Raw genomic sequence first — 57671 nt, forward strand, 5'->3', positions numbered from 1 at the left:
AAAAATCAATGCCTTAGGATGGAAAGCAAAAACGCCTTTGGAAGAAGGACTGCAAAAAGCATACGATTGGTTTCTACATAATAAATTGACAAAAATAAACTAAATTACGAGGAGGAATAAAATGAAAAGAGCATTAATAACTGGGGTAACAGGTCAAGATGGATCTTATTTAGCGGAGTTTCTTTTAGAAAAAGGGTATAAAGTTTTTGCACTGCGAAGAAGAACAAGTACACAAAATTATGAGAATGCAGAGAATATTAAAGATCAATTAGAATGGATCGACGGAGATCTAAATGATATTGTTTCTTTAATAGGAGCAGTACAAATTGCACAACCAGATGAAGTATATAATTTAGCAGCGCAGTCTTTTGTTGCTACTTCATGGGCACAGCCAGTTGCAACTGGCAATATGACGGCAATTGGCGTAACAAATATGTTGGAAGCAGTTCGAATTGTGAAGCCAGATGCCCGTTTTTACCAAGCATCCAGTTCTGAAATGTTTGGTAAAGTGCAAGAAACTCCGCAGAAAGAAACAACTCCATTCTATCCAAGAAGTCCTTATGGTGTAGCAAAAGTATATGGACATTGGATTACGGTAAATTACCGTGAAAGTTTTAATATGTTTGCATGTTCTGGAATTTTATTTAACCATGAGTCACCTCGCCGTGGCATTGAGTTTGTTACACGTAAAGTGACAGATGCAGTTGCCAAAATTAAGTTAGGGTTAGCAACAGAATTGCGGATGGGCAATCTAGATGCAAAACGGGATTGGGGATTTGCAGGGGATTATATTAAAGCGATGTGGCTAATGCTTCAGCAAGATCAGCCCGATGATTATGTTATCTCTACTGGAGAAATGCATACTGTCGAAGAACTAGTTGAAACAGCATTTTTATATGTTGGTCTAAATTGGAAGGACTATGTGGTGATTGATGAAAGGTTCGTGCGACCAGCAGAAGTAGATTTACTCTTAGGAGATTGCTCTAAAGCGAAGAAAAAGCTGGGCTGGGAATTAGAAGTAAGCTTTACCGACTTGGTTCATATGATGGTAGACGCAGACTTAGAGAAGCATGCTAAAAATAAATTAGTAGAAATTTAAATAAAGAGGGGCTTGGTTTAGAAGATTTGGATAAACCAAGCCTTTTTATATGCAAAACCAGATCAATCCAGTACTAAATACTATTTAGGAGAGATTAATAGATAAATGCGAAAAATATTAGTCAATGCCACAGCAAATGATGCAAGAGGTGCATTGTCACTGACAAAATGCTTCCTGAAGGATCTAAATGAAAATGAGGATCAATTATTAAGGGAGGATATTTTTATCACGGTTTTAGTATCAAATAAGGAGTTATTATCGTATGCCACTAAACAAATAGAAGTAATCTACGATACGAAGCCGAAGAGAAATTTTTATGCTAAATTTGCATATGAATATCAAGTTCTTCCAGCATTAATGAAAGAAAAGAATTACCACGCCTATCTTTCCCTGCAAAATACGGGAATAAAGAAAGGGGAATGGAAACAATTTGTCCTAATTCATACACCGCTTCCATTTATTCAAATTAGCATGAAAGACATCGAAAAAAAGAATTTCCTGAAATATAAAATATTACTAAGAAGTATTTTAGCAAGACAATTAAATAATATGAATGAAATTATTGTGCAAACTGAATGGATGCAAGAAGCGATTAGAAAAATGGGCTACCAGAAGACCATAACCATACATAGACCATCTAGCAGCAATTTCAGCGATTTTTCCAATCCGCTTCCGCAATCCATTGAAGCAAAAATAGGAGAGAATAAGCAGCAAGTTAAGCTATTCTACCCAACAAATAAGGAGAAATACAAAAATAATGAGCGCTTGCTTGCTGCGGTGAAACGATACAACCAGAGAAATAAGCAGCATCAAGTGAAGCTGTATTTAACGATACAAGGGAATGATTGCAAGGATATTACCTATTTAGACAAGGTTCCTTTTGAGTCTATGTATACGTTATATAAGAAAATGGACGCACTTATTTTTCCATCATTTGCTGAAACATTGGGACTGCCCCTTTTGGAAGCAGAGCAGTGTGGGATTGATCGCATCGTTGCAGATAGAGAGTATGCAAAAGAAATTTGTAAAGAGGACGCCTATTATTTTAATCCATTTAGCATTGAATCAATTGTTCAAAGTTTGGAACACTTTGTTTTGGAGCAAAAAGCAGAAAAAGAAGAGAATACAGCTCCCGTTTATTCCTTTGCTAAAAAAGAAGCAAGCTATTTCGACTATATTAAAATAATTCAAAAATCATGGTGATAATATGAAGAAAATAACGTTTGTCATTAACTATTTTTATCCTGATTTTGACTCAACGGCACAACTGATGACGGAGCTCTGCAAAGAACTTCAAAATGACTTTCAAGTTTCTGTCATCGCAGCACAACCAAAAAAGGCTAGCGATATAAATAAAAAGAAACGTTTGGAAAAATCACAATTCGAAAATATGGAAATAACGAGAATTCTTTTACCCGAAGTAAATAAAACATCCAAAGTGAGTAGGATAAAATATATTTTTACCTACTTTTTTTATGCAAACCTCGCACTCCTGAAGGAAAAAAAGGTGGATATTATTTATACCATTTCTACACCTCCTGTTTTAGGCGGACTAATTGGTACAATTGGGAAGTTTTTAAAACGTACAAAGCATGTTTATAATATTCAAGATTTTAACCCAGAGCAGGCAGAAGCTGTAAGCTACACAAATAAAAAATGGGTATTTCAAGCAGCAAAAGCCATTGATAAATTAAATTGCCGCTATTCCGACCATATCGTTTTAGTAGGAAATGATATGGGAGAGACATTAAAAACGAGATTCAAAAACAAAAGAGTACCAGAGCATACAGTTATTAATAACTGGACAGATGAAAAGGACATCATTCCATTAGAAAAGAGCAATGAACAAGTAGCAAATTTTCTAAAACAATACAATATAGACAATAAATTTATTGTGATGTATTCAGGCAATCTTGGACTTTATTATGATTTAGAAAACATTATTAAAATAACAAAAGAATTTCAAGCATATAAAGACCTTGTGTTTGTTTTTATTGGTGAAGGTGCCATGAAAAAGCAAATGCAGGAGTTTATTACAGATAATCACATAGAAAATACAATGTTTTTGCCTTTTCAGCATAAAGATTATATCAAATACTCTTTAAACGCTGCAGATGTTCATCTAGTAGTGAACCAAAAAGGAATAAAAGGAGTATCAGTTCCCAGCAAGATATATGGAGTATTAGCAGCAGGAAAACCAATTATTGGCGTGTTGGAGAAAGGCAGTGAAGCTCAGCGGATTATTACCGAAAGCACATCAGGTATTGTAGTAGAGCCGCAAGACTATAAGATGCTAATACGAACAATTAAAGAAGTATACGATTTACATGTAGATAAAAGAAAGCAACTTGGATTAAATGGTCGCAGCTATTTGGATCAATATTTAAAAAGAGAAATATCAATAGAAAAGTATCAACGTCTCTTACAGCATATTTCTACTGAAACATCCGTTTATGTGGAGGAGACTTCAGTCAAAATACCAGTAGAACATAAAAATTAGAAACAGGTCTTCTGCAGAAGGTCTGTTTTTTTGGGGAGGTATATATTATATGAAGCTAGTTCTCTTGTCAGGAGGGTCAGGGAAAAGACTTTGGCCTCTATCAAATGATACACGCTCGAAACAATTTCTGAAGGTACTGGAAAGTGAAAATGGAGAAAAAACATCGATGGTTCAACGTGTATGGGGGCAGCTGGAAGCATCTGGCCTAGCCGAATCTTCTGTTATCGCAACATCGAAAATGCAGAGCGATATGATTTATAGCCAGCTCGGGCAAGAGATTCCGTTAATTATCGAACCAGAAAGAAGAGATACCTTTCCTGCCATCGCATTAGCCGCTGCTTATTTAGTGTCTGAGGCAAATGTATCGAAGGATGAAGTAATAGTTATCCTGCCTGTCGATCCATATGTAGATGCGCTCTTTTTCGAAAAGATAAAAGAATTAGAACAAGTTTTACGAAGTTCCGATGCAGAATTAGCTTTAATTGGCGTGAATCCGACTTATCCTTCTTCTAAGTATGGCTATATAGTGCCTGGCAAGATTATTTCTAGTGATTATTATGAGGTAAATCATTTTACCGAAAAGCCAAGCGAAGAAAAAGCAGAACTCCTAATCGAACAGAATGCTCTTTGGAACTGTGGGGTTTTTGCTTTTAAATTAAGCTATTTGACGGATATTTTAGTTTCAAAAGGATGGCCGTTGAAATTTGAAAAACTATCACAACAATACTCGCTTCTTCCAAAAATTAGCTTTGATTACGAAATAGTCGAAAAGGCGGAAAGAATCGTCGCCCTTCCTTATAATGGATATTGGAAGGATCTCGGAACATGGAATACGCTAACAGAAGAAATGGCAACGACTCAAATGGGAAAAGGAATCTTAACGAAGGACTCAATTAACACACATCTTGTCAATGAATTGGATATCCCAGTAACAGTGCTTGGGGTAAAAGATATTATCGTTGCTGCCAGTCCGGATGGAATTTTAGTGGCAGACAAAGAATCCAGTCCGAAAATAAAAGAATTAATCAGTAGTTTTGAAGGACCTCCTATGTATGAAGAACGGTTATGGGGATGGTCAAGAGTGCTTGATTATGCAAAATATGATGACGGCCAAGAAATGGTGGCGAAACGTATTTGCATTCACGCAGGCAAAAATTCTTCCTACCACTTTCATCTATTAAGAGATGAAGTTTGGACAATTGTTCGTGGGGAAGGAGAATTAGCATTGGATGATCACATTACGAGAGTAAAAACAGGGGATATTATTCATCTGCCTGCAGAGAAGAAGCATGGAATAAGGGCATTATCAGAATTGGAGTTTGTAGAAGTTCAGACAGGAATTGGAATAAGTGAGATGGACTTTAATCGTCTTTATTTTGAATGGGAAGAAGTAATAGATCATTTTCAGCGATCAAAAGCAAAAGTCATTATATAAAAGTGTAGAGGGAGGAGAGTTTCCTGCTTTTCTATAAGAGGTTGTTCAAAATGTACGGTAAAAAGGGACACGTCGAATCGTTGGCTTATCTTTCACTTCTCACGTCTTGTAAGCAACGTTGAAGTCACCACATTCTGTGGAAGGATGATGCCAGAAGCGAGGCCGCCTTGATCTTCTTGGTCCTTTTTATCCTCGTTGTTGAACATACACTATAAAAATAAATAAACAGCAAAAGGACAATGAAAAATGATGAAACCTCATTACTTAATGTATCTTGCCTTCTTTTTTTTATCATTGGATAATTTTCCATTTATGTTTGGAACAGCATATAAACCAGTCAGCCTCCTTTTTTTAGTGATGTATTTTACCATAAAGATACCAGAAATTATTCGTTTAGAATGGAAAAGAATGGAGTTATTTATTTTCTTTACTATTATGCTAAGCTTTGTGATTAGCGCCGTGATGATAGGATTTAACAACTATAGCTTAGACGGTTTATTCGACAGTGTAACTTCTTTTCTAGCTGGAGTAATCATATACCTGGCGATTAAACATTTTATAATGAAAACGCAACTGGAAGTACGGCTAAAGTCTCTTGAAATGCTGTTATATGGCTATACTATTCCAGTATTTATCGGCCTGCTGCAAGTCATCTATATTTATGTTGCTCCATTGGGTTTTATTGAACATATAACTTCACTTTTTGTAGCAAGAACGGATTATATTAATACAGGGAGGGTTCATTTTACATTTTCTGAACCATCCTTTACATCCATTCATACTAATTTAATTATGATTCCTTCCTTATTTATCCTAAATAAGTTTAAACCTATCAATAGATGTATTAAAGGTATTGTTATCCTATTCTTTATCCTGTCTTTATTAACATTGTCTGTTCGATACTACATGGATATAACATTCGCGCTGATTGTCTACTTTATTCTCTATCTTCGTGTGAAAAATATTTTTAAGCTATTCTTTCTTGTTCCTGCATTAGTAGGAATTTTAGTTGTTGTAATAAATTTCACGGGAAGTTCAAAGGATAGCTATCATGTTCAAAGATTTATGAAAGTAATGGAGAATCCAGAAGAAATAGTCTCTGATCCGTCTTTTCAAATTAGAAATACGTATTCTTCTATAGGATACAATGCTTTTCTTGATAATAAGTTAGTTGGGGTTGGGATTGGAAATTATGTAGACTACTATAAAAAAAATCTGCCAACGGTCAACCATGATTACAAAAAATTCCCAGAACTAATTAATGCGCGTGAACACAGCAATGTCATCGCACAATATAATATGTATACGAGATTGTTATCGGAAATGGGAATAATGGGTTTAATAATTATCTTATTAATGACAGGTATTTTAATTACCTTGCGAAATGATCGTTATAAACTATTTATTTCTATCCTGTTAATATGGACACTAATCCAATTTGACTCTTTTGCTTTTATCCCTATGTATTTAATACTATGTCTAAATAGCAAGAATTGGAATGAGGAGGGTAGCATGAAAAAGTTCGAAAATAAAAATAATTATCTAAATATTAGAAATAAACATTTTTCATCTGCCTTATAAGCTCCGTTTATTTTATCCATCTATTTGAACACTTGTTATCGGAAAACCAAAAGAAGGTTGGAATTGTAAGGAGCTGCTTGACAGTGATAGGAGAAAGCATTGGTTATAAAAGAAGAATAAAGGAGTTAAATATGAAAATCAGTGTGATTATTCCAGTATACAATAGTCAAAATACCATTATGGATGCAATCGAAAGTGTTGTCTCACAAAAAAGAGAGCAAATACGTTTAGAAATCATTATCATTAATGATGGTTCTGTTGATTCCTCACAAGAAGTGATTGTTCCATATATTGAAAAATATTCGGATAAAGAAATCCATATTATCTACCAATATCAAGAAAATAAAGGAGTATCAGCAGCAAGGAATGCCGGCCTCCGATTAGCTACAGGAGATTATATTGCTTTTTTAGATTCAGACGATATATGGATAGAAGGCAAGTTGAAGAAACAGTTAGAACTGTTTCAGGAGGACAAATCACTAGGAATAGTATATGGCCAGTATATTAATAGAGTCATATATACTGATAAAAAAGTAGAACGATTTGTATTAAAACACTTCTATGAAGGAGATATTTATATTCCTTTGTTAAAAGGCAACTTTATAGCAACGTCATCCATGATCATGACAAGAGAGGTTTTTCATTCTGTTGGTTTTTTTGATGAGGAGTTGACCTTGGCAGAGGATTATGATTATTGGCTTCGAATTGCTAAAAAGTTTAAAGGGAAATATAGTAAAGAACCTTTATTAATAAAGACATTTACGGGAGAAAATAATTTAAGTGGTGGAAGAAGCTTGAAGATGCATCGTTTTGCTAGGAAAGTAGTAAATAAAAATCTGGAAGAGTCAACTATTTCCATAGAAAAGAAAAAAGAAATTATTGATTTATTAGATACTAGCTTAGTATATGACTTTATATATGAAGGCCAAAGAAAAAACGCTTGGAACTTAATAGGAAGAAAACTACTGAAAGATAAACTCATCAATAAACAAATGGTTATCTTTTTTTTTCTGGCTTTTTTACCAAGAAATACACTTGATCATCTGCAAGTGGTTAATTCTAAGCTTAAAATATTTTAGTCATATCTTAGAGGTGGAATATTCAGAGATTAATAGGCTTGCGTGAATTTTATTAAAAGGGGATATCTAGATGAAAAAAATTACAGTAATTGGACCGCTTCCACCACCGATACATGGGGAAAGCCTTGCTATACAGTCTATAACAGAATCGAAGAAATTAAATCAGGAATTTATTATTCAATCCATTAATACAAATCGCAAAATTATAAAAAAACCTGGTGGCTTTTCATTAGGAAAAGTGATGCAGGACATAAAAATTATACTGCGAGTCTTTATTTTAAAAACCGATATTGGCTATATCTCCATTTCGCAAACAAAATTAGGCTTATTAAGGGATCTAGTAATCATCCATTTATTGAACTATAAAAAGGTCAAGGTAATCACGCATTTGCATGGAAACAGCTTAGGTTTGACCATTGATAACCTGTCTTCTTTTTGGAAGAAAATAGTGAGGAGTGTATTTAAAAGAGTTAACATCGGCATTGTTTTAGGACAAAGCTTGTCTCATAATTATCAAGGCTTTGTAAAAGATATTAGAGTTGTGCAAAATGGAGTATCGGAAGAATTTCTGTTAAATGAACAAATAGAAAAGGCGATAGAAATAAAGAGTAAAAAAGATTTTGTGCAAATTGTCTACTTGAGTAATTTAATAGAAAGTAAAGGGTTTCTTATATTGGCTAAATGCTGCGCGGAATTGATTCAGGAAGGTCTGTCCATACGTTTAGTTTTAGCTGGTGCTATTCATGAAAAGAAGAGTTATGAGCAATTAATAAAATTGGTAAATAAAGAGAATTGTAAAGATAAAATTATCTATGTAGGGACAGTCTTTGGAACGGAGAAGAAGCAGCTCCTCTTAGATTCAGATGTCATGGTGCTTCCAACGCAATACAAGACAGAAGGGCAGCCTCTATCTATTATTGAAGGAATGGCTGCTGCCTTGCCGATTATCTCCACAAAAGTGGGTTGTATAGAGGATATGATCAACGAAAATGGAATACTCATGGAAGAACCAACGGTAGAAACACTGAAGAAAGCAATAAGAAAATTAGTGAAAGACCCTGAAGCAAGGAAAGGCTATTCCATTAAAAGCAGAAAAATATACAAAGATGAATATACGTTAGACAGCCATCTTCATAAAATGGAGATAATATTTAACGACCTCTAATTTTGTTGTTTTTCATTTCTGGGAAAAAAGAAAAGGAGTGATCAAGATGTCTATCGATGTAAGTGTGATTGTCCCAGTTTATAATGTTGAGCAATATCTTCCAAGATGCTTAGACAGCATTAGAAATCAAACACTACAGAACATAGAAATTATCATAGTTGATGATGGGTCTACTGACTATTCAGGAAGAATCTGTGATGAACATGCAAATCTTGATCCAAGAATTAGGGTTATTCATAAAAAAAATGGTGGATTGTCAGACGCAAGAAATGTTGGATTGGATGTGGCAAAAGGTAAATATATATCTTTTGTGGATAGTGATGATTGGATTTCTCAAACTATGTATGAAAAGCTAGTAAACTTAGCAGAAGAAAATAGAGCAGATATTTCAGAGGGTAAGTACTTAAGAACATCATCGAGCAAGGAAAAACAAAAAGAAAACAGTACATTTGAGATTACTGTTAAAAATAATGTAGATGCATTATTATCGCACTTTAAGAATGAAATGTTTCAGCAAGTAGTGTGGAATAAAATCTATAAAAGGGCATTATATGAAGATGTTAGATTTCCGATAGGGAAAATCCATGAAGATGAGTTTATTACATATAAAATTTTACATCGGGCAAAAAGGCTAGTCGCCACAAATGAAGTCGTATACTACTATTTTCAACGATCAACCAGCATCATAGGCAACGGATTTTCACTCAAAAGTTTGGATCATTTAGAAGCATTAGATACGATGATGACTTATCTAGAAAGAGAATGTCCTGAGCTATGTTCCATTGCCTGTACTAAATATTATTTTGATCATTTTACGAAAATACAAGAATTGATTAGAAATAGAAAGGAAATCGATAACTATCCATCTATTCTTTATAAACAAACGAAAAAATTAATAAAAGGAAGATTTAAAAAATATTTAAAAATAAATATTAAAAATCAGGTTAATCAGTTGACAAAAGATGATGTTCAATTTTTTATCAAACGGCAAAAAAATATTTTATTAAAATATAATTTACTAAAAAGATCTATTACCTTATTTTATTTTGTAAATTTATTTGTTCAAGTAACAAAAAGAAGTATATCAAAACTTGGTATAAATTAAATCGATTTTTTGAATAGAAATCACTTGTTTTCTTTCTGGGGCATTCTTTGATAAAAGCGGAAAGAGGGATTGGTAGTGGTTACATTTCAGGGATAAATAAATCCAATAAATAGGGGGAACATGATTGAAAATATTAATAGATGCCTATGTAGAAAAAAATTTGGGTGATGATCTATTTTTAGAAATACTATTTGACAGATATTCCTCAAATGTTGAATGGTTCATTATTTGTAATTCACAAGAAAAATTAAAAGCATTTGAAAAATATAATGTGAAAATATTCAATAAAAAAATTCATAAATATAAAGACTTTGATGCTGTTATTAATATAGGTGGTTCTATCTTTATGCAGAATGGGAAATGGTGGATGAAGCAGCTGTTGATTCGATGTGTATATGCTATACCAATGAAGCTAAGAAAAAAACCATTATTTATTGTCGGCTGCAATTATGGACCATCAAAAAGTAAATTCATGTATTTCTTTAATCATCTTTTTATTAATCATTTTGTTACAGATATTTGCTTTAGGGATCAAGAGAGCTACCAGTTATTTAAAAAAATTAAACAGGCAAGATATGGTGCAGATATTGTTTATGGTTTAGACACAAGCAATATAAAGCGTCGCCTAAAACAGAAAAATAGAATAGGCATTTGCATAATGAATTTTTCTGATAAAGTTATCAATGATCACTTCACGAAGAAAACAGTTGAATTAACAAAAGTATTAATAGAAAGAAATTACGAAGTAGAATATTTATCATTTTGTGAAGAACAGAATGATAAAGAGACTTTTATTCAAATAACTGAACAGCTAGGGGAGCCCTTCAATCATAAAATTAGGCATGCTATCTATACTGGCAATATCAAAGGATATCTGGAGAAATTAAACAGTTTGAATTTTATTATTACTTTACGATTTCACTCACTCATATTAGCTCAAATTCTAGGAATAAACTATTATCCGATTATTTATAGCAACAAAACTGCCAATGTGCTGAAGGATCAAAACTTTAGTGGAGAGTATACCCACGTTAATCATATAGAACAACTAGACATCACAAATATAATGAAGCGGATAGAAGGGGACAATCAAGTAATGAACCCGAATAGGAAAGAAGAGGCAGCAAATCACTTTGCCAAGATAGATCAATATATGCAAAACACCAATGTGAATTTGAAAAGTGAATACAAAGAATTAAGCTTGTGAATGTATGGGAGATTCTCTCTATTATAGGTAGATAAAATCATAATAAAGAAGGAGATAGTATGAGTAGAGAAGCAACACTTGTAAAGAATACAATAATATTTGCAATTGGCAATTTTTCTTCTAAATTTTTAGGGATTTTAATTCTGCCATTATATACAGCATATCTTAATGCAAGTGAGTATGGATATTATGACCTTGTTATTACTACAGCAAGTTTAATATTGCCATTAGTAAGTTTTCAAATATACGATGGATTATATAGAAATTTATTAGAAGAAGATAAATTAGAAGAACGTAAAAAGAATATCAGCTCCACCTTTCTTATTACGGTTAGAAACTTAGTTGTGTTTGATGTATTCTATATTATTGCTAATACATTTTACTTAAACATACAGAGCGGGAATTTAATAATAGCGTATATAAATGTTTTTATTCTTTTTACTGTGTATATACAAATAGCACGTGGATTAAGAGAAAATATGGTCTTTTCAATAGCTGGAATATTAAACACCTTTTTAATTGTTTTATTTACCGTATTTTTTATTACAAAGCTCGATTTAAAGGTATCTGGGTTATTGATTGCTATGATTCTTTCATATGGTCTATGTATTGTGTATCTTGAGGTAAAACTAAAGGTTTTTCGCTATATTGATTTTTCCATGCTGGATAAAAATGTTTCTAAGAGTTTAATCATGTACTCTCTACCTCTTATCCCCAATACGATTAGCTGGTGGATAATGAATGTATCGGATCGATTTTTGTTAACTCATTTTGTTGGTCTAGATGCAAATGGTTTATATGCAATTGCAAATAAATTTCCTTCCATACTATTAGCTATTAATAGTGTTTTCTACCTTTCCTGGCAGGAAACATCAATAACGGAGTATAATTCGAAAGATCGCAATGAGTTTTATTCCAAGATGTTTAATAACCTGTTAGTATTCCAATTTTCACTACTCCTTGTGCTTATTGCATTTACAAAGCCAATGATGACTCTTTTAGTAGACAGAGAATTTTTCAATGCGTGGAAATATGTTCCCTTCCTTTATATTGGAGCAATATTCTATGCATTTTCGTCTTTTTACGGTACTGGTTTTTTAAGTGCAAAGAAAACAAAAGGAGCATTTTATAGTTCTATTTTTGGTTCATTAGCTAATATTGTAATGAATATTATGCTTATTCCTTTTATTGGCATTCAGGGAGCATCTATTTCTACTATGCTATCTTTTATAATTATGTGGATTATTAGGATTAAGCAAACGAAAAGCTTCTTTCATATTAAAATAAAAAAAGCACAGTTTCTTCTCTTAGCTACTCTATCTATATTATCAATCGTCCTTTATTATTTGGATAATGTATACCTTAATTATTCATTAATGATAATATCCTTGGTATCTTTCTTGAAGTTTAATCAGAAGTTGATAGCTCCAATAATAGGGAAAATGTCAATACAATGGAAAAAGAGACAAAAGGCTTCGTAATGAATACAGCTGTTGAATTTCTATTAATTGAAGAAAGTGAGTTGTTTTGACAATGGAGAATAAACAATCATTATCATCTTATTTATTATTTGACATACAATTTAATTTCGTAAGAAGGTACAAACAACTAATACTTAATTCCAATGAATTTGTTATCAATAAGGATTTAAAAAATAAAAAGAAGATGATCGTCATGCAAACTCCTAATCACGGAAATTTAGGCGATCAAGCAATAGCATATGCTCAAAAGAAATTTATAAAAGATCACTTTAAGGATTATACCTATTTAGAGGTATCTTTTAACGATGTAGTTAAAGGAACGAAAAATATTCAGAAAGTTCTAAATGATGAGGACATAATTTTTATCCACGGTGGTGGAAATATGGGAGATATGTATTTAAACGAAGAGTATATTAGAAGATATATAATAAAAAAATATAAGAACAATAAAATTGTCTCATTTCCTCAAACGATTAGTTTTAGTTCCAATTATATCGGAAAAAAAGAACTGAAAAAAACACAAAAAATATATAAAAACTGTCAGAACCTTGTTTTAATAGCTCGAGAAATGAAATCATATCTATTAATGAAAAAATATTTTGATTCAAACCAAATTATTTTAACACCTGATATAGTTCTTTCATTAGATAAGCGGACTAACAGTAAAAGGAAGGGTGTCTTAACTTGTTTTAGAAGTGACCAAGAAAAGGTGATGAATACTGATTTTAAGTCAGCACTGTTAAAAAAATTAAAAGATGAATACCAACAAGTAACGGTAAGTGATACCGTAGTTAATAATATGATCTTTAGTGATACTCGAGATATTGAATTAAATAAAATATGGAGTAAGTTTAAACAAGCCGATGTAGTACTTACTGATAGGCTGCACGGCATGATATTTTGTGTTATAACAGGGACTCCTTGTATTGTTTTTAAAAATGCTAACCATAAAATCGAAGCAAGTTATAATGATTGGTTACAAAGTATTCATTATATAAAATTCATAGATACGAATGACGTAAAAATTGTGAACGAAGTAATGGAAGTAATTGAAAAAGTAAAAAAAGCAAGTAAAGAAAATGTTAAATATATGGGCTTAAAAGAATCCTTTCTGCCACTAATCAATGATTTAAATAAATATAAGGAAAACGATCAATTAAATTTAGAAGCGAAATAAATATTGTTAATTTATCCCCTTCTTAATGGGCAGTAAAGCTCCTCCTTAAGATTTTAAGAAATCTAGGTGGGGGATGGAAGTTTTACTTTATAGAAAAGGAGAACCAATGAAAACAATTGCCTATTATATTTCAGATTATGGCTATGGGCATGCTGCAAGGAGCATTGCTATTATTCGGAAACTATTGGCTGCAGATAGGAACCTGATAATCATTATTTGTCATTCATTTGCATTACCATTTATAAAAAAATCCCTTTCATCTAAGAGAGTTTCTTATCGAGAAATTCAAACAGATATTGGCTATATTCTAAAAAGAGATTCCATTTTCCCTGATAAAGATAAATTGTTGGCAGTATATAATCTTTTTGTAGAAAATTGGGGTGATAAAATACAAATCGAGAATAAATTTCTCTCAACTAAAAACGTTAATCTAGTTATTTCCGATATTTCTCCATTGCCTTTTGAAGCTGCAGCAAACTTGAATATTCCCTCTGTCGGATTATCTAATTTTACCTGGTATACAGCATATGAGAATTTAATAGAAGAAACTTTATTATCTCCATTAAAACGTGCTTATGAACATATGACCTACTTTTTTTCTCTAAGTGGAAACGCTGAAAGGAATTGGGGAAAACAAAGTGTCTATGAATTTTTTGCAAGAGAGATAAATAGCAAGGAAATAGAAAACTTGAAGAGAAATGCTTACATAAATGGTAAGAGGAAGCATATTGTTTTTTTAGGAATAGGCATGAAAATGGAACAAGGATTATTAGAAAATCTCCCTATTTGGGACAGCCCTGATTGTGTTTTCCTTGTATCGTCAAATATCCAAGTGGCGAAGCAAAATGTTATCTCTATCCCCTCTGATTATACAGAATCGCAGAACTATATTGCGGCATCAGACTTAGTCATTACAAAAGCGGGGTGGGGGACAGTTAGTGAAGCAGTTGTGAAGCAAGTTCCGCTATTGCTTATAAACCGAGAATCAATGAAAGAAGACAGGAATACGATTGAAGCGCTTCAAAATAAACATTTATGTGAAACGATTCAATGGGAGGACTTCCAGACACTTCAATTAGATAGAGGAAAAATCTCTGCTTATCGTAAGAGGACGAAAGAAAAAGGGGGAGCGCAACAAAATCAAGCAGTACGTATAGCGAACGATTTACTAGCGATAATAAATAAAAAATGAATAGCTCAGAGAATTCTTTTTCATCAATAAAGTTCTAAAAAAGACCGCTGGCAATGCTTGATAAGCATTGCCAGCGGTCTTTTTGTGTTTGTCAGCTATTAATATTAATTAATCAACCATCATTAATTCAGACACTTCCTCGTGCGAATCCTGTTGTTGTCTAAAATATAACTGTCGGTAAACTCCATCTTGTGCGATTAATTCCTCGTGATTTCCTTCTTGAACAATTTTTCCGTTATTCATAACGACAATTTTATCCGCTTGTTTAATGGTAGATAATCGATGGGCGATAATAATGGTTGTTCGGTCGCCTTTCAAATTTTCTAAAGCATTCTTTATTCTGTACTCCGTTTCACTGTCCAGGGAAGCGGTGGATTCGTCCATTAAGATAATAGGTGCATCTTTCAGTATTCCTCTTGCAATGGCTAATCGTTGCTTTTGCCCGCCTGATAATTTGGCACCTCTTTCTCCAATTTCGGTATCATACCCATTTGGCAATGATTCAATAAAGGAATGAATATCTGCTAATTTGGCAGCATGTAATAAGGTTTTCTCTGATATAGATGGATTAGCATACGTAAGGTTTTCTCGAATGGTGCCATTAAAAAGATAGCTTTCCTGTGGTATATAGGCAAGCTTACTTCTTAATTCAGAAGGAGATAAATCCTCAATGGAAATATCATCAAAGAATATAGAGCCTTTATTTACTTTATAAAATCCTAGCAGCAATTGAAGCAAAGTGGTTTTTCCTGCACCGCTTATTCCTACAATACCGACTGTTTTCCCAGCGGGTATGACTAGATTAAAGTCTTGAAAAATTGGCTGATTGGATTCATAGCCAAATGCAACATTTCGAAAGGCGATATTCTTTTTTAACGGTTTCGAGGGAATAAAAGCTGGGAATTCATTCGTTTCAGTCTTCTGATTAAAGACAGCGGAAATTCTTTCAACTGCTGCTAGAGAACGTTGAAAAGAAGCCCATTGTGAAGCGAGCCCATTTAAAGGATAAACAAGGTGGTTGATAAGATTGACAAATGCTAATACAGCTCCCACGGTTAGCGATCCTTTTGAAATTAATACAGCTCCTAAACCTAGGCTGGTTATATAGGCAATTAATCCAATTCCGTTTCCTCCTGCATTATACAAACCACGCAATTTTGCGTTGGAAAGCTCAATAGAATAAAGTTTTCTAGTTTGAGCATTGTACTTGTTAGATAAGGTCTTTTCTAATAAAAAAGACCGAACAACAAAAGTACCATGAAAAATATCACTCAGATGATTATTCATACTACCAATTAATTGATGGATCTGTCTGCTGCTGTTTCGTAAAAGTACACCAAACACTAATCCACTGCATAATGCGATCGGAGCTATGCAGAGGGGGATAATAGAAAGTTGCCAGCTTACATGAACTAAATAGATAAAAACAGCAATAGACATGAAAGGAAGCTTTAAAAAGTTAAGTAAATTTTTTCCGATCATCGCATCAATACTATTAATATCGTTAGTAAAGTGAGCTAATAATTCACCAGTTCGAAAGGCTGCTAGTTTGTTTACCGGAAGAAATAACAGATGATTTAAAAGGTTTTCTCTTACATCCTGTTTTATTGCATTAGCTGCCCGGGAATCCAGATACGTAATTAAATACGTATTCGAGAGATTGATGAAAACAATAAGCGTACCCAGTGGAATTAATTGCTTTACCTGTTGTAAGTTGCTATCAATGGCTGCGTTTGTAATTTTACCTAAGAACCAAGCAAAAGCAATGGTAATGAATATATCAAGTAAAATAGAAAGAAATAAAAGGGTATATATTTTCCAATGTTTTGAAATATACCCTTTAAGAAAGGAAGAATATACTTTTTTATTGGAAGTAGACAAGATAGATTTTAGATGTACTAATTTCTGAACTAGAATAGGATGTTCCATTCCATAACTCCCTTCATTAAATAGTTGAAAATTGGATATAGGCAAAGGTTTGACGGTAAGTTCATTATAAAGAACGTTCGTTATAAAGTAAATATAAGGAGTGCAATATTGTTTTTTAATTTCAAAGAATAAACTGATAGTTATAAGTTAAATGATGATATATCAATGAAAATCGTAGAATTATATAGTTGACAGAATATTATTTGAGTTGTAACATTATTCTTAATAAAGAACGAATGATATAAAAAATATTAAAAAAGAAAGGAGGATAAGATGAGTGCGATTATAGGAATTCTTCATCATAATCAGGAGCCGATATCGGAAGAACAAGGAATAAATATGATGGAGAAATTACAAAAATATCCTGCAGATGCCGTTCGGATTTGGAGTGATGAGAAGGTTTTTCTTGGCTGTCATTCACAATGGATTACACCTGAATCAATTAGTGAACAGTTGCCTTATTATGATGATCATTCTGAAATGGTTATAAATGCAGATGCTATTATCGATAATCGTAAGGAACTATTTGAAATGCTGCAAATAGGAAAAGGTCAGAGAGAAAGTATCTCGGATAGTACACTAATTTTGCTGGCATACAAAAAATGGGGAAAAGAAGCACCTAAATTTCTAATTGGAGATTTCGTTTTTATCATATGGGATAAAAAAAAGCAGCTCCTTTTTGGGGCAAGAGACTTTTCAGGGAATCGAACACTTTATTATTATCGAAATATTCATAGATTTGCATGTAGTACCGTTATGGAGCCGCTATTTTCCTTGCCTTATATTGAAAAGGAACTGAATGAAGATTGGCTTGCTGAATTTTTAGTTCTACCAGATAGAGTAGAAACGATAAATCCCATTTCTACTGTTTTTAAAAATATTGAACAAATTCCACCAGCTCATACTATGTCCGTTGAAAATGGAAGCTTAACCTTTTCCAAATACTGCATGCTGCCAGAAGGGAACTTGTTAAAGCTTAATTCTAATGAGGAATATGAAGAAGCATTTAGAGATGTATATGAAAAGGCAGTAACAGCGAGACTTAGAACATATGGCGAAGTGGGAGCACATTTAAGTGGAGGATTGGATTCAGGTTCCGTAGTGAGCTTTGCTGCTAAAGCGTTAAAAAAAGAAAAGAGAATTCTCCATACATATAGCAGCATTCCAGAAGAAAACTTCAAAGATTGGACACCGAAGAATAGGGTAGCCGATGAACGGCCATTTATCCATTCAACTGTTAAATATGTAGGAAATATTCAGGATAACTACCTGGATTTTAAAGGGAAAAGTCCACTAACTGAAATAGATGAATGGCTAGAAATTTTGGAGATGCCATATAAATTCTTCGAGAATTCATTTTGGATGAATGGAATTTATGAACAAGCAAAACAACAGGGAATAAGAGTTCTGCTTAATGGAGCTAGAGGAAACTGGACTGTTTCCTGGGGACCAGTACTAGATTATCAAGCAATGCTAATGAAAAAGTTGAAATGGATCCATCTCTATAAGGAAATATATCGTTGTAGCCATGAAATAGGAATAAAAAGATGGAGGCTTTTATCGATAGCGGGGAAAAAAGCGTACCCTTTGTTAACGAAAATACAACAAGTTTATGCAGAACCACCATCACCATTATTAATTAATGCGGCTTTTGCCAAAAGAACAGATATTTTAAATAGATTAGAAGAACAGGGGATTAGCAGAGAGTATGCAAGTGTTCGAGATGCCTATCAAGAAAGAAAAAATCATTTTGAACAATCCTATTCTTGGAATATTAATGGAGTTGTAGGAACAAAAATGTCACTCTACCACTCCATTTGGGAACGCGACCCTACTAATGATTTGCGAGTTGTTCGCTTTTGTTTATCGCTTCCAGCAGAACAAGGAGTTCAAAATGGAGTGGGAAGATCGCTTATAAGAAGGTCTACTGAAGGGTTTCTACCAGATAATATTAGGTTGAATCAGCGGATACGTGGAATTCAAGGTGCTGATGGAATACACAGGATGATGCCAAACTGGAGTGCATTTATAAAAGAATTGCAGCAGCTATGTGAAGATCAGGAATTTGCCGAATATTTCAATACATCGATGGTGAAAGAAGCTATTTCAAAGATTAAGGTAAATCCTTCAGTAGATATAATCTATTCGAAAGAATTAAAAACAGTAATGAGAAGTTTAATTGTGTATCGATTTTTAAAACAAAATTTTTGAAAGGAGGTGAAATAGCTTGAAACAAGAATGGAAAACACCAGTATTAGAAGTATTAGATATTAAAATGACGATGGCAGGTCCTGGGAAATCTATACCTGATTTAATTCAGGGAGATCCTGATGAAACGATGCATTACAGTTAACCATTAAAAAAAGGATTATTCTTGTTGCAAATTTTACGTTTAAGACGAGAAGAATATTATAATGATGGTTGTTTATACATTTACAGAATGAAATTCTTCTGGAGTGCCTATTAAAGCAACTCCAGAAGGTATTTTTTCGATACATGCATGTTTACTATACCATTTGGGGTGAGAAAAGATGATTGCAACAGCAAAAAAAGGTCTTTATAAAGCATTTGGTCTAGTAATAGCCAGCGATATGATTCTGCCTGAGTTAATTCAATGGAAGGAAGAGGAAAAACAAGTAGAAGTTATCATTTCTCGAAAAGATTTATCAGACTTATGGGCAACCTTATTAAGGGAGGAAGGTAGCAGTGTAATCGTAAGGGAAAAGGAAGTATGGTTTCAAGTTCCTGATACGGCTATTTTTTGTATTCGAGATGGAATAGAAATCATTGTTTCTCCATTCAAGGCTGTAGCGGAAGATAAAGTCCGGCTTTATATACTCGGTACCTGCATGGGGGTTGTATTGCTTCAAAGAAAAATTATTTCTTTACACGGAAGCTGTATAGCAATAGATGGAAAAGCATATGCCTTTGTTGGCGAATCTGGAGCAGGGAAATCAACCTTGGCTTCTGCTTTTCTAAAAAACAATTACACCCTTCTCAGTGATGATGTAATTGCTGTTTCCTTCCCTGAGAGTCATCAACCATTTGTCTTTCCTTCTTATCCTCAACAAAAGCTATGGGAAGAGAGCTTAAATCAATTTGGCATGTTTAGCAAACAGTATCAGCCTTTATTTGAAAGAGAAACGAAATATGCTGTTCCAGTAGGATCCTCCTTTGATTTAAAGCCAGTACCTCTAGCTGGCATCTTTGAAATTGCCAAAACGGATCATGATGATATTATGATACACCAAATAAATAATTTAGAGCGTTTTCCTATTCTTTACCGCCATACCTATCGAAGCTTTTTGATTCAAAGGTTAAATCTAATAGATTGGCATTTTAATAGCACAGCAAAAATGCTAAGTCATATAAAGGTATGGCGAATAGAACGTCCCAGTTCTAGATTTACGGCTAATGAGCTAGTGCCCCTCATATTGAATCATTTAAACAAGGAGTTGTGAACATGCTAAAAAAGCACGCTATCTCAGTAGAAAGTCTTGTTACACAAAAACAGGGGAATATCATCAGCAATATGGATGGAGAAATAGTCATGATGAGTGTAAATAATGGAAAGTATTATAATTTAGGAAATATAGGCGGAATGATATGGAGCTTAATGAACAATCCAACTAAAGTCTTGCAAATTGTTCGAAGCCTGCAAGAACAATTTACTATTGAACAGGAAGAGTGTGAAAAACAAGTATTAGCTTTCTTAAATCAAATGCTGCAGGAAGGCTTACTACAAGTGGATGATCATTAATAGCCTGCTGTCATCAGAAAGGAATGTGAAAATGGGTAGAAAGATAAGAAAATTTCTGGCGTTAAATACTAAAATGAAAATGCTGTATTTAGAAGCAATCCTCTATTTAGGGTATGCACGTATTCTTGTTTTTCTACCATTTTCAAAGGTAGCTCCATCACTAGGAGCGGAAATGACGGAATCTTCTTATTTTCTCGAAAATACAGATACAGTGGAAGTAACAGAAATCTCCAAAGCAGTAAATAATGTAAGCCATCATACCTTTTGGGAGAGTAAGTGTCTTGTAAGAGCAATTGCAGGTATGAAAATGTTAGAAAGAAGAAAGATAGATTCGACTTTATATTTAGGTACAGGGAAAGACAGCAGCGGAAAAATGATTGCCCATGCATGGCTTCGCACAGGTGAATTATATATAACGGGTGCAGACGTGATGAATCGATTCACAGTAGTGGGTAAATTCGCCAAAATCAATGAAGTGTAATGGAAAGGGGAAATTCTGTGGGAGTAGAAGCGGGTCTAGATATGTCAGGTTTTTCAACTGAATTAAAGCTATTGTTATCGTTGTTACAATTTAATTCTACGGATAATGATATTCGACAGATAGAGAAACAATATGCAGGAAGTGATTGGGATAAGTTTCTTCAATTAGCCATCCATCACCGTGTCTATCCTTTCGTTTATAGAAAACTAAGCAAAATAGAAAACGATTGGATCCCCTCCCATATTTTACAGACCTTACGAGTTAACTATCAACAAAATACGTTTCAAATGCTGCAATTAAGCGCAGAAATGGAATATGTCATGAAACAATTTTCGGAAAGTAACATTCGCTCCCTTGTCTTAAAAGGTCCTATTTTAGCGGCAGATTTGTATGGAGATATTTCGTTAAGAACTTCAAAGGATCTAGATATCCTGATTCCTTATGACAAGATAGAGGAAGCGGATGAGATTCTTAGTAGAGAAGGATATATGAAAGAAGAGTATCCTATTATATTAAAAGAATGGAAATGGAAAACACATCACTTTTCCTATTTGCATTCAACCAAAAAAATAAATATAGAACTACATTGGAGATTGCATAATCCACCAGATAAGGAACCAAGCTTTCAATCTTTATGGGAAAGAAAAAGGGTAAGCAAACTATCTAATTATCCAATCAACCATTTAGGGAATGAAGATTTGTACTTATACCTTATGGCCCATGGAGCTCGACATGGATGGTTTCGTCTTCGCTGGCTGTTGGACATTGATCAGCTTTCTAGAAAAGAGTTCAATCGTAGTTTACTTAAGCAGCTAATAAAAAGGAGTAATAATCATTATCTGATTGGTCAAGGAATGATGTTATCTTCGCAGCTATTACATACTTCCATTCCAAAAAATAAAAATTTTGTTTCATCTAACAAGAAAATAAAGGATTTGGCTCAATATTCTATACTATTTATTAGAAATAGTGAAAAATATCATGCATCTCCAGAAGCGATAGAGAAAGATTTAAAACGATATTCCTTTTCTCTGCAAACTAGTTTTATTAAAAAAATAAAATATGTATTAGTTAGATTATACCCTACCCACGAAGATGCCGAAATGGTACCACTTCCAAAGAGGTTGCATTTTTTGTATTTTCCTCTTCGACCATTTTTATGGGCCTGGAGAGAAAAAACAGGAGAGGAATAAAGTCTATTATAACGGAGAGCGTCGCTATATTTTTCATTAATTAAGATTTAAAAGGCAGCCATTTAAACCAATTTGCACAGATACCCATACCTTTTCGTTCATAACATCATATAGTAAGAAGTAATATATATGTTAGTTAAGGTGGTGGCTTTATAATGGCAGATACTAATTCGGACAATCGTATCAATGATTTATCCAACTCATTGTCCCAAAGGGAAATTAATGTTAAAGATTTTGGTGCTGTTGGTGATGGAACAACGGACGATAGGCAGGCGATTACAAAAGCAATAACTACATCCAATACACTTGGAGTAAGAAAAATTATTTTTCCAAAAGGAACGTATTATTACAGCGGTACATTGAATATGCCTACACCAGTTAAGCTGAAAGGTGAAGGAGATGCAGTGCTTCTATCTAAAAATCCAACTAGTTCACAAGATATTCCGATTTCAAGTGATGATATTACTTTAGAGGGCCTCCATATTTCTTCCGCCTCGAATGTGCAGGCAGTAGCAACTGTTGCAAATGGTGTAAATCATTTATCCATCATAGATAGCAGCATTGAAAGTGTTGGACATGGAGTCCATTTAAATCATGCAGAGACAACAGACGTTCATATTCGTAATAGCGAAATACATGCACAAAATGGATACGGATATTTATTAAACTATAACTCTACACAAAGCAGAAATTTCTCACTAATTAATAATAAAATTAGTTCAGATCAAACAGATGCTATTGAAATTAATACACCAAATAATAGTGATATTGTAGCAAGTGGAATACGGATTATTGGAAATGAGATTATAGCAGGAAATGCTTCAACCGCAACAACTGGTGGGTTTGCAATTGGAATAGCACAAGGAAAAGATATTTCTATAATCGGGAATACGATAAAGGAAAGCAGAAGAGACGCACTGCATATCGAGGATGCAAGTGAAAATGTTACCGTTGTTGGAAACGTATTTGCCGGGTGTAGAGGAGACGGCTGTGTTGTATTCAATAGAAGTAAGTCAGCTACCCTTTATGCCAAAACTCCGATTATAACTGGAAATCATTTTAAAAAATTGGATAATACCAAAAAAGGATATGGACTTTGGCGTGTATATGATGGAAATGGCGTGTTGAATTTTAATTTTGGCAACAATAGGATAGAAGGCTTTGATAAAGGAATGTTTGTTGATGGCAGAGGCTGCATCCACGCAGATGGTACATTTATTGAAAACTGTAATATAGGAATTATAGCGTCTGCTTCTCATGTATTTGGAACCGTTTATCTTAGCAAGACACCAACCCTTATTCATTTCCAAAAAGATACTTTTATTGACAGGGTGGTCAGCTATACGAAGGTAGACCCCGCTACTATGTTTACACATAGCTTGGCAAAAACACAATTAGCAACATTAAAGTCCGCCTATTATCTTTTAAATGATTATAAGACAATAGTTGGAGTAAATAAAATTCCAATCATAAAAGCGCCTGCATATGGAGAGGGATCGATAAAAATATCCATGTTAAAATATGGCGGGGCGGAAAAAATCGATTTATATTTCCGATATGAGGTTTCCTCGGGATCTATTCAATCCAATCTAAAGTTAGTGAACCAGGCTGGAGCTATTTTCTCTAATTATTCGCTGATTTTAGAAGATGGATTTATTAAGCTATCCATGAAGTCTAGTTCAACGGTTACTTTAAATCCTATTACCATCGATTTAGATGGAACGTATATGTTAAATGAAACGGTATTAAAATAAGTGTATATACAAGCAATAGCCCTTATTATGCTTGTTTTTAAGGGCTGTTTAAGAAAAAAATCTTATTAAAGGGAAAAGAGAGTAGTAGGAGGGGGCAACTAACATGATTGGAGAGCGTATTCGCTATTTAAGAAAGGAGAAAGGATATTCCATGTCTAGATTAGCAAAGGAGGCAGGGGTATCCAAAACGTATTTAAGTAATTTGGAAAATGGTTTTCAAAATAATCCATCCATTGACTTTCTTAAGCGAGTTGGAAACATTTTGGGCACAAGTATTAATGAGTTAATAAGTGAGGATCTTCCACAAGAAAATGAATGAAAAAATACAAAAAAGCAATAGGAACAAATAATATCTATCTAAATACATAATGTTTCCTTTTATGGACAAAATATGTTCCATTCATTTTATTAGGAAAATATAATAAGGTCATACATAAGGTGTAAAGAAACTAATATTCTGTTTGAAGAACGCGAATTCCTCTTTCTATAATAAATAAATTGAATGAGCTTGCCGGATAAGTTCCACCCTCTATCTATCCTTCGTGAGTAAATTATCACTCGTTCTGCGTACTTTCTGCTTAGCAGCTTCGTTAGTACAATCCTGCTTTCTGCTAGCTTATTTTGCTAATATCAGCAGTGTTTTTCGTCATTTTTTCTAGTATTTTATTCTAATACAAATCAATACTAAAATATAACATAGTCTTTACTTATTCTTCTTTACATTGGTAATGGTAGGTGATAAAATCAGTTTAATAATTCTTAATAAAGAACAGATGGTTATCAATAAAACAATAATTCCTCCATATTATTTTCATGAATTTAAGGAAATAGATACATCCATTTTTTTAGATTTTTTGTTCTATATAACGAATGAACAGTGGAGAGAAAGCAAATAAAAAGGTTACTACTAATTCTGATAATTGGAAAAGAGAGATACATACAAAATTATCGGAAAAATACTAATTAGGTAGGGTCGATATGAAAAAACATATTTTTGGTGTCTTAGAGCAAGGTATGATATCGTTTTTTAATTTCTTAATTATTGTTATTTATAGCAGACAGCTAAGCAGTAGTGACTTTGCTTTATTTGTTATCCTTTTTTCTACGGTAACTTTAGCATTTTTGATTACAACTAATTTTTGTGCCATGCCGATTCAATTATATTTAGAAAACAAATATAAAACGCAAGCTCGCCGTTATATTAGATTAATAATGAAATATTATCTGCTTTTATCTTTTGTTACAAGTAGTGTTTTTTTAGGAATATTAGATCTTTTCGTAAGAGACATAAGCTGGCAAACATATTTGTATAGCGTATTATTCTCTATCGTTTGGGGCTGTTATGAAATCATCCGGAAAATCGGATATACACAGCAGAATCTAAAAAATCTATTTGTGGGAAGCGTTATTCTTGTATTGATTTTTAGTGTAAATAGCTACTTTATCTTTCAAGGTATAACCATTAGTAATAGTTTTATGATTCTTTGCATCGCGTATTCTTTTGCAATCCTAGCGAATATCTTATTAAATGGAATGCGCAAAAATAGAAAACGATATAATCAAACTTCAAACGCATTAAGTCGGCAGCTATTCCAAAAAAATGTTTTGTATACACATTGGAAGATTTCCAAGTGGCCAATTATTGGGACAGTATTTTATTGGATATCCACTCAGGGATATATGATTTTTTTATCCTACTTTATTTCAGATATCCAATTAGGTGCATTTCGAACTGCGATGAATCTCCTTGGTTTAATTACCATTCTCCTTGTATTTTTTGAAAATATGTATACACCGATTGCTTCGAAAGAATATTTTAACAATGGTGTAAAGGGGATAGATTCACTTGTAAAAAGCATTTATACAAAAGCAGGCTTGCCGCTAGTAGGAATTACTTTTTTGGCAACTGTTGTTAGTTATTTTATGTATAGTATTCTGTTTGGCAAACAGTTTGCTAGTTTTTCGTATCTAACCATCTATTTCGGAATGTACCAGCTGTTGCTAGGCTTAAACAAGCCTGCATTAGTAGCTTTACTGGGCATGGAGAATACCCGTCCAGTTTTTATCGGGAATTTATTGAACGCGGTCATTACTGTATTTTTTGGATTAATGATGTCTAAATATTTTCATGTTATTGGGGCAGTTTTTGGAGTGATAGCAGCAGCAACTGTATTATCTGTCTATTTAATTGCTTCTTTTTGGAAAACAAAAAGAGGAAAGGAATTATCAGAAGCTGTTTAACGTTTAAAAGGAGTAGAAATTGGAGTACATGCGAAAAGTTAGCCTTCCTGATTTTAAAAGGTGAGAAAGTATAAATTTCTTGAAGTCTGATAAGTGTCTAGCTTCGCCGTACAGGATGTACAAGTGCCGGCGAAGACATAAGGACGTGGCGTATTTAGCCGGTCAGCACCTAGCTCTAGTGAGTATTGCCACATGCCTCTAAAAGTAAAAAACATTTTTTAAGTCATGTGAACATTGTTCTTTAGAGCTGTTCAAGGCACTTGCGCCTTTTTTTGTTTGATCATTTTCTAGAATAAAAAGTACTGGTCTTAGCATTTGATTAGAGGATAGGTGAGTACACAATGAAAAAAACATTTCATTTAAAAAACATTTCAAGAAAATTTACAAAAGTGGCGTAAAAGATTTAATATTCAGATTATTAAGTGGTTATATTTGTTGGAGATAAGAATATTTATGTTGTGCTCCTTGGTTCGTTTAGAAACGCTCTTATTTCTTCTAATGATAGTCCCATTGTAAGAGCTATTTCGATAAGCTCCATCCACTCCTTGTCCAATTCTACAGTTTTAATCGTGTTAACCATAAATCCCCCTTAAAATAGTTATAATGATATTGTATAATATTTTGTTCAATGATACACAAAAAACTTATAGACAAATTTCTACAAAAACATGCATTCTAGAGCTTTTATAATCTATGAAGAAAGTTAATTAAACTCTTCTCTAACTTAAGAAAGTTGATTATTTAAATCTGAATTCCCTGTCGGTAATTGTCATAAAAAAGAAATGTTTGTTGGTTATTTAATATTATCTTAAGATAATATTTTTTGGAAGGAAGTGAAAATTTGAAGGAGATATAAATAAACGAATATTCTTCCAAGAAAAACCTCCTTACTGTTTAAACAATAAAGATATCTTACAACAAAAATTTTGATGAATAACAGACTAATAATCAATTATAAAATCACCCGAAAAAAATAGATATTAATGATTTATTGAGAATTTTCATTCGTAGTTGTAATATTTAATGTTTCAACTTTCAATGCTTTGTAAACGTTTTCTAGTTTCTTCTATTATATATAGATTTTTTCAGTTGATTATTTTAGTTTTTTTCCTGACATGAATATTATGCGAAAAGTTTCTATCCCGTGTGCTGACAGTGTTTTTAAGGATTTTTATTAGGCTATTGTTAAAGAATATTTCTACAGTTTTAGAGAGAAAACAAAGGAACCGGTTCCGATTTTCTTCCATTATATATGTCTCCTAACTCAGCAGCATAATTTATCAAATGAAAATAAAAGTCAGCCTGGAAAAAACAGGCTGACTAAAAAGGTTGTTCATGGTAATGAGCACCACAAAAAAAGGAGTGTGACGAAGAGAGCGAACGTTTTTCAACAGCATGACGAGTAGTTCTGCTCGTGTTATTCCTTCACCAAAAATTGATTAATATAATCTCCCCAAACTTCATACCCTTTTTCATTAGGAGTATCATCTTTATTGATATAATCCTCAATTTTTGAACTGTCGCCTGCCGGCCAGTTTTCCCAATGATTTAAATAAGAAATTTGGTTCTCTTCTGCATATGTTTTTAATGCACGTACTTGTAATGGATAAATAGTGGCATGTTCAATTTGGTTCGGTGGCTGCAGTATAAATGTGACATCAGGAAGTTCTTGTTTGGTTGCATCCATAATGGTTTTGACATTTATAACTGATTGATTCATATCAATAATATTATTGTCATTTAATGTGAATGGTTCAAATAGAATCATATCTGGTTTTTTGTTGACTAAGTTTGTCACCTCGCCATTTTCGATGAAATTTGCAGAAGTGTCATCATATACGATGCTTTCAATCGTCACATATTTATCATAGGTATCAGCCAGTTTTTCTTTGATGATTGGCAATAGCCCAGTTTTCTCATCACCGATCGATTGAGAACCTAATAATACAATGTGAAAACTTTTTTTATCTTGAAGCTTTATTTCAAACTGTTTTTTTGCACTCTTCGGCCAAGCATCAGCATGAGCTATGTAATTTTCAACAGGAATAGAGTTTGAACTAGCAGTCTTTGAGTTATTGGAGTTCTTGTTAGTATTAGTTGTCTCTGTTTCACTATTTGTTTTTTGATGTGAAGACAAACTAGAATGATTTTTCCTCCATTCTATATTTCCAATAATTAATACAGCAGCTAAAAGAATAGCAAGTAAAGAAATAATAATCGCTTTCATTACAACCTCCAGAAAATAAATTTTAAAAAATAAATCTAGTAAAACTAGCTTTAAATCAACTTATCTAGGTAGAAAATAATAACTTTCCTAAAAAAATAGCTGTTAAATCTGTAAAAAACTTGATAAAGTAGATTTTGTAAGAAAACTTTTCTACTAAAATTATGACAAGAAAAGCCAAATTTAGCAATATATTATGTTATAATATGTTTGTTTTTATCATTTTCTAGGAGGAAATCATGGAAGAAACGATTAGCTTAAAGGAATTATTTCAAACGTTAAAAAAGCGTCTAGCGATGATCATTTCCATTACATTAGTAGCAATGATTGTAAGTGGAGTAATTAGTTATTTTGTCTTAACCCCGGAATATAAATCTTCAACTCAAATTCTTGTAAATCAAACGAAAAAGGATCAAAACCTTTATAACACAAATGAAGTACAAACGAATATTCAATTAATCAGTACATATAGCATTATTATAAAAAGTGCTGCCATTTTAAACGATGTAAAAAGTGATTTAAATTTAGATATGAGTGTAGCAGAATTAAATGATAAAATCGTAGTGGAAAGTGCGCAAAATTCTCAAATTATGACAGTATCTGTTACAGATTCAGATCCTGCAATGGCATTAGATATTGCCAATAAAACAGCAGAAGTATTTGAAAAACAAATCAAAACTATTATGAGTGTCGATAATGTGAAGATTTTGCCATTGGCAGATGACCAGGAAAATCAATCTCCAGTTAGTCCTAATCCCCCACTTAATATTGCAATTGCTGCAGTTGTTGGATTAATGATTGGTGTCGGTCTTGCGTTTTTATTAGAATATTTGGATAACACGGTAAAAACAGAACAAGATATTGAAAAATTATTAGAATTGCCAGTATTAGGTGCAATAACAACAATAGATGACAGCAAAGAGATTAAAGTAAGAGGCAATGGTGGCAGAAGCAGAGGTGATTTAGTTGGCAGCAAATAAGAAGACGAATAAAAAGAGACTGCTAGATAGTAAAAGAAAGTTAGTAACAAAAATGGATCCTAAATCTCCGATATCGGAACAGTATCGTACGATTCGTACGAATATTTTGTTTTCAAGTGTGGATGAAGAGATTCGCACCATCATGGTTACTTCTGCTAGTCCAGGTGAAGGAAAATCAACTACTGCAGCAAACTTGGCAGTTGTATTTGCACAGCAGGGCAAGACGGTATTATTAGTAGATGCAGATTTACGTAAGCCAACTGTTCATTATACGTTTAATATGTTAAATACAACTGGGCTAACTTCTGTCTTAACGAATCAAGTTCCACTAATGGAAGCAGTTCATACGAATGAGGAGAAGAATTTATACATTCTTCCGAGTGGGCCAGTTCCACCAAACCCATCTGAATTATTAGGATCACGAGCGATGCAGCATTTTATGGAGAAGGCATTGGAAGAATACGATATTGTATTGTTTGATACTCCGCCGGTTCTTGCGGTGACAGATGCGCAGATTTTGGCGAATGTTTGTGATGGTAGTGTGTTGGTAGTGAGTAGTGGTCATACGGAAAAAGATGCTTTGGTGAAGACGAAAGAGTTGTTGGCGGGATCGAATGGGAAGATCTTGGGGGTTGTGTTGAATAATAAAAAAGCAGATAAAAAAGGTCAATATTATTATTATGGAACAAATTAATAACAAAACAATTATCAATTAGACATTTTTCGACAATGTTTGCTATTTACGGAAAAATAGTATAATGATACCATTTTTATATTGTTATAGATAAATAGTATCGAGTTATGTAGGAGTGGTGGCAATGATGGATGATACTCACTGTTATATATTATTGCAGGGGGTAGAAGATGGACCTTTCTACCATTGAAGAAAGTTTAGAGATGGCTAGAGAAGCAGTTCGGGAGGTATATAAACGATTATTGCCACACCACATCATAATAATAAATATGAAATAATAAAGTAGCTATTATCGAAAATGTAGATGCACTAATAATGCCTATAAAGGAAAACCTACCGTTAGATACTCTTTCTGGTCAAGAAGTAAGTATTTATGAAGAGCTTTTGGAAGATTATCGAAAAGGGGAAATCTTAACACTTTCTCATACGAAGTATTTTTTTGTTGAATTTGCTTCTTCTTTAGTGCCGAGATAAGCAAAGCGGTTGCGGTATGATATTCAGATGGATGGGATTATTCTAGTTATTGTTCATCCGAAGAGGAATAAAGAGTTGTAAGAGAATCCTGATCTGCTTTACCAATTAGTAAAGAATGGTGTGCTTACTCAAGTTACTGCAGCGAGTGTTGTTGGTTATTTTGGGAAGAATGTTAAAAAGTTTTCTGAGCAGTTGATAGAAGATAATTCAACTCATTTTGTTGCTTCGGAAGCTCTCATAATACGCATAATCGGGCTTTTAAGTTGAATGAATCATATGACTTAATTGAAGAGCCACTTGGAGTAGATTATGTCTATTTATTTACGGAAAATTCGGGAATTTTATTGCAAAATAGGAACATCATAAAAGAAATACCAGAACAGATGAAGAGGAAGAAGTTTTTAGGGATATTTTAATATATTTTTCGTAAAAGGAATAACATTTGGGATGTCTCTTAGTCAGTTTTCATTAGAGCACTCGGTCTTGCTATAGGAATATTTTTAACTTCTTATTCTTCTAGTAGATCTAGGATTTTAATTTTCGTCCCATAATTGCTAGTTAGATTGCATTGTTTCTGTGGTTGTTTTTTACTCACCAATAATGAATATGATTAAAAGGAAAGTTAAGAGGTCTATGCTTTTAACTTTGAAAGTAAAAATTATAATGCGAGAGAGAAATTAGGATTTATAGAGACAACGATTCGGTATGCTTTACAAAATGAGGCTTAAAAAAATCAAGAAGTATTAGAAATTGAGAAGTGTAGAGGTGGAATAATTTGAGTGATTCATCATCAAAAAGAAAAGAGTCTTCTTACTTAGATATAAATAAACCCAGTTTAAGTAATAATTTGTTACAGAGTGAAAGAGGAGGTTCGCTATATCTTGTTTCAAAGAGGATAATTGATATTATTGGTGCTTTTATCGGATTAGTAATTACATTACCTTTATTTTTAGTTATTAGTATTCTGTATTTATTTGGAACGAATAAGGGCCCTGTATTTTTTTCGCAAGAACGGATAGGAAAAGGTGGAGTGATATTTAAAATATATAAGTTTCGTTCTATGATTGTAAAAGCGGAACAAGTATTACAAAATGATAAAATCTTATTTGAAAAATATGTACAAAATAATTATAAATTAAATCCCGAAGAAGATCCACGTATTACAAGGGTGGGGAGATTTTTAAGACAGACTAGTCTTGATGAACTTCCCCAATTAATTAATGTCCTAAAAGGTGATATGAGTTTGGTTGGACCAAGGCCTGTTATTCAAGATGAACTTAAAGAATATGAATATCGAATAAAAGATTTCTTCACTGTTAAGCCCGGAGTTACTGGATATTGGCAAATATGTGGTCGAAGTGATGTCAGTTATCCAGAACGTGCTGATTTAGAGTTTTATTATATTGATAATCGTGGATTTAATCTAGATGCTGAAATTTTATTAAAAACATTTTTTTTGGTTTTAGTTAGAAAAGGTGCATACTAACTTTAAATTTTAAAATCCTATTTCAGACATCGGTAAAAGTAGTAATGCGTAAGTGTACATACTAAAAAGGAGTAGGTGTGATTTTGTCTGCAAAAAAAAGACTTATTGAGAATTTTATATCTCTGGCAACACTACAAGGAGTTAATTATTTATTACCACTAATCACACTTCCATATTTAGTGAGGGTATTAGGTGCTGAAGGATATGGTCAAATAATATTTGCACAATCACTTAATCAGATATTCATTTATATTACTGATTATGGGTTTAATTTATCTGCGACTAAGCAGATTTCTGTCAATAGAGAGAGCTTAGGAAAAATTAATAAAATAGTTAGCAGAGTGTTTAGTGTGAAATTGTTTCTTTTTATTATTATATCCATAATTTTAATTTTATTAGTGTTATTTGTTCCTAAATTTAATAATAACGCTTTATTATATATTTTATTTTTAGGAGTAACACTTGGAAATTTACTCTTTCCGATTTGGTTGTTCCAGGGGCTAGAAAAAATGAAATATATTACTCTCTTAAATATTTTATCCAAATTAATTTTCACCATTTGTATATTTCTATTTGTAAAAAGCGACCAAGATCTATTACTAGTACCAATTTTTTATTCTCTTGGGTACTTAATTATAGGAATTATTGCAGTAACAGTAATAATAAGGGTTCTTAAAATATCAATTTATATAGTTACCTTTAAAGACGTACTAGATGAATTAAAAGATGGATGGGATGTTTTTGTTTCAACCTTATCTTTCAGTTTTTATACTGTCGTTAATCCGTTACTGTTAGGATTATTAACGAATAACACAGTGGTTGGTTATTATGCTAGTGCAGAAAAAATAATTAATGCAGCAATTGGGTTAATAATTCCAATATCAGATACCATATTTCCTTATATTAACAATATTGCTAAACAATCAAAAGAAAAAGCAATTCAATTTATTAACAACATACATAAATATTTAACAATATTCACATTTTTTATAGGAATAGTACTATTTTCGGGTGCGAATTTTATTATAGAATCCTTATATGGAGAAAGTATGAAAGAGTCAGCTATTGTACTAAGAATTATGTCTTTTATTCCGATGCTAACAGCTTTTATGAATATATATGGAGTACAAGTTTTAATAACGTTTGGTAAAAGTAAGCAGTTTTCAAAAGTAATGCTTACTTATGGTGTTCTGAATATAGTAATTTCTGCTATTCTAATATCTTTTTTTGAGTATAAAGGTACAGCTTATGGCGTACTAATTACAAATATTTTAATAGCGGTTAACTTGTATTTTATTGCTCGAAATAAAGTATTTAAGGTTCAAAATTAGTTGTTATATGGAGTGTGGAAAGTGAAACAAATAAAAAGATTCTTGAAAAAACCGCTGTTAGAAAAATTTCAAAGTATATCTTTTTGTTATTGGAAGATAAAAACAAAGATGTGGTATAAACTCTATTTTAATGAAATAGGAAGAAATAGCATAATAATAAAGCCATTAAAATTAACGAATGTAAAAAATATTAAGATTAAAGAAAATGTAAGAATAGATGATTATACTTGGCTTCTTACATTACAAGTTAAAGAGAATGCTCCAGAATTAATTATTGAAAATAATACAAATATAGGACATTTTAATCATATTACATGTGTAGATAAGGTTCATATAGGTCAAAATGTTTTGACTGCTGATAAAGTATATATATCTGATAATTATCATGACTATGAAAATATTAATATCCCAATAAATGATCAAGAAGTAAAATCAAAAAAAAGAGTGTACATAGGCGATAATACTTGGATTGGCGAGAATGTCAGTATTATAAGCTGTAGTATAGGAAGAAATTGTGTGATAGGTGCAAACTCTGTTGTAACTAAAGATATCCCAGATTATTGTATAGCAGTGGGATCTCCAGCTAGAGTAATAAAAAAATACAACTTTGAAACTAAAAAATGGGAGATAACAAAGGAGAGAAAACAATGAAAAATATTTTAATTACTGGTGGTGCAGGATTTATTGGTAGTAGAGTGGCTTTAAAGCTAATTAGTAAAGGGTATAAAGTTACAGTTCTAGACAACCTTTCAAAGCAAATACATGGTGAAAATGCATCAATTCCTAAAACGTTGAAAGGTAAAGTGAATTTTATATTCGGTGATGTAAGAAATAAATCAGACTGGAAGGTTGCACTAGATAAACAAGATGCAGTAATCCATTTGGCTGCTGAGACAGGAACAGGTCAGTCTATGTACGAGATTCATAAGTATACAGATGTCAATATTAGTGGAACTTCTCACTTGTTAGAGATATTAACAAATGAAAGCCACACGATTAAAAAAATGGTAGTAGCTTCTTCAAGAGCTATCTATGGAGAAGGAAAATATATTTGTAACAAACATGGGGATGTTTATCCTGTTACTCGTGTAGACGAAGATATGGCAAATCAAGAATTTAATCCGAAGTGTCCAAAATGTGGTCAAGAACTGCACTTAATAGGTACTGACGAAAAATCAGCGATTCATCCAAATTCTGTTTATGGGATAACCAAGCAAGTTCAAGAACAAATGGTGTTATCAGTTGGTAAGGCCTTGGCTATTCCTGCAGTAGCATTGAGATATCAGAATGTATATGGTCCTGGTCAATCTCTATCTAATCCTTATACAGGTATATTATCTATCTTTTCAACAAGAATAAAAAATGGTAATGACATTAACATCTTTGAAGATGGTAAAGAGTCAAGAGATTTTGTATATATAGATGATATTGTTGAGGGCACTATACTAGCATTGGAAAATGAACGAGCAAATTTTGAAGTGTATAATATTGGTAGTGGGGTTCCAACGGATGTTCTAAAAGTATCAAAAACGTTGATAGAAGCATATAATTCTGACTCTCAAATCACAATAACAGGTAATTATAGAATAGGGGATATCAGACATAACTACGCAGATTTAGAAAAAATTAAAGTTGAATTAGGATTTGAACCGAAGTTCTCTTTTGAAGAAGGAATATCATTATTTGTCGATTGGGTAAATGAGCAAGAAATAAAAGAAGATTTGTATGATAAAAGTATTGCAGAAATGAAATTGAAAGGTTTATATAAATAATGATGTGTCAAGTACAAAAAGAAAAAATAGGGATTGTGTTAGTGAATTATAATGGTGAAAAATTTCAAAATGATTGTGTAAGGTCTTTAATGTTGCAGACGTATAAAAACTTTGAAGTAATAGTAGTTGATAATGCTTCTATGGATAATTCTGTGCAGATGTTAAAAGATGAATTTCCCAAAGTTACTGTTATTGAAACAGGTGAGAATTGTGGAGTTGCTAAAGGTAACAACATTGGAATTAACTATGCACTTGAAAATAATTGTGATTATGTATTGTTACTAAATAATGATACTGAGGTAGATAAATTTCTAATTGAAAATATGATGCATGCTACTCCAGAAAATAAATTAATTACATGTAAAATGTATTATTTTGAACCAAATAATATGATTTGGTGTGCTGGTGGTATTATCAATTGGAATAAAGCAACAACTTCACATTTTGGTGAAGGAGATATTGATATAGAGAGGTTTACTGAAAGTATGTATGTCCCATACACACCGACATGTGCATTGTTAATTCATAAATCAGTTTTTCATGATGTTGGCCTTATGGATGAAAGTTACTTTATGTATTATGATGACACAGATTTTTGTGCTAGAGCAACTAAATTAGGTTACAAAATTTGGTATGAATCAACTGCACAGCTTTGGCATAAAGTGAGTAGTTCATCAGGTGGTGCTGAATCACCAACGTTAGTATATTACTCTAATAGAAATAGATTGTATTTTATAAAAAAATTTTATAATAGCAGAAAAAAATTAAGTGTGTTAGTTTTTTTCTACTCTACAAGAATATTAAAATGGTTAGTTTATTTAATCAAAAATAAACAATCTTTAAGAAAAGCTCTGGAAAAAGCCATTTTTGACTACCGCAATGGAAAAATGTTTGCTCAAAAAGTTAAAAATTAATATTATTAGTCTTTGATATCAATTTTAAAGAATCTATAACTTGATTATTTTTATCTTAAGTGACTGCAAAGAAACAAATGTATAGCAGCGATCTACAGTTAATGAATTTCATATGAATAAACAGTATACAGAAAGTTTGGTCACTTTTATAATAATTTAATCAGAGAAAAAATTTAAGGCCGATTATCAACATGACGATATTAATTCAAGTGTTGTAGAAAGAAAGTGTATGCGTATGAACATAATAAATATAAAAAAGCTCCTGATAATTATTACATTTATTGCTTTGCCATTCAATAGTCTTCCATTTGAAAATCAAGTCATCGGGGAATTTGGATTTGAAGGAGCTTTTTACTCTATCCTTGTATGTATATTAGTATGTTTAATTTTTATGCGTGGAAAATATGAAATACCTAAAAATACAAGTTTTTATATTATTTCAATGTTCTTAATCTGGATAATAATTATAAGTATATTTAATTTTAGCGATATAAGTACAAATTATTTTAAAGGTAGATCAGGATATTCAAAATTAGTATCACAACTGGTTGTTCTTACATTTTGTTACGCTTCAATTATTTTTTATTATAATTTATTTAAAGGGATTAATTTTGAATTTGTTTGTAGGGCGGTACTTATTTCTACAATAATTCCATTTTTGTATTCTTTTCTCGAAATTTTAAATATTTTAAATGTTGAATTTATAACTTCCTTTTTGATTAATATAGATAAGTATATCCATGTATATGGTTATTATAACTATATTGTCGGATCTGAGGTAAAAATTCGATCCGTTTCGGGGGAAGCTTCTTGGTTTGGAACTTATTTAGCATTTATATATCCTTGGATTTTACAAAAATTATTCAAGAGAGATATTGAATATAAGAATTCTATGAGTAATGTAAAAAATTATATGTTTTTAATATATTTTTATTTATTAACATTATTAACTTTCTCTAGAACAGTTTATATAATTATTCTATTTCAAACTGTTGTGTTTTTGGGAATTAGATTATTAAGATATAGAACCAACAAGAGTATATTTATTCTAGTCACTACTACTTTTATTATATTTATTTATTCTGAGAACACTTTTACAAATATAATTGTAGATGTTATAGGGTCACTAGCAAATAATGAAAATCTTTCAAATATTGGGAGATTCTCAATGCAAGAAGCAGCAATAAAGATGTGGAAGGAAAATCCTTTTATTGGAGTTGGGATTGGGCAATTTGGTTTTCACGTCCCATTTTATATAACTCCGGAGGCACACTTATTAAGTTATGAAGTAAGAGAATGGTTGTTAAATTCAAACGATTCACCATGGCCTCCGGTACATTCATTGTATCCAAGACTTTTGGCGGAGACTGGAATTTTTGGTTTGTTTTTTTGGGTATTTCCTTGGATACTATTGATCTTAAAATTTTTAAAAAACCTAATGAAAAGTAAATATAATAGTTCTGATTATAAAATATACACATTTATTACTTTAATTATAGGTATTCTATTAGTAGGGTTTAATATCGATTCATTTAGATTACCAATTTATTATATTTCATTGGGATTATGCTATAACTTCATCCGTGTAAATAAAGAGAGGAGTATCAATGAAAAACGTTCTAATAATTTCATTAAAGAATCCAGTTAGGAAAAATAAAGTTGGTGGTCAACAAGATATTTTAGGAAGAATATTAGCTTTAAATAAATTGGGTTATCAAGTGGACATTATTGCAATAGATAATAATGATCAGTTACAGAATGATACGCAACTACCAAATGGAGTGAACTTATTCCTTTTTAAAAAGAAGTTCGCTATGAACAAACTTATTAAATATCCAATAGCAACTGCTACAAGATTCCAAGAGGAGATAGTTGAATTCTTGAGTAATAAAGAGTACGACATTTCAATTTGTGAATCTGAGTTTCTATATGTTTATTGGCAACATGGATTTGTAAAATCAAAAAGAAGTTTTTTACGAATGCATAATATTGAAAGTGAATATTACAAAGGGCTTGGAAATTCCGAGAAGAATTTGGTTAAAAGGATCTTATATAAATTTGATGCATATAGATTGCTAAAAATGGAAAAAAAGGGTTTTGTTGAGTTTGAGAAATTAATGTTTATTTCAAGTAATGAGTACAATCAAATGAATATAAGTACTGAAAGAAAATGTATTTTACCAGCCATTTTTCCAATTTATGATAAAGATATTCAAAATAAGGAAATAAACAGAAATAAGAATGGGATGTTAATATTTGGTGATTTTACGCTTGATATTAATAAGAGTGGTCTAAATTGGTTCATAAAGTATGTTTGGCCAATAATAATAAGTAGAAAGGAGGATGTAAAACTTACTGTAGTGGGTAAAGGATCAAATAGCTTTGATAGTACACTAAATATTAATACATTGGGCTATGTAGATGACTTAAAGGGTTTATTTAATTCTTTTCAAATAGTCGTTATCCCGTTACTTGAAGGTGCAGGAGTAAAAATAAAGTTAGTGGAATCACTTTTAATGAGAAAAACAATAATTACAACACAAAAAGGTATTGAAGGAACTGAATTGATTAACGGTCAACATCTTTATGTTTCTGAAGATTATACGACATTTGCCGAGAATTGTATATTGGCATTGGAGCAAATCGATGAATCAATTAATATTGCAGAAAATGGATTTAATTATGCGAGGGGAATTTTTACAGTTGATGGCCATGCTAAATATTTAGAGGAAATATTTAATTAATAATAAGTTTAACGAGTAGGAATTATTATTAGGATTTCAGGCTATTTTCAGACTAGGTACTGTCAATATTTTTGTGTAAATGACTTTTCAACTTCTCAAGGTAGATGATCACCTTCGTATTCAAATAGATTTGTTCGAAGTGTTGATTTGGGTGTCTAGGAAAGGGCTAGCCCTTTCCTAGACACCCAAATTTCGCGCTGGCACGTCCCGGTTAGTTTGTCGGTTCATGTAGCTGCTCAAACATCTCTTCCAACTCTGCACGTGCCTGATTGAAGCCGATGTGACAGCGTGAGGCGAAACGTTGATTGTAGTCCTCGAACTGCGTCACTAAAAAACGTTCCAGTGATTCTTCGTTCGGAAACTGTTCCTTGCGCTTTGTATATTTTTTGATTTGCTTATTGAACGACTCAATTAAATTGGTCGAGTAGATGCTTCGCCAAATTGCTTTTGGAAACTGATAAAACGTCAGTAAATACGGGTTATTTAGTAAGCCTTGTGTAACTTTTTTGTACGATTTGCTCCATTTCTCGCAGAACTGCCCAAGTGCTAGCTCAGCTGCTTCGGCGTCCTTTGCCTGGTGAATCATTTTAAAATCTTCGCAGACTTCCTTGCGATCCTCTACGCGTACTTTATGCATAATATTGCGACCGACATGAACTAAACAGACTTGATATTTTGCTTTTGGAAACACAGTGAAAACAGCGTCTGCCATGCCTTTTAAGCCGTCTGATACGAATAATAAGACGTCTTCTACACCACGGTCTTTCAGCTCTTCTAGTAGCTCTTGCCAGTTGTAAGCAGACTCTGTTGGGGCAATCGTATAAGCGAGTACCTCTTTAGAGCCGTCTTCGCGAATACCAACAGCGATATAGACAGCTTCTTTGGACACCGTATCACGACGCACGGCAATATACGTCGCATCTAAATACACGCATACGTAACGATTATGCAACGAACGGTTGTTAAATGCATCGACTGTTTCTGAAACCGCTTTTGTCATATTCGAAATCGTTTGAGGCGTATAGTGATGGCCGTACATTTTTTCGATTAACTGGGCAATTTCAGCCATCGTAATGCCTTTTTTAAACAGGTGAATCACCGTATCTTCAAGCGTATCATTCGAACGCTTATACGGAGCCACGGTCTGTTGTTTGAACTCACCATTGCGATCACGTGGAATTTGAATGGCTAAATCGCCGTACTCTGTGTGAAGCGTACGCGAATAAGACCCATTGCGTGAGTTGCCTGAATTAAAGCCAATACGGTCATATTTTTCATAATCTAGAAATTCCGTTAACTCTGTCACAAGTAGCGAGTTGATCGCCATTTCCAAGTGCGAACGAAAAACCTCGGTAATATCTTGTTTTTTTACTAGTGCATCGATAATTTCTGTTGTAAACTGATTCATAGGGAAGACCTCTTTTCTAGGATTGGTTGTGGTGACTTAATTCTACCAAGAGAAGGTCTTCCTTTTTACATGGAAATTTTCATTTACACAAAATATTTTATACTCTCTCAGACTATTTATTAAAGAAATTTAATACTATTATGTGTAACATTATTATTAATTTGAACTATTAATCTATTAATACTAGTTTAATTCAGAAATCTTTAAAAGGGTTTTATGGAAAATTATTATTGGGAATTTGATAATATTAAGAGACATTATTCGATAAAATAATCATTCTTTTAACTTTTAATATAAAATAATTTGAGGGATAACATGAAAAAGATATCTATTATATTGCCTGTATATAACGGTGAGAAGTATCTTGAAAATTTGATTAGCAAAATTAGAAACCAGGAAATTAATTATGAAATTGAAATTATATCTGCTGTAAGTAAATCTGATGATAAGAGTCTTGAACTTTCAAAAATGTTATGTGATATTACTTTTGAAGTTGGGGATTTTAACCATGCGAAAACTAGACATGAAGCTGTTGAAAAATCTACAGGCGGTATCCTAGTATTTTTGACACAAGATGTAACACCTTACAATAAATATTGGTTAAATAATCTAATACAACCCTTAATTGAGAATAATGAGATTGTTGCAACATATGCTAAGCAAATAGCCTACCCTAATTCTACAGAAACTGAAAAATTAATTAGAGAATTTAATTATCCTGATTATGATAGATTATGTAATAAAAATACAAAAGGGAAATGGGGAAGAAAAAATATCTATTATTCAGATGCGTGCTCTGCAACAATAAAAGAGGTTTTTATTAAATTAGGTGGATATAATTTTGATGTGGTCACTAATGAAGATGTTATTTATGCTTTAAATGTAATTAACAATGGATATTCTATTTTTTATAATTCTAAAAGTAAAGTATATCATAGCCATAACTTTGAGATTAAAAATGCATACAATCGGTATAGACTAATAGGAATTTTCGAAAAAGAATATAATGATCAATTAAGTGAGTACTCCTCATTAGGAGAAGGTAAAAAATTGTTATTTTATTTAGTAAAAAACCTTTTAAGGAAACTCAAAATAAAAGATCTATTTTTATTGAGTGTAGATTTGGTAACTAGGTATATTGCATACAAAAAAGGATATTCAGAAGGAAGTAGAATAAATACCAAAAGTTTAGGGGAAAGGTTGTGAAATTAGTTTTATTATCAGGTGATTTGGTAAACGTTTATGGCCTTTATCAACCATACGATGTTAAAGTGATTTTTAAAGGTATTGAAGGATGAAAATGGTCAATCAAAATCAATTATATAGCGCATATAAGCTAGGGGGCAGTTAGCAAAAAACACTGAAAATATATCCCGTCTTTATGGTTCAGTTACAATTAATAGATTGAGACCTAATTGGCTATGAATTATTTTAATTTACCTAATACTCGTGAACTTTCGGCAAAGCAATTACATTGGCTGCGATTATTTGTACTCTGTAAAAAACGTTTTAAAATAAGTAGTTGAATGATTCTTGTGATCTATATGTTGAAGATTGTCTCTTTAAAATTAAGGAAATAGAAACTGTGTTAGTAGAGTAAAATGCAATTTAGCGTTAATTGGATGTAACTCTTACCGATCCTTCGGAGAAGTAGTATTTAGGAGGTTATTTTGGACAATGTTTCTAAAATATAGAATGTTTACATATATTAATGTTAAATTTTAATTAGATGGAGAATTTTTTATGAAGAATATATTAAGTATTATTCTATCTTCATTACTTGTAGTATCTATTTTTAATAGCTATTATTTCATAAATAAATTCCAGAAACAAAATGAGTTAATATACCAAATAAAAGAAAATGCTCTCAATGAAAATAAGTATTCTGCTGAAAATACTTGGTTAGGAAAAAAAGACCCTACAGTTGTTCTAATGGGTAGTAGTGTAACAAGAGGACTTGGTGCAAGTTCACCAGATAAAACATGGTCTGGTTTACTAAAATCTTTTTTCCAAAAAACTAACCCAGATCTAAATTTTATAAATCTTGGTGTCGATGGTTTCAAAACAACAGATTTACTTAATATAAGTTTGCAAATTATTTCAAATTTAAATCCGGACGTTATTTTGATTGAGACTTGTTTAATTAATGATTTTTCTATGTATACAGTATCAGAGTCTACACAAAATATTGAAACTATTGTATCTAAATTAAAACTAGCTTTTCCGAATGTAAGAATTTACTTAATGCCACCCAATATTATTGTTCATAAAAATGTAAGAAATTCAGAAGGATTGTTATTTAATGAATATGTTTCTAAAGTGGGAGACTACATAAAATTAAAGGGATGGAATTATATTGATTTTTGGAATGATTATGAAAAGGGATATTCTAGTATAGGGCTAACACTTGAGCAGACATTAATCCAAGACCAAATACATCCTAATGATTTAGGATATGAGTTATGGTTCAATGCTATAAGAAGAAACTTTATTGTTTATGATTAATAGATGCTAAAATTAGATAATTTAGTATTTTGGGTGCATATTTTTATTGAAAAACACATTCATTATATATTTAATAATGCTATACGTATATTTGTTGCTAATTTCTAATACTATTGAAGTTGAACTTAAATGGATAATAATAAGTATTTAAATGTAGAGAATAAGTTTTTACTTTTTTTAATAATGGAAAGTAGTAAAAAACATTAGTATTTTTTTACTAAATGGTACTATATCAGATATTTTTTAAAAATAAATAAGTTAAGGAGGGAAAATAAGTGAAAGGAATCATTTTAGCAGGTGGAAGCGGTACAAGACTTTATCCTCTAACCTTAGTGACAAGTAAACAGCTATTACCAATAAATGATAAGCCTATGATTTATTATCCACTTTCTACATTAATGTTAGCAGGAATTAAAGATATATTAATTATCTCAACACCAGAGGACACACCACGTTTTGAAGCATTATTAGGAAATGGATCACAGTTCGGTATTACGTTACAATATAAAATTCAAGAATCACCCGATGGATTAGCACAAGCATTTATTATCGGAGAAGAATTTATCGGAAGTGACTCTGTTGCGATGATTCTTGGGGATAATATTTATTACGGAAGTGGTATGAGGAAAATTCTCCAACGAGCTGCACAGAAGGAAAAGGGGGCTACAGTATTTGGTTATCATGTACAAGATCCTGAGCGTTTTGGTGTAGTTGAATTTAATGGAGGTGGAAAAGTTTTAAGTGTGGAAGAAAAACCTAAAAAGCCAAAATCCAATTACGCTATTACTGGATTGTATTTTTTTGATAATAGAGTGGTAGAAATAGCTAAAAATGTTGAACCATCCCATCGTGGAGAGTTAGAAATTACATCAGTAAATGAGGCTTACTTACTGTTAGGTGAGTTAGATGTAGAACTTTTAGGTCGTGGATTTTCTTGGTTAGATACAGGGACTCATCAAAGTTCAGTGGAGGCATCTAATTTTGTTCGAACTATAGAAGAATATCAAGGTATTAAAATATCAGCTCCAGAAGAAATTGCCTTTATAAATGGTTGGATTTCAAGAGATAGTTTGATTGAACGTGGGAATTTTTATGCTAAAACAGGTTATGGGAAGTATCTATTAAAAGTGGCAAATGGTCAAATTAAATATTAAAATTAAAGGGTGTTATGATGAAAATTATAGATACGTTTATTGATGGATTAAAAGTATTAGAGCCAACTGTCTTTGGGGATCATCGTGGTTGGTTTATGGAAACATATAATGAAGGTGTTTTACAAGATACTGGAATCTCTATTCAATTTGTTCAAGATAATCAATCTTTTTCAGCTGTTAAAGGGACATTACGTGGTTTGCATTATCAATTAAATCCAAAAGCACAAACCAAATTGGTACGTTGTACTAAGGGGATTATTTATGATGTTGCAGTAGATATTCGTAAAGGTAGTTCAACATATGGTAAATGGTTTGGTATTGAATTATCTGCTGAAAATAAAAAACAACTTTTGATTCCACAAGGATTTGCACATGGTTTTATGACAATTACAGATGATGTAGAAGTACAATATAAAGTAGATGAATTATATGCACCAGACTGTGATCGAGGCATTATTTGGAATGATTCTTCTGTTAATATAGAATGGCCAATGGATATTACACCAGTACTTTCTGCGAAGGATGAAAAAGCACCAACACTTGAAGAAGCAGAAAAAAATTTTATCTTTGGTGATATAAAATGAAAATTTTAGTTACAGGTTATAACGGTCAGCTTGGATATGATGTTGTTCTAGCAGGAAAAAGCAACGGTTTACAAATGATTGGGATTGGAAGTCAGGATTTAGATATTAGAGATGAACAAAAAGTAAAAGAATATATCCAAACTATCAAACCTGATGCTATCATTCATTGTGCAGCATATACTGCAGTGGACAATGCTGAAGGTGATAAAGAAACATGTTGGGATGTTAATGTAAATGGAACAAAATATTTAGCAGAAGCTGCTAAAGAAATAAACGCAAAGTTTATTTATATAAGTACAGATTATGTATTTAATGGGGAAGGAAATATCCCTTTTTTAGAAACAGATAAAGCAGCTCCTGTAGGGTATTACGGATTAACGAAATATGAAGGAGAAAAAATTGTACAAAAGGTATTAGATAAATACTATATTGTAAGAATCTCTTGGGTCTTTGGTATAAATGGCAATAACTTTATTAAAACAATGCTTCGTTTAGCAGAAACAAGAAATGAGTTAAATGTAGTAGGAGATCAATATGGATCTCCAACATATACATATGATTTAGCCAAGTTGTTGATTGAAATGGCATTAACTGAGAAATTTGGAATTTATCATGCATCGAATGAAGGCTTCTGCAACTGGGCAGAGTTTGCGACAGAAATTTTTAAATTAGCAGAAAAATCAGTAAAAGTTAATAGTATAACAAGTAATCAGTATCCAACAAAAGCGGTTCGTCCTAAAAATTCAAGAATGTCAAAGCAAAAATTATTTGAAAATGGATTTAAGCGTTTACCTAATTGGCAAGATGCATTAGTTCGATATGTACAAGAATTAGCAGAAGAGGTGAAATAAATGGCAAAAAAGAAAGTATTAGTAACAGGTGGAGCAGGTTTTATTGGTGGTAACTTTGTTCAATACATGGTAAATAAGTATCCAAACTACGACATTTATAACTTGGACTTATTAACATATGCTGGAGATTTAACAAAACATAAAGATTTAGAAGACAAAGAAAACTACCATTTTGTTAAAGTAGATATAGCTGATAGAGAAGAAATTTTCACTTTATTTGACCAAGGGAAATTCGATTATGTAGCACATTTTGCGGCAGAGAGTCATGTGGATAGATCAATAACAGACCCAGAAATTTTTGTGAAAACAAATGTGCTAGGAACACAAGTTTTATTAGATGCAGCAAAAAAAATTGGAATCACTAAATTTGTTCATGTTTCTACAGATGAAGTTTACGGGGAATTAGACTTTGATCCCACTACTTTCTTTACAGAAGAAACTCCTTTACAACCAAACAGCCCATATAGTGCAAGTAAAGCATCTTCAGACTTTTTAGTACGTGCTTATTATGAAACATTTGGATTACCAGTCAATATTACTCGCTGTTCTAACAACTATGGCCCATATCACTTCCCAGAAAAGTTAATCCCTCTAACTATTTCACGTGTTCTAAATGAACAAAAAATTCCTGTCTATGGTGATGGGAAAAATATTCGTGATTGGTTACATGTAATCGATCATTGTGCTGCCATTGATTTAGTTCTCCATGAAGGTTCAGTAGGAGAAGTATATAATGTTGGCGGTCATAATGAGCGTACGAACTTAGAGGTAGTTAAAACAATTATTAATACTCTAGGTAAATCAGAAGATTTAATAGAGTTTGTTACAGATCGATTAGGACATGATAAACGCTACGCAATTGATCCAACAAAACTAGAGAAACTTGGTTGGAAACCAACTTATACTTTTGAGACAGGTATTGAGCAAACAATTCAATGGTATCTTAATAATAAAGAATGGTGGGAGCAAATTATTAGTGGAGAATATCAGAATTATTTTGAGATTCAATATTCCCTATAACATAAGAAAATAATGATTTTTATCAATAACGCACAAGGTGCTCATCTTAAGATAAAGATGAGCATTTTTAATAAATAAACATGCAAATAATAATATTAGGAGGTTCATATGAAGTTAGTTCTATTATCTGGAGGATCAGGAAAAAGACTATGGCCATTATCAAATGATGCACGCTCCAAACAATTTTTAAAAGTGCTAGAAGACGAGAGTAAAAATAGTGTGTCTATGGTACAACGAGTTTATAATCAACTAAAAATGTCAGGTTTACAAGAATCAGCAGTAATTGCTACTAGTGCTTCACAAGTAGATATGATTAGAAATCAACTTGGCAGTAATGTATCAATTGTTGTAGAACCAGAAAGAAGAGATACTTTTCCTGCTATTGCCTTATCTGCTTCCTATCTATATTCAGAAGACAATATAGATTTAGATGAAATTGTGGCAGTTTTACCGGTTGATCCATATGTAGACGATCCCTTTTTTCAAAAAGTTGCTAAACTAGAGGATGCATTAAAGAATTCTGATGCTGAATTAGCTTTAATGGGAGTAACTCCAACTTATCCATCTTCGAAATATGGATATATTGTTCCAAAAAGGGATACAGGATTACCATTTTTAGAAGTTAGTCACTTTAAAGAGAAACCAACGGAAGAACAGGCAGAAGACTTAATAACAAATGGTGCTCTTTGGAATTGTGGAGTATTTGCTTTTAAATTATCTTTCATTATTAAGATGATTGAAAGCTTAGGACTCCCAACCAATTATAAAGAATTAAAAGGTCAATATGGGAAATTTAATAAGAATAGTTTTGACTATGAAGTGGTTGAAAAGGCGAAAGGTATCATTGCATTACCATATAAAGGATATTGGAAAGACTTGGGGACATGGAATACTCTTACGGAAGAAATGTCTACAAATATTATGGGACTAGGCACTATATGTGAAGATAGTGAAAATGTTCACTTAATAAATGAATTAGAAATTCCAGTTGCAGTGTTAGGTGGAAAAGATTTAATAGTTGCAGCTTCACCAGATGGCATATTAGTTAGTGACAAACAATCAAGTCCAAAATTAAAAGAGTTAATAGTGAGTTTTGATAACCGTCCAATGTATGAAGAGCGCATTTGGGGATGGTATAAAGTCCTCGATTATACGAAATTTGAAGAGGGGACAGAAACTCTTACTAAGCGTATTTGTATAGAAAAAGGTAAGTACTTAAGTTATCAACAACATTATCAACGGAGTGAAGTTTGGACTGTCATTAAAGGTTCTGGTGAATTCGTCTTGAATGATGAGTTGTTCCAAGTCAATCCTGGTGATGTTTTGAAAGTACCAATTGCGGCAAGACACGCAATTCGTGCAACTTCTGAATTAGAAATAATTGAAGTACAACGTGGTTCACAATTAGTGGAAGAAGATATTATTCGTATAGAAACAGATTGGGAAAGCATTATAAACCGTTGTAAATTAAGATTAATTCAGACATAAAGCTCTTGGTTTGAACTTGTTCAAAGAAAAAATGAAAACACCATTTGTTTATGATGGACGTAACTGCTTTACACTAGCAGATGCAAAAAATGCTGGAATTAACTATCAATCAATTGGTCGTCCAGAAGTGAGAGAGTTTGAGGAAGTTAAACCAGAAGTAAGAGTTTAATATAATTTTTGTTTTAGGAGGCATTTTAAAGTGCCTCCTTTTTTAGTAAAGTACATAAAAAATATATTATTGAGGGATAAAATAAAAACGATCGCTTATTATATATCAGATTACGGCTATGGTCACGCTTCCCGGTCAATAGCTATTATTAGAGAATTATTAAAAGTAGATAATGATTACGGCCACGTGATTTTACCACCATTGCCATGTTTTTCACCAGTGTTTGCCAATGAATTTACCACACAATGCAAATTCGTTGGGTCTTGTGTGTGGGGTCTGACCCCTAAAAAGAACACTTGTCTTTTTGGAGAGGACAAAAATAGAGAATAAGGGGCAACTATCTTTCTGATATAGTCTGCTAGCGAATGAAGGCAAGTAAAGAAAAATCCCCCTCTTTTAGGCAAAATAACCTTAAAGGAGGGGGATTTATATAGTTTGCGAGGATGGTTAGCCATCTTTACTGGTGGAATTAATCATCTCTTCCCGTTCTTTTTTTACCTGATCGAACACTTTTTGGGCATTTAAATGGAGTGCTTCACATAATTTATGAAAAGTGCCAACGAGTGGTCTTTTGTTTCCTACTTCGATATCTCGAATATGATTGGTGCTCATCTCCACATGTTCTGCAAGTTTTTCTATTGTTAGGTTTTTCACTTGTCTTGCTTGCCGGATTTTTCTCCCTAGTATGTTGTAATAGATATGATCATCCATTGCAGTAACCTCTTTTTTCCCAATTATCTAATTGAGAAGAAATTGACAACACAAGCTACAGCGTTGGTTTTTCTATTTATTGTAAAAAAAATGAAGTTTTTTTAGTTAGGATATCAGATCCGCATGCATGGAGAAAAAAATGAAGAAATGGTTTTTTGCATCTTATAAGTACTATAAAAGGAACGAAGCTAATGTTATCCTTCCATTTGGAGAGAATAGGAAGGTCCATCGCCGTTTAGCGTTTTTATACACAGCCATGTGCGAAACAGTTGTTTTTCCAGTATAGAGGCCGATTCTTTCATTGCTAACTCTTGTCCATTTTTATAGATAATGATGGAGCGAATAGCTGGAGAAGATGTAGAGGATTTTTTTATTCGATAGACATGGTGAAAGAAAATCCAACAGCAGTGCATATTGTTTGGAGAATGCGTTGGGAAGATGTAGATGTTTTTCGCTGGATTAATAGGAATAGGAATTTTCTTTTTTATTCCTAATAAGTGGATGATAGAATTTCGGCGTCCTTTATAATCAGAGCCGCCTCTTATTGCTGCTTTTTCTATTAGCTGCAGTGCAGTTTGTTTAACATACAGCTTTCGATGCGGCTCCAATACAATCGTATCGTATTCATGGTGGAATGCTGGCAGCAGTGCCATTGTTTTTTCATTGATTTCATAATCGGGTAAAATAGATTTCATAGTAGAGGAAGCTCCTTTTCGTTGGTTTTTATTTTTGTAAAGAGGAAAGTTGAGAATAGTGACTGTATGGGGGATATCTCCTTTTGTCGATTGGGAAAAAAGATTTTATAGATTGGATTTTCAGATAAATTTAACAATGTTTCATTCTAGTTGCCGAAATTAGTCCCTGCTCTCCTCCTTTTTTTCCTATTATGTAATAGATAACGAAGGGGCGACACATGCTACGGCATGGATTTTGTTAATGATTTGTGAATATGCAGATAAAGAGATGTTTATCTATAGTGAAAGCAAATTGTTCATGGACGGGTGCAAAGAGGAATATTCATGATGAAGTAGAGAAAGTGTTACGTTAGGCTTGGCCAATTCTTCATGAATTGAATATAATCAAAGTTCAATGATTGTCGTCCTGACCCCTCCAAAGTCTTTTCTGGATAGATAAATTCCTCAATCCATTTATCTGTCATTTCTTCGTCTAACGGACAGGCTAATCCCTTCTTTTCAGCGATATGGATAATCAATCTCTGTTACTTTTTGACGAGAGTTGCCAGTACTTGCAGCGATGCCTCTAAAACTGATTCCCTCATTGTGTAATTCCAATATCTTATGATAATGGATCATAAAAAAATACCTCCATATAAAAAAATGTCACACCTGAACTAGTACCTGTCAAGTAGACAGTAAAAAAATACTGACGCTTATGCGGCATGATTCTTGTACTCTTGAGGACTCATGCCGTATTTGTTTTGTAATACGTAATTCGTTATAATAAGTAATGTAGTCAGATACGGCTTGTTGAACTTCCTCTAAGGTTTGTGGTGAACCAAAGCAAGGCATCTCACATTTGAGGTGTCCAAAGAAGTTCTTGAATATTGCGGATAGATTGAGCCAGCAAATGTGGTGAAATACATAAAAGGAAATTTTGCAGATAGCCGAGTTTTTAAAGAAATCGAAGATTGGAATCACCGTGCTTTACAATGGTTAGAACGTACTGGCAATTTTAATGTACACAATACGACCAAAAAGAGACCAATAGAAGTGTTTCTCGTCGAAAAGCAACACTTACTACCAGTCTCTCCTCTACTTTCAAATGAAAGTAACCATACTAACAGTATAACAAGGAATATTGGTAAGGACAATACGATTCGTTTTGAATCAAATCGTTATTCGTTACCGTTAGGAACATATGGTTCACTTCCTAACAACCAGGTGTTCTTAGAGATAAAAAAAGAATATCCAGATACACCAGATACATTGATTATTCGCAAGCAACTTGATGGGGAGCGGATAGCTGAGCATCCGATTAGTAACGAAAAAGGGAAATTGATTAAGAATCGTAGTCATAGCAGAGACCGCTCTAAAGGAATTAATGAAATGAAACAAACAATCCTTACTCATTTTGAAAAGCAAAAGGATGCGAATGTATTTTTAGATGAAGTTTGCCTTAAGTATAATCGTTATCGCCGAGATCAATTAGCTATTCTTCTTTCTGTCATAAAGAAAGATGCAGCATTCATTCATCAAGCTCTTTCCATTTGTGTGAAGGAAAAATTATTTAGTGCGAATGATTTTAGGGATGTAGTGGATTATTTAAAAAATACCGTTCACGTCACAGAGGCAACGAATGATAATATTGGCGAGTCAACATTATCTAACCATAAATATAATGTCACGACACGCTCTCTAAGTACCTATACAAGTATTTTAGGAGGGCATATTTGATGAATCATACAGTAAAAGAATTACAAGGTTATTTTCGACAGTTACGCTTGTCTGAAACCGCGGGGGAGCTACCTCAGCTCCTTCGTGAAGCTGAAAAAGCATGATGGACCTATTTAGAATTTTTAGAAGCAGTTACAGTATTTGAACTAAATAAGCGTGAAGTAAAGAGCATCGAACGACGAATGAAGTGGGCTCGATTCCCTTATATAAAGACACTAAGTGAATTCAAGTTGGAAGAGCAAGCAGCCATAACAGAACGACAGTTAATGCAGTTAAAAGAGCTTAGTTGGTTAGAACAACAATATAATTTGATATTATTAGGTCCACCTGGAGTAGGTAAAACCTTTTTAACAATAGGATTGGGAGTGGAAGCAATTCAAAGGGGATTCCAAGTTTACTTTGTGACCATGGGAGAATTGATTCAGCTATTAAAGACACAAGAGTTTACACATAAATCACAAGTGCAAATAAAAAGGATTCAGTCTTCTGATTTAGTAATAATTGATGATCTAATGTACATGGCGATGGACCAACGCGAAGCAAATCTATTCTTTCAGCTAGTAAATCACCTATATGAACGAAGTTCTATTATTCTTACGTCTAATAAAAGTCCTGAACAATGGAGTGAATTGATGGGGGACCAAGGCATAACAACAGCAATTCTAGATCGACTATTACATCGAGTGGAGGTAGTTCATATGGATGGTGATAGCTACCGCATGAAAAATAGACAACATATATTTTAGTAAAGCAAAAGTGTAAAAAGCTATTTAGCAAAAAACGTAAAATATTACTTGACGGTTACAAACAGTTTGTTTCTCTGGAAAGAGAATCGCTTCTAGCCATGGATTGGTTATTGTATCGCTCAAGCTTATCTCATCTCACCAAATTTCTTAGTACGTTGAACGACATCTGAAACTGTATCCCTTGAATACCCATTGTTAGAATTAATCTTTCTTTAGCTGACTGCTTCAAAATACATCTCCAAAATCTTACGACCATTAGCCATAAAAAACACCTGTATAATAATGTCATGCCTGTTTGCATGCAACATTATTACACAAGAGGTTTTTCTTGTTTTTATTTATAAGGCTTTCCATTTTGTAAAGGATGGCTCTTTACTCCGTATAAGTGGCTCAATTCATCTGCAATAATTATGGTAATAAATACCAGTTCAGAAATTATGGGGTATGCTACCTTAATTGAGGTTTGATATAATAAAGAAAGTATATTTTAATACCCTTGTTATTTAGAAGAAGGAGGAGTAAATGAAATCCTATTATAGATATTACGAAATCAGAGTCATAAAAAATGAACTTTTAAACATTATATAGTTAATTAATGGGAATCTGTCTCCTCTAGCTAGAAGAGGTAAAACAACTTGCAAAAGAGTGAAAATAAATTGTTTATGATAATAGAGTTTTATCTAATTTTAAAGATTTGAAGTAGTAAATAGTGTCGGACTTGCAAAGATTTTCATATGCAGAAAGCATGATTAAAGAATTAAAAATGCGTATCTAATATTCCTTTCTGTAAATTATGAAATTTTTGATAAACATAAAGAATCAAACAAATAAATATTATTTTTTACGGAGGTTGAATTATGTCTAAAAAAATATTATTTGGAAATTATAAAGGTGGGGTAGGTAAGACAACTACAGTATTTGAAATAGGAGCATTACTATCTGGAAAGCATGAAAAAAAAGTCTTGTTAATAGATTTAGATCCTCAGTGTTCCTTGAGTAAAATATGCTCCAAGACCAGTGATGTTAAATTAGCAGGATTAGAGGTAGAAGGCACATTAAACTATGCATTAGAATTATATGGAGAGTATATTAATAATGTTACGCGAATAAATATTCTTGAAGATAATATTGCATCAAATTATAAAAAAATAAAAGAATCAATCAGAGAGATTTCAAAATATTCACGTGGTAATGGTCGATTAGATTATATTCCAACTGTTTTGGATATGAAAAATAGTCGATTAAACGATATTTCCGAGAGGCTCTCCAATAACACAACCAATGTCTTAGTTATATCAAAAATTTTAAGTGACATTGATTTAAACTCCAATTATGATTATATTTTGTTTGATTGTCCGCCAACAAGCAATATAATTATACAAAGTGTTTTTTTGGCATGTGATTATTATTTAATTCCAACTGTTGGTGACGAGTTAAGTAGTGATGGAGTTGCAGATTATATCACTGAAATCGAAAGTACTTATTTAAAATATGCGTATGATAATAAAATTGGTGGGTTATTATTAAAAAAATATTTTGGTGAAAAGCCACAATTAATAGGGGTATTGGAGACATTATTTAAAGCACGTAAAGCTTCCGTTGCAAATCTTCCAGTCTTAGAATCATTAGACAAATCCATCACAGCAATTGGAATTAAGTCTAAGATTACGGGTACTAATTATGTTGCGGATAATAGAAGTCATATTTTCAATACTTATATACGTCATTTGGATAATCGTTCAAATTCAACTAATTATGGTATTCCAATAACGATTAGTAATGGTGATATACATGAAGAATATTCGGAAATTGCTGATTGTATCGCAAATTTAATATAGAGGTGATAAGATGAATAAAAGAGAACAGGAAATACTGCAAAGTCTTCTGAAGTTGTATATTGATATGTATCCTTCAAAAAATTTATTTAATAAGACATATTTCAAATACACTCCAGAAGATATAAAGAAGGTTTTTAGTCTTATTATTAGCGAAAATCAGGAATCTTCACAAAAAAATCGAAACCGAATAAGGGAGTCGATTTTATCCATAAATACAGAAGATGAAGTTAAAAATTTTTATTTAGAAAACTTATTGTATAATCAAAGTGATATTAAATTTAAAGAAGAATGTCTAAAAAGAATTTCACTAGACGAATTGAAACATTTATATAGTATACTGTTTTCATCACCTTTACGGACAAATATAAGGAAAAATGAATTGTTGGATTTAATTAGAAGTCACTTTGATAGTATAGATAGGGCAAAATCAATGAAACCATAAATAAGTTTGCAAGTGATTTGTTTCCTACGATAGGATCTCAAGAGTACGGGGGCAGATCCCGTAGTCATCAAGTTAAGGAATTCAAGCAAGTGATTACCAATTTCGAGTAAAAGAGCCTATTATTTCTATATATTTATAGAAAGGTAGGTTCTTTATGTTTTATGTCACAAAATAATGTAAAAGAAGGTTTCCGTATATTTATACGTGGCTAAGTACTTCACAGCTTTCTCGAAAACAATGTCACTTATCACCTAATCTGTTTGAGAAGGTGTTTCATCATCTTGTTCTCACCATTCAAGCTCAAATGAAGCAAAAACCGATCGTTTCGGAATATTGTCCGTCTTTATGTGATCGATTCATCAACTATGAGTATCACCCAGTATCCATGGGCAACGTTTCGTAAAACCAAGGCGGGCGTTTGGCTTCATTTATGAGTAGTCGTTACGGAAGAGGTGGGGGATTTTTTTATTCGGTAAACATGGTGAAAGAAAATCCAACAGCAGTGCATATTGTTTGGAGAATGCGTTGGGAAGATGTAGATGTTTTTCGCTGGATTAATAGGAATAGGAATTTTCTTTTTTATTCCTAATAAGTGGATGATAGAATTTCGGCGTCCTTTATAATCAGAGCCGCCTCTTATTGCTGCTTTTTCTATTAGCTGCAGTGCAGTTTGTTTAACATACAGCTTTCGATGCGGCTCCAATACAATCGTATCGTATTCATGGTGGAATGCTGGCAGCAGTGCCATTGTTTTTTCATTGATTTCATAATCGGGTAAAATAGATTTCATAGTAGAGGAAGCTCCTTTTCGTTGGTTTTTATTTTTGTAAAGAGGAAAGTTGAGAATAGTGACTGTGTGGGGGAAAAGGCTATGGGGTCAAAGGCTATGGGGTCAGACCCCATAAAAGGACATTTGTCTTTTTAGAAAGGACGCGCTTATGAAATAAGGGGGGGACTATCTTTCTGATATAGTTTGATGGTTTCTTTTTTTTCTTTTTATTAAAGTAAAAAAAGAGGAAGGATTTTAATGTTTTATGTAGAAGATATGTAGTGTTAGTACTCTCTCTCCGATTCCTCTACGATAGTCTGTTTGATCTTCAAAAAATTTCTTTTTCCATTTACTTTCCCTGCAAAATGAGGTAGCTCATTCATAGTCAGTTAAAATTCATGTTCGTAATGATTGGAGGTAATACATTGCCAAGAAAAAGGCGTATTTGGTTTCCAGGAGCTAGATATCACATTACTAGTCGAGGAATTCGAAGGACTGCTTTATTTCGTGATGAGGAAGATCGGCACGAATATCTTCGACTTTTAAAAGAGACGGAAGCTTTAAAACCATTTATACTTCAAACGTATTGTCTTATGACAAACCACATTCATCTCCAAATGGAGACCATTCACCTCCCCGCAGGCACCATTATGAAATATCTTCACTCACAATATGCTACGTATTTTAATAAAAAATATCATTTTACTGGTCATGTATTTGAAAGTCGTTATGGTTCAGAATTGATCACTTCCTTGGAGTATGAACTGGAAGTAAATAGATATATCCATCTAAATCCAATTCGAGCAAAGATGGTTACAGATTTGAATGACTATCCATGGAGTAGCTACTTTCATTATGCTCAACATTCAGAAGATACTTTAATAAGTTCAGAAAGAATTCTTGCTTATTTTCCTGAACCTCAGGTGGAAAATTATTTAAAGTTTCTACATGCTAAGGGGAAAGAGGCGGATATCTATCCAATCAGTACTTTACAAGACCCATTGGAAGAAAGAAAATCTACTAAAATACTTGTTATAGAAAAAAGACATGAAAAGTAAGGAGATGAGTAGATGGTAACAAAAATAATGAGTATCGGCTTAAAGGGCGTAGAGGGTTATCGTGTGCAGGTGGAAGTGCAAACTCTAGAAGGAATAGATATATTTGTGATTGTTGGTTTACCAGACGCATCGGTAAAGGAATCAAAGGAACGAGTAACGGCTGCTCTTCATAGTTTTGGTTATCCTTTAACAGATAAAAAAATAGTCGTAAATCTTTCACCTGCGGAACAAAAGAAAAATGGACCTTTGTTCGATTTAGCGATAGCGCTGGGCATATTAAAAAGCATAGGAGCGGTAAAATCAGAGATACCAGAAAACACTTGCTTTATTGGTGCGTTATCTTTAGATGGGTCCATTCTCCCGTTTGAAGGGATGATTGCAGCAGCATTGGCTGCAAAAAAATTAGGAGTTACCCTATTGTATATGCCATTTAATGAAGAACTTCCCGAATTAAAAATGGAAGAAATTGAAATTCTCTTTGTTTCTTCCTTAAAGGAAGTAATTAAACACTTATCTGGACAGCAGATTTTCCCTTTGTATATTCCAAAGAAAACGAGTGAAACCGAAATAAGGTATGATAAAAATTTTTCTCATATTATTGGTCATTGCTTTGCCAAACGTGCATTGGAAATAGCTGCTGCTGGTGATCATCATGTTTTTATGACTGGTCCACCAGGTTGCGGGAAAAGTATGTTGGCAGAAACCTTTCCTTCCATCTTACCTTCTTTATCCAATGAAGCTCAGCTTGAAAAAGTTAGTTTATATCAATTAGCTGGCTTAGATTATGGTCTTATGAACGTTCCCTCTTTCAGAAGTCCTCATCATTCTGCTTCTAGTGTTTCCATCATTGGTGGAGGAACAAATCCAAAGCCTGGAGAAATTTCCTTAGCACATAAAGGTGTTTTATTTTTAGATGAAATGGCCGAATTCTCGAAGAAAACACTGGATATGTTAAGACAACCAATCGAAACAGGGAAAGTGACGATCAGCCGTGTTCGTTCAACTGTAACGTATCCAGCAACCTTCCTTTTGATAGGTGCAATGAATCCCTGTCCATGCGGATACCTAGGTTCCACTAATCATTACTGCACTTGTACTCACAAACAAATTCAATCCTATCAAAATCGCCTTTCCGGACCAATTCGTGATCGATTTGATATTACGATCAGCTTGCAATCAGTGCCGTTTGAAAAAAAGGAATCAAAAAGTGAATCGTCAGAAGAGATAAGAAAAAGAGTTCTTCTAGCACGTGAAAAGCAATACGAGAGATATGGGAGCGAAGTATGCAATGGTCGAGTTTCTTATGAGACATTAATGAAAACAAATAATTTATCAGAAAAAATAAAACTAATGATTCGGCAAATGGCAATGAAAAAGAAATGGAGTAATCGAGTGCAAGTCAAAATTCTTCGCATTGCACGAACTATCTCCGATTTAAAAGAAGAGCAAGAAATATCTGAGGAAGCTCTGTGGGAAGCAATGTCTTTAAGCAGATCAAAGGACGAACAAATAATGG

55 protein-coding genes and 2 pseudogenes (2 of these 57 cut by a window edge) are annotated in these 57671 nt (G+C 32.6%); 49 read left to right on the top strand and 8 right to left on the bottom strand.

Annotated elements, in window-relative coordinates; all coding sequences use genetic code 11:
• From fcl to AC5LWL_RS03160, 13 genes are all read left to right on the top strand, one after another.
• On the top strand, window positions 1–103 hold the 3' end of the coding sequence (gene fcl / locus AC5LWL_RS03100) for a GDP-L-fucose synthase (protein ID WP_493432958.1). Its footprint begins 839 nt before the window's first position; only the last 103 of its 942 coding nucleotides appear in the window; its start codon lies beyond the left edge, outside the window; its stop codon occupies window positions 101–103.
• A gap of 18 nt (window positions 104–121) precedes the next feature.
• Window positions 122–1099, top strand: a complete 978-nt coding sequence (gene gmd / locus AC5LWL_RS03105) for a GDP-mannose 4,6-dehydratase (RefSeq protein WP_493432959.1) — start codon at window positions 122–124, stop codon at window positions 1097–1099.
• Window positions 1100–1204: 105 nt separating this feature from the next.
• Entirely contained in the window at window positions 1205–2302 is a 1098-nt protein-coding gene (locus AC5LWL_RS03110) for a glycosyltransferase (RefSeq protein WP_493432960.1), read from the top strand.
• 4 nt (window positions 2303–2306) lie between these two features.
• Window positions 2307–3599, top strand: a complete 1293-nt coding sequence (locus AC5LWL_RS03115) for a glycosyltransferase family 4 protein (RefSeq protein ID WP_493432961.1) — start codon at window positions 2307–2309, stop codon at window positions 3597–3599.
• Between the two features lie 49 nt (window positions 3600–3648).
• Window positions 3649–5034, top strand: coding sequence for a sugar phosphate nucleotidyltransferase (locus AC5LWL_RS03120; protein WP_493432962.1), 1386 nt, complete (start codon window positions 3649–3651; stop codon window positions 5032–5034).
• Between the two features lie 246 nt (window positions 5035–5280).
• Window positions 5281–6615 (top strand): O-antigen ligase family protein, encoded by a 1335-nt coding sequence (locus tag AC5LWL_RS03125; RefSeq protein ID WP_493432963.1) that lies wholly within the window; start codon window positions 5281–5283, stop codon window positions 6613–6615.
• Between the two features lie 83 nt (window positions 6616–6698).
• A complete protein-coding gene (locus tag AC5LWL_RS03130; RefSeq protein ID WP_493432964.1) occupies window positions 6699–7694 on the top strand; it encodes a glycosyltransferase family 2 protein in 996 nt (331 codons plus the stop codon).
• Window positions 7695–7764: 70 nt separating this feature from the next.
• The gene (locus tag AC5LWL_RS03135) at window positions 7765–8859 is read left to right on the top strand and encodes a glycosyltransferase family 4 protein (RefSeq protein ID WP_493432965.1); all 1095 of its coding nucleotides are present in this window, start codon (window positions 7765–7767) and stop codon (window positions 8857–8859) included.
• Window positions 8860–8905: 46 nt separating this feature from the next.
• A complete protein-coding gene (locus AC5LWL_RS03140; protein WP_493432966.1) occupies window positions 8906–9964 on the top strand; it encodes a glycosyltransferase in 1059 nt (352 codons plus the stop codon).
• A 124-nt stretch (window positions 9965–10088) separates the two neighbouring features.
• A complete protein-coding gene (locus tag AC5LWL_RS03145) occupies window positions 10089–11171 on the top strand; it encodes a polysaccharide pyruvyl transferase family protein (RefSeq protein WP_493432967.1) in 1083 nt (360 codons plus the stop codon).
• Between the two features lie 59 nt (window positions 11172–11230).
• Entirely contained in the window at window positions 11231–12652 is a 1422-nt protein-coding gene (locus AC5LWL_RS03150; RefSeq protein ID WP_493432968.1) for an oligosaccharide flippase family protein, read from the top strand.
• A 52-nt stretch (window positions 12653–12704) separates the two neighbouring features.
• Window positions 12705–13829, top strand: a complete 1125-nt coding sequence (locus tag AC5LWL_RS03155; RefSeq protein ID WP_493432969.1) for a polysaccharide pyruvyl transferase family protein — start codon at window positions 12705–12707, stop codon at window positions 13827–13829.
• Window positions 13830–13902: 73 nt separating this feature from the next.
• Window positions 13903–15021, top strand: coding sequence for a glycosyltransferase (locus AC5LWL_RS03160; RefSeq protein ID WP_493432970.1), 1119 nt, complete (start codon window positions 13903–13905; stop codon window positions 15019–15021).
• Between the two features lie 108 nt (window positions 15022–15129).
• On the opposite strand, the gene AC5LWL_RS03165 is transcribed toward AC5LWL_RS03160, so the two are convergent.
• On the bottom strand, window positions 15130–16950 hold the full coding sequence (locus tag AC5LWL_RS03165) for an ABC transporter ATP-binding protein (RefSeq protein ID WP_493432971.1): 1821 nt from the start codon (window positions 16948–16950) through the stop codon (window positions 15130–15132).
• A 273-nt stretch (window positions 16951–17223) separates the two neighbouring features.
• Between AC5LWL_RS03165 and AC5LWL_RS03170 the strand changes: the two genes are divergently transcribed.
• The 9 genes from AC5LWL_RS03170 (at window position 17224) to AC5LWL_RS03210 (ending at window position 26379) form a co-directional block, all read left to right on the top strand.
• Window positions 17224–19161 carry an asparagine synthase-related protein gene (locus AC5LWL_RS03170; RefSeq protein ID WP_493432972.1) on the top strand — a complete coding sequence of 646 codons (1938 nt, stop codon included), beginning with the start codon at window positions 17224–17226 and terminating at the stop codon, window positions 19159–19161.
• Between the two features lie 16 nt (window positions 19162–19177).
• Window positions 19178–19303, top strand: a complete 126-nt coding sequence (locus tag AC5LWL_RS03175) for a paeninodin family lasso peptide (RefSeq protein WP_493432973.1) — start codon at window positions 19178–19180, stop codon at window positions 19301–19303.
• Between the two features lie 178 nt (window positions 19304–19481).
• Window positions 19482–20411 carry an aldolase gene (locus tag AC5LWL_RS03180; RefSeq protein WP_493432974.1) on the top strand — a complete coding sequence of 310 codons (930 nt, stop codon included), beginning with the start codon at window positions 19482–19484 and terminating at the stop codon, window positions 20409–20411.
• Window positions 20412–20413: 2 nt separating this feature from the next.
• The gene (locus AC5LWL_RS03185; RefSeq protein WP_493432975.1) at window positions 20414–20710 is read left to right on the top strand and encodes a lasso peptide biosynthesis PqqD family chaperone; all 297 of its coding nucleotides are present in this window, start codon (window positions 20414–20416) and stop codon (window positions 20708–20710) included.
• Window positions 20711–20735: 25 nt separating this feature from the next.
• Entirely contained in the window at window positions 20736–21191 is a 456-nt protein-coding gene (locus AC5LWL_RS03190) for a lasso peptide biosynthesis B2 protein (protein WP_493436525.1), read from the top strand.
• 17 nt (window positions 21192–21208) lie between these two features.
• A complete protein-coding gene (locus AC5LWL_RS03195) occupies window positions 21209–22384 on the top strand; it encodes a nucleotidyltransferase domain-containing protein (protein ID WP_493432976.1) in 1176 nt (391 codons plus the stop codon).
• Window positions 22385–22539: 155 nt separating this feature from the next.
• Window positions 22540–24138 (top strand): glycosyl hydrolase family 28-related protein, encoded by a 1599-nt coding sequence (locus AC5LWL_RS03200; RefSeq protein ID WP_493432977.1) that lies wholly within the window; start codon window positions 22540–22542, stop codon window positions 24136–24138.
• Between the two features lie 103 nt (window positions 24139–24241).
• Entirely contained in the window at window positions 24242–24457 is a 216-nt protein-coding gene (locus AC5LWL_RS03205; RefSeq protein ID WP_493432978.1) for a helix-turn-helix domain-containing protein, read from the top strand.
• Between the two features lie 659 nt (window positions 24458–25116).
• Window positions 25117–26379 carry a lipopolysaccharide biosynthesis protein gene (locus AC5LWL_RS03210; RefSeq protein ID WP_493432979.1) on the top strand — a complete coding sequence of 421 codons (1263 nt, stop codon included), beginning with the start codon at window positions 25117–25119 and terminating at the stop codon, window positions 26377–26379.
• 451 nt (window positions 26380–26830) lie between these two features.
• On the opposite strand, the gene AC5LWL_RS03215 is transcribed toward AC5LWL_RS03210, so the two are convergent.
• Window positions 26831–26959, bottom strand: coding sequence for an anti-repressor SinI family protein (locus AC5LWL_RS03215; protein ID WP_493432980.1), 129 nt, complete (start codon window positions 26957–26959; stop codon window positions 26831–26833).
• A gap of 837 nt (window positions 26960–27796) precedes the next feature.
• Window positions 27797–28606, bottom strand: coding sequence for an SGNH/GDSL hydrolase family protein (locus tag AC5LWL_RS03220; protein WP_493432981.1), 810 nt, complete (start codon window positions 28604–28606; stop codon window positions 27797–27799).
• Between the two features lie 236 nt (window positions 28607–28842).
• On the opposite strand from AC5LWL_RS03220, the gene AC5LWL_RS03225 reads away from it, so the two are divergent.
• The 12 genes and pseudogenes from AC5LWL_RS03225 (at window position 28843) to AC5LWL_RS03280 (ending at window position 38998) form a co-directional block, all read left to right on the top strand.
• Complete coding sequence (locus tag AC5LWL_RS03225) at window positions 28843–29583, top strand: YveK family protein (RefSeq protein ID WP_493432982.1); 741 nt, start codon at window positions 28843–28845, stop codon at window positions 29581–29583.
• A gap of 52 nt (window positions 29584–29635) precedes the next feature.
• Window positions 29636–30277 (top strand): CpsD/CapB family tyrosine-protein kinase, encoded by a 642-nt coding sequence (locus AC5LWL_RS03230; RefSeq protein ID WP_493436526.1) that lies wholly within the window; start codon window positions 29636–29638, stop codon window positions 30275–30277.
• 315 nt (window positions 30278–30592) lie between these two features.
• Entirely contained in the window at window positions 30593–30751 is a 159-nt protein-coding gene (locus AC5LWL_RS03235) for a hypothetical protein (RefSeq protein WP_493432983.1), read from the top strand.
• Window positions 30752–30871: 120 nt separating this feature from the next.
• A complete protein-coding gene (locus AC5LWL_RS03240) occupies window positions 30872–31018 on the top strand; it encodes a hypothetical protein (RefSeq protein ID WP_493432984.1) in 147 nt (48 codons plus the stop codon).
• A 362-nt stretch (window positions 31019–31380) separates the two neighbouring features.
• Window positions 31381–31479 (top strand): annotated as a pseudogene (locus tag AC5LWL_RS03245) (UTP--glucose-1-phosphate uridylyltransferase); the annotation flags it as partial.
• 119 nt (window positions 31480–31598) lie between these two features.
• On the top strand, window positions 31599–32237 hold the full coding sequence (locus tag AC5LWL_RS03250; RefSeq protein WP_493436527.1) for a sugar transferase: 639 nt from the start codon (window positions 31599–31601) through the stop codon (window positions 32235–32237).
• Between the two features lie 83 nt (window positions 32238–32320).
• Window positions 32321–33568, top strand: coding sequence for a flippase (locus AC5LWL_RS03255; RefSeq protein WP_493432985.1), 1248 nt, complete (start codon window positions 32321–32323; stop codon window positions 33566–33568).
• A 21-nt stretch (window positions 33569–33589) separates the two neighbouring features.
• Window positions 33590–34219, top strand: a complete 630-nt coding sequence (locus AC5LWL_RS03260; RefSeq protein WP_493432986.1) for an acyltransferase — start codon at window positions 33590–33592, stop codon at window positions 34217–34219.
• Window positions 34216–35340 carry an SDR family NAD(P)-dependent oxidoreductase gene (locus AC5LWL_RS03265; RefSeq protein ID WP_493432987.1) on the top strand — a complete coding sequence of 375 codons (1125 nt, stop codon included), beginning with the start codon at window positions 34216–34218 and terminating at the stop codon, window positions 35338–35340. The genes AC5LWL_RS03260 and AC5LWL_RS03265 overlap by 4 nt, the downstream gene beginning before the upstream one ends.
• The gene (locus AC5LWL_RS03270) at window positions 35340–36254 is read left to right on the top strand and encodes a glycosyltransferase family 2 protein (RefSeq protein ID WP_493432988.1); all 915 of its coding nucleotides are present in this window, start codon (window positions 35340–35342) and stop codon (window positions 36252–36254) included. The genes AC5LWL_RS03265 and AC5LWL_RS03270 overlap by 1 nt, the downstream gene beginning before the upstream one ends.
• 235 nt (window positions 36255–36489) lie before the next feature.
• Entirely contained in the window at window positions 36490–37902 is a 1413-nt protein-coding gene (locus AC5LWL_RS03275) for an O-antigen ligase family protein (RefSeq protein WP_493432989.1), read from the top strand.
• Window positions 37862–38998: a glycosyltransferase gene (locus AC5LWL_RS03280; protein ID WP_493432990.1), complete on the top strand. Its 1137-nt coding sequence runs from the start codon at window positions 37862–37864 to the stop codon at window positions 38996–38998. The genes AC5LWL_RS03275 and AC5LWL_RS03280 overlap by 41 nt, the downstream gene beginning before the upstream one ends.
• 211 nt (window positions 38999–39209) lie before the next feature.
• Here the strand turns inward: AC5LWL_RS03280 and AC5LWL_RS03285 are convergent, their stop codons facing one another.
• A complete protein-coding gene (locus AC5LWL_RS03285; RefSeq protein WP_031540362.1) occupies window positions 39210–40406 on the bottom strand; it encodes an IS256 family transposase in 1197 nt (398 codons plus the stop codon).
• Between the two features lie 315 nt (window positions 40407–40721).
• On the opposite strand from AC5LWL_RS03285, the gene AC5LWL_RS03290 reads away from it, so the two are divergent.
• The 9 genes from AC5LWL_RS03290 to AC5LWL_RS03330 all read left to right on the top strand — a co-directional run bounded on the left by AC5LWL_RS03290 (window position 40722) and on the right by AC5LWL_RS03330 (window position 48507).
• Complete coding sequence (locus AC5LWL_RS03290; protein WP_493432991.1) at window positions 40722–41612, top strand: glycosyltransferase; 891 nt, start codon at window positions 40722–40724, stop codon at window positions 41610–41612.
• Window positions 41613–42149: 537 nt separating this feature from the next.
• Window positions 42150–42911, top strand: a complete 762-nt coding sequence (locus tag AC5LWL_RS03295; protein ID WP_493432992.1) for an SGNH/GDSL hydrolase family protein — start codon at window positions 42150–42152, stop codon at window positions 42909–42911.
• Between the two features lie 275 nt (window positions 42912–43186).
• The gene (rfbA, locus tag AC5LWL_RS03300) at window positions 43187–44065 is read left to right on the top strand and encodes a glucose-1-phosphate thymidylyltransferase RfbA (RefSeq protein ID WP_493432993.1); all 879 of its coding nucleotides are present in this window, start codon (window positions 43187–43189) and stop codon (window positions 44063–44065) included.
• A gap of 17 nt (window positions 44066–44082) precedes the next feature.
• The gene (gene rfbC, locus AC5LWL_RS03305) at window positions 44083–44649 is read left to right on the top strand and encodes a dTDP-4-dehydrorhamnose 3,5-epimerase (RefSeq protein ID WP_493432994.1); all 567 of its coding nucleotides are present in this window, start codon (window positions 44083–44085) and stop codon (window positions 44647–44649) included.
• Window positions 44646–45500 carry a dTDP-4-dehydrorhamnose reductase gene (rfbD, locus tag AC5LWL_RS03310; protein WP_493432995.1) on the top strand — a complete coding sequence of 285 codons (855 nt, stop codon included), beginning with the start codon at window positions 44646–44648 and terminating at the stop codon, window positions 45498–45500. Before rfbC ends, rfbD begins: the two co-directional genes overlap by 4 nt.
• On the top strand, window positions 45501–46520 hold the full coding sequence (rfbB, locus tag AC5LWL_RS03315) for a dTDP-glucose 4,6-dehydratase (RefSeq protein WP_493432996.1): 1020 nt from the start codon (window positions 45501–45503) through the stop codon (window positions 46518–46520).
• A gap of 108 nt (window positions 46521–46628) precedes the next feature.
• Window positions 46629–48008, top strand: coding sequence for a sugar phosphate nucleotidyltransferase (locus AC5LWL_RS03320; RefSeq protein ID WP_493432997.1), 1380 nt, complete (start codon window positions 46629–46631; stop codon window positions 48006–48008).
• 16 nt (window positions 48009–48024) lie between these two features.
• Window positions 48025–48177, top strand: coding sequence for a hypothetical protein (locus AC5LWL_RS03325; protein ID WP_493432998.1), 153 nt, complete (start codon window positions 48025–48027; stop codon window positions 48175–48177).
• A 30-nt stretch (window positions 48178–48207) separates the two neighbouring features.
• The gene (locus AC5LWL_RS03330; protein WP_493432999.1) at window positions 48208–48507 is read left to right on the top strand and encodes a hypothetical protein; all 300 of its coding nucleotides are present in this window, start codon (window positions 48208–48210) and stop codon (window positions 48505–48507) included.
• A gap of 117 nt (window positions 48508–48624) precedes the next feature.
• Here AC5LWL_RS03330 and AC5LWL_RS03335 read toward each other — a convergent pair whose 3' ends face one another.
• The 3 genes from AC5LWL_RS03335 to AC5LWL_RS03345 form a co-directional block, all read right to left on the bottom strand.
• Complete coding sequence (locus AC5LWL_RS03335; protein ID WP_493433000.1) at window positions 48625–48888, bottom strand: helix-turn-helix domain-containing protein; 264 nt, start codon at window positions 48886–48888, stop codon at window positions 48625–48627.
• A gap of 194 nt (window positions 48889–49082) precedes the next feature.
• Window positions 49083–49583: a competence protein ComK gene (locus AC5LWL_RS03340; RefSeq protein ID WP_493433001.1), complete on the bottom strand. Its 501-nt coding sequence runs from the start codon at window positions 49581–49583 to the stop codon at window positions 49083–49085.
• A gap of 666 nt (window positions 49584–50249) precedes the next feature.
• Window positions 50250–50546 (bottom strand): IS3 family transposase, encoded by a 297-nt coding sequence (locus AC5LWL_RS03345; protein WP_493433002.1) that lies wholly within the window; start codon window positions 50544–50546, stop codon window positions 50250–50252.
• Here AC5LWL_RS03345 and AC5LWL_RS03350 point away from each other — a divergent pair.
• The 4 genes and pseudogenes from AC5LWL_RS03350 (at window position 50478) to AC5LWL_RS03365 (ending at window position 54328) form a co-directional block, all read left to right on the top strand.
• Window positions 50478–51302: a hypothetical protein gene (locus AC5LWL_RS03350; protein ID WP_493436697.1), complete on the top strand. Its 825-nt coding sequence runs from the start codon at window positions 50478–50480 to the stop codon at window positions 51300–51302. The two genes, AC5LWL_RS03345 and AC5LWL_RS03350, sit on opposite strands and share 69 nt — an antisense overlap.
• A pseudogene (gene istB / locus AC5LWL_RS03355) lies at window positions 51302–52048 on the top strand (IS21-like element helper ATPase IstB). Before AC5LWL_RS03350 ends, istB begins: the two are co-directional and overlap by 1 nt.
• An 857-nt stretch (window positions 52049–52905) precedes the next feature.
• The gene (locus tag AC5LWL_RS03360) at window positions 52906–53886 is read left to right on the top strand and encodes a ParA family protein (RefSeq protein WP_493433003.1); all 981 of its coding nucleotides are present in this window, start codon (window positions 52906–52908) and stop codon (window positions 53884–53886) included.
• Between the two features lie 10 nt (window positions 53887–53896).
• Window positions 53897–54328 (top strand): hypothetical protein, encoded by a 432-nt coding sequence (locus AC5LWL_RS03365; RefSeq protein ID WP_493433004.1) that lies wholly within the window; start codon window positions 53897–53899, stop codon window positions 54326–54328.
• 424 nt (window positions 54329–54752) lie between these two features.
• On the opposite strand, the gene AC5LWL_RS03370 is transcribed toward AC5LWL_RS03365, so the two are convergent.
• A complete protein-coding gene (locus AC5LWL_RS03370; protein WP_493433005.1) occupies window positions 54753–55118 on the bottom strand; it encodes a competence protein ComK in 366 nt (121 codons plus the stop codon).
• A gap of 404 nt (window positions 55119–55522) precedes the next feature.
• On the opposite strand from AC5LWL_RS03370, the gene AC5LWL_RS03375 reads away from it, so the two are divergent.
• Together AC5LWL_RS03375 and AC5LWL_RS03380 are read left to right on the top strand one after the other, a co-directional pair.
• Window positions 55523–56155: a transposase gene (locus AC5LWL_RS03375; protein WP_493433006.1), complete on the top strand. Its 633-nt coding sequence runs from the start codon at window positions 55523–55525 to the stop codon at window positions 56153–56155.
• A 12-nt stretch (window positions 56156–56167) separates the two neighbouring features.
• On the top strand, window positions 56168–57671 hold the 5' portion of the coding sequence (locus tag AC5LWL_RS03380) for a YifB family Mg chelatase-like AAA ATPase (RefSeq protein WP_493433007.1). Its footprint extends 32 nt past the window's final position; only the first 1504 of its 1536 coding nucleotides appear in the window; the start codon lies at window positions 56168–56170; its stop codon lies beyond the right edge, outside the window.

The organism is Niallia sp. WK069_GA_01 (genome assembly GCF_983173855.1).

Excerpts from the sequence above, each read along its gene's own strand:
- gmd (WP_493432959.1), top strand. The coding sequence starts at position 122 with ATGAAAAGAGCATTAATAACTGGGGTAACAGGTCAAGATGGATCTTAT.
- AC5LWL_RS03110 (WP_493432960.1), top strand. The coding sequence starts at position 1,205 with ATGCGAAAAATATTAGTCAATGCCACAGCAAATGATGCAAGAGGTGCA.
- AC5LWL_RS03115 (WP_493432961.1), top strand. The coding sequence starts at position 2,307 with ATGAAGAAAATAACGTTTGTCATTAACTATTTTTATCCTGATTTTGAC.
- AC5LWL_RS03120 (WP_493432962.1), top strand. The coding sequence starts at position 3,649 with ATGAAGCTAGTTCTCTTGTCAGGAGGGTCAGGGAAAAGACTTTGGCCT.
- AC5LWL_RS03125 (WP_493432963.1), top strand. The coding sequence starts at position 5,281 with ATGATGAAACCTCATTACTTAATGTATCTTGCCTTCTTTTTTTTATCA.
- AC5LWL_RS03135 (WP_493432965.1), top strand. The coding sequence starts at position 7,765 with ATGAAAAAAATTACAGTAATTGGACCGCTTCCACCACCGATACATGGG.
- AC5LWL_RS03140 (WP_493432966.1), top strand. The coding sequence starts at position 8,906 with ATGTCTATCGATGTAAGTGTGATTGTCCCAGTTTATAATGTTGAGCAA.
- AC5LWL_RS03150 (WP_493432968.1), top strand. The coding sequence starts at position 11,231 with ATGAGTAGAGAAGCAACACTTGTAAAGAATACAATAATATTTGCAATT.
- AC5LWL_RS03155 (WP_493432969.1), top strand. The coding sequence starts at position 12,705 with ATGGAGAATAAACAATCATTATCATCTTATTTATTATTTGACATACAA.
- AC5LWL_RS03160 (WP_493432970.1), top strand. The coding sequence starts at position 13,903 with ATGGAAGTTTTACTTTATAGAAAAGGAGAACCAATGAAAACAATTGCC.
- AC5LWL_RS03165 (WP_493432971.1), bottom strand. The coding sequence starts at position 16,950 with ATGGAACATCCTATTCTAGTTCAGAAATTAGTACATCTAAAATCTATC.
- AC5LWL_RS03170 (WP_493432972.1), top strand. The coding sequence starts at position 17,224 with ATGAGTGCGATTATAGGAATTCTTCATCATAATCAGGAGCCGATATCG.
- AC5LWL_RS03180 (WP_493432974.1), top strand. The coding sequence starts at position 19,482 with ATGATTGCAACAGCAAAAAAAGGTCTTTATAAAGCATTTGGTCTAGTA.
- AC5LWL_RS03185 (WP_493432975.1), top strand. The coding sequence starts at position 20,414 with ATGCTAAAAAAGCACGCTATCTCAGTAGAAAGTCTTGTTACACAAAAA.
- AC5LWL_RS03200 (WP_493432977.1), top strand. The coding sequence starts at position 22,540 with ATGGCAGATACTAATTCGGACAATCGTATCAATGATTTATCCAACTCA.
- AC5LWL_RS03205 (WP_493432978.1), top strand. The coding sequence starts at position 24,242 with ATGATTGGAGAGCGTATTCGCTATTTAAGAAAGGAGAAAGGATATTCC.
- AC5LWL_RS03210 (WP_493432979.1), top strand. The coding sequence starts at position 25,117 with ATGAAAAAACATATTTTTGGTGTCTTAGAGCAAGGTATGATATCGTTT.
- AC5LWL_RS03215 (WP_493432980.1), bottom strand. The coding sequence starts at position 26,959 with ATGGTTAACACGATTAAAACTGTAGAATTGGACAAGGAGTGGATGGAG.
- AC5LWL_RS03220 (WP_493432981.1), bottom strand. The coding sequence starts at position 28,606 with ATGAAAGCGATTATTATTTCTTTACTTGCTATTCTTTTAGCTGCTGTA.
- AC5LWL_RS03225 (WP_493432982.1), top strand. The coding sequence starts at position 28,843 with ATGGAAGAAACGATTAGCTTAAAGGAATTATTTCAAACGTTAAAAAAG.
- AC5LWL_RS03230 (WP_493436526.1), top strand. The coding sequence starts at position 29,636 with ATGGATCCTAAATCTCCGATATCGGAACAGTATCGTACGATTCGTACG.
- AC5LWL_RS03235 (WP_493432983.1), top strand. The coding sequence starts at position 30,593 with ATGCCTATAAAGGAAAACCTACCGTTAGATACTCTTTCTGGTCAAGAA.
- AC5LWL_RS03265 (WP_493432987.1), top strand. The coding sequence starts at position 34,216 with ATGAAAAATATTTTAATTACTGGTGGTGCAGGATTTATTGGTAGTAGA.
- AC5LWL_RS03270 (WP_493432988.1), top strand. The coding sequence starts at position 35,340 with ATGATGTGTCAAGTACAAAAAGAAAAAATAGGGATTGTGTTAGTGAAT.
- AC5LWL_RS03275 (WP_493432989.1), top strand. The coding sequence starts at position 36,490 with ATGAACATAATAAATATAAAAAAGCTCCTGATAATTATTACATTTATT.
- AC5LWL_RS03280 (WP_493432990.1), top strand. The coding sequence starts at position 37,862 with ATGAAAAACGTTCTAATAATTTCATTAAAGAATCCAGTTAGGAAAAAT.
- AC5LWL_RS03285 (WP_031540362.1), bottom strand. The coding sequence starts at position 40,406 with ATGAATCAGTTTACAACAGAAATTATCGATGCACTAGTAAAAAAACAA.
- AC5LWL_RS03290 (WP_493432991.1), top strand. The coding sequence starts at position 40,722 with ATGAAAAAGATATCTATTATATTGCCTGTATATAACGGTGAGAAGTAT.
- AC5LWL_RS03295 (WP_493432992.1), top strand. The coding sequence starts at position 42,150 with ATGAAGAATATATTAAGTATTATTCTATCTTCATTACTTGTAGTATCT.
- rfbC (WP_493432994.1), top strand. The coding sequence starts at position 44,083 with ATGAAAATTATAGATACGTTTATTGATGGATTAAAAGTATTAGAGCCA.
- rfbD (WP_493432995.1), top strand. The coding sequence starts at position 44,646 with ATGAAAATTTTAGTTACAGGTTATAACGGTCAGCTTGGATATGATGTT.
- rfbB (WP_493432996.1), top strand. The coding sequence starts at position 45,501 with ATGGCAAAAAAGAAAGTATTAGTAACAGGTGGAGCAGGTTTTATTGGT.
- AC5LWL_RS03320 (WP_493432997.1), top strand. The coding sequence starts at position 46,629 with ATGAAGTTAGTTCTATTATCTGGAGGATCAGGAAAAAGACTATGGCCA.
- AC5LWL_RS03335 (WP_493433000.1), bottom strand. The coding sequence starts at position 48,888 with ATGGATGATCATATCTATTACAACATACTAGGGAGAAAAATCCGGCAA.
- AC5LWL_RS03340 (WP_493433001.1), bottom strand. The coding sequence starts at position 49,583 with ATGAAATCTATTTTACCCGATTATGAAATCAATGAAAAAACAATGGCA.
- AC5LWL_RS03360 (WP_493433003.1), top strand. The coding sequence starts at position 52,906 with ATGTCTAAAAAAATATTATTTGGAAATTATAAAGGTGGGGTAGGTAAG.
- AC5LWL_RS03365 (WP_493433004.1), top strand. The coding sequence starts at position 53,897 with ATGAATAAAAGAGAACAGGAAATACTGCAAAGTCTTCTGAAGTTGTAT.
- AC5LWL_RS03370 (WP_493433005.1), bottom strand. The coding sequence starts at position 55,118 with ATGAAATCTATTTTACCCGATTATGAAATCAATGAAAAAACAATGGCA.